We start from the raw sequence: 54,724 nt of genomic DNA, 5'->3' as shown, positions 1-54,724 counted from the left end.
TTGGGCCCCAATCGCATCATGCCGAAACCGCTGCTGCCCGCGCAGCTCGAGGTGCAAGGCCTGTTGATGCCACCGCCCTCCGGCGGATTGGTTGCCGACCAAGTACAAAAGGGCAACGGCGTGACGGTGGTGACGCGCATCGACGCGCGTTCCTTGAAGCAAGCCTTGGGGAATACCCCCGTTGCACCGCGCGTGATGCGACTCGATCCGGCCCTGAAGGTCGGCGGCAAGCGCGATTTCCACGTTTTCCCGACCACGATGCCGCCCGAGAAACACTTCGCCTATGCGGTGCAGTGGTTCGCCATGGCCGCGGCCATTTTCGTGATCACGCTGCTATTGAGCCTGAGGGCCCGAAAGAAATGAACTCGCAAGAACCTCGCCTCACCACCACGGCGCGCAACAAACGCACGCTCACCATCGTTGCAGTGGCCTTTCTCGGCAGCTTCTTGCTGGCCGGCATTCTGCGCTATTCGGGCTGGCGTCCTGAAGGCTTGAAAGCCAAGGGCGAATTGCTGCAGCCGGCGGTGGATGCACATTTGCTGCAACCGAAGTTGGCGGATGGCACGGCCTATCCGTGGAATCCGATCGAACGCAAATGGCGCATTTTGGTGGTGCCGTCCGACAACTGCGCGGACAAGTGCACCGCCTTGGCGAACCAGCTCGACACCCTGTGGCAAATTCTCGGCAAGGATGCGCCGCGCGTGGACTTGTTGTGGTGGGCAGCTGTGCCGGAAGGCGCACCGGCAGCCAGCCATCCGCGCGCCTTGCAAGCTGATCCGGCGTTGCTGGCAAAACTGCCGCGCGCCAACGATCCGGCCGGCCCGGTGACCTATATTCTCGATCCCAACGGGTTCGTCGTTCTGCGTTACAAGCCGGGCACGGATCCCGGTGATATCCGTACCGACCTTTCAAGACTGTTGAAACTGCGATGAGTCGTCCTCTTGTTCCGGTGGTCTCGCGCCACTTCCATCGACTGGCTTGGTTTGCGGTCATCCTCGCGTTCTGCGTGATCGTGTTCGGTGCCTTCGTGCGCCTCTCCAATGCAGGCCTCAGCTGCCCGGATTGGCCGACCTGTTACGGCCAGGCCACATGGCCGAAGACGATTGCGGATGCTTCGTCGCACGCCGCCTCGCATATTCGCGAGTTCGACAACACGCGTGCCTGGCGTGAACAAGTGCACCGCCAATTGGCCGGCACTTTGGGCTTGCTGGTGTTCTTGCTGGCACTCGGCGCCGTACGCAAGCGTGCGAAGGGCGTGATGCAGGTGGTCGGTGCTGCTGCTTTAGTGGCGGTGTCGATTTTTGCCTATATGAAGGGCGCGCAGATCGATGCGCTGACGCCTTTGGTGCGCTTGTCGCCCGAATCGCTGCCGTGGTTTGAAGGCGCGGCGGTCTTGGCGGCCATCGGTGAGTTGGTGTTGTTGTTCGCGGCATGGCGGTGGTCGAACAGCGACCTCTCGCGCGTGGCCGTGCTGACCTTGGCAATGATCATCGTGCAGGCCTTGCTCGGCATGTGGACGGTCACTTGGTTGTTGAAACCGATCGTGGTCATGGGCCATTTGTTGGGCGGCTTCACCACCTTCGCCTTGCTGGTGTGGATGGCTTGGCGTGCCACCAATGTGCCGATCAATCTGGTCGACTCGCAACGCATCCGTGTTTGGGTGATGGTCGGCTTGGCATTGCTCGCGGTGCAAATCGCGCTCGGCGGTTGGACCAGTTCGAACTATGCCGCGCTGTCTTGCGGGGCAGGCAAATCGATGGCGTATTTCCCCAAGTGCGCGGGGCAGTGGTGGCCGGATGCCAACTTCCGTGAGGGCTTCGTGCTTTGGCGCGGCGTCGGCGTGGACTACGAAGGCGGTGTGCTGGACGGGGCGTCGCGCATCGGCATCCAACTCGTGCACCGCGTGATGGCATTGGCAGTCTTCATTTACATGTGGGTGTTGGCGGTGAAGTTCATCCGCTTGCCCGGCATGCGCGGCTGGGGCAGCGCCATCGCCTTGCTGGTGACCACGCAAGTGTGCCTCGGCATCGCCAATGTTGTGTTCGCCTTGCCGTTGAAGGTGGCGGTTGCGCACAATGGGGTCGCGGCGTTGCTGCTGTTCGCCTTGGTGAGCTTGTTGGCACGCCTTCGTTCTCCGATTGAGGAAGACGCAAACGCATGAGCAATTGGCGAAGCTATTGGGCGCTCACCAAACCCCGCGTGGTGGCACTGATAGTGTTCACCGCCGTCGTCGGGGTGTTTCTCGCGATTGACGGTTTGCCGACCTTCGCCGAAGCCAAGCTCGCGGTGCTCGGATTGCTCGGCATTTGGTTGGCGGCCGCATCCGCCGCCGCCATCAACCATTTGTTGGATCGTCGTATCGACGAAAAAATGGCGCGCACCAAAGGGCGTCCGCTGCCGACCCACGCATTGAAGCCGGCACAAGTGCTGACCTTCGCGATCGCCTTGGCGGTCTTGTCGATGGCGGTGTTGATCATCGGTGTGAACTGGGTCTGTGCCGCGCTCACCTTCGCCTCGATGATCGGCTACGCCATCATCTACACCGCTTGGCTGAAACACGCGACACCGCAGAACATCGTCATCGGCGGAATCGCCGGCGCCGCACCGCCGCTGCTCGGCTGGTCGGCCATCACCGGCATGCAAGGCCAATGGGACTGGGCCCACGCACTGCTGTTGGTGCTGATCATCTTCGTCTGGACGCCGCCGCATTTTTGGGCCCTGGCCATTTTCCGCCGCGCCGACTACGCACGCGCACTGGTGCCGATGCTGCCGGTGACCCACGGCGTCGAATACACCCGTTGGCAAATCCTGCTCTACACCGTGCTGCTCTTCGTGGTCAGCCTGCTGCCCTGGGTGGCCGGCATGAGCGGCATCTTCTATCTGGTCGGCGCGCTCATCCTCGGCGCCGTGTTCGTCTGGTACGCATGGAAACTGCTGAACCCACCCGACGAATTCTTCGCCATGCGCGTCTTCCACTATTCCATCGTTTACCTGATGGCCCTGTTCGCCTTCCTACTCGCCGACCACTGGCTCCTCCCCTGGCTACGCCCCGCCGCCACCATGGAATGGATGCGCATAGCCTAATAATCCCTTCTCCACGACGTAGAGAAGTCCAGCTTTCCCCTTCTCCACAACGTGGAGAAGGTGCCCCCAAAGGGGGCGGATGAGGCGCTCTCGCCAAAATCCAATAGCCGAATTGCAAAATGCCCTGCATCCCCTCGCCGTGAAATGGCGAGATCAAATGTGTTCGATTACATCGAGATGTTTTCCAACCCGATTAGGCGACACGATTCCGTTGGAGCACTGTCCCCTGTAGAGTTTGAACGGCGTTATTAGAAGAGCGGTTCCTGAGTGTCTATGAAAAGCTGGTCGGTCCACACTGGAATTTTCGCGCTGGCAGTTTTAGTGAGTGGATGTTCGGCTATGAACAATCACTCGAAGATCGACGGACGTGAAGCACTTCTAAAAAAGATGATCGTTGTTTTTACAGATCAAACACCTTCGAGTCTAGTCACAGTCGCCGCCGAGGCACCACTGAACTTTCAACTCGAGCGCGCCCCTGGTCGCCGGTCCTTAGAGAGCTACACTGGGAAAAACTCCAACGGAACGCTTGAGATTTCTCTAGTAGCCGAAAACAGGTCGAAAGGAACCGCCTTTCTAAGAGGAATAAACAAAAACGAATGTATAGAAGAGGCCTGGGTTCTTAAAGAATTCCCAGGCGCAGAGAAATCTGTCGTCGTTTCAGATCACGGCACAGTATCTTCGCCAATAGTGTTTATCCAGAAAAAAAGTGTTGAAATAAGAATTATGTTCCAAGCCGGAAATACCGGTAGTAGATGCGTTTCAACGGTAGTGATGGACTCTGAGAGAATGATGTATCCCACGCGACATCCACTAGGTCCCGCCGTGAGCCTCCCCAAAAAGTAGACAGCCGTTAATTAGAACTTTCTGGCACATTTGCACCCAGGAGGTTCCGTGAAGAAGTCACGATTCACCGAGACGCAAATCGTCTCGATTCTCAAACGAGCCGATACAGGAGTACCGATCAAGGATCTGTGCCGACCTGTTTGGTCAAACAAACAACAGCAGCACCAAAGTATTGATGGCGTAGCCGCCAACGATCAACCAGACGAAAACACTGGTAGCAAGCAGCAACGGTTTTGCCCCCGCCTGCTTCACCGACCTCCAATGCGTCCGCACCCCAAGCGCCGCCATCGCCGCCGCCAGAATCCAATTGTCGAATTGCAAAATGCCCTGCACCCAAGCCGGGTCCAGCAAGTGCAATGAGTTGAACGCGCCCACGAGCATGAACAACACTGCAAACCAAGGAATCACCAGCGGTGTGCGTGTGTGCGTCGTCGCTTGCGTGCGTGCGCGCAACCAGGCCGACAGCGCGAACAAGAACGGCGCCAGCAAAATCACGCGAATCATTTTTTCAATCACGGCGTAATTGGCGGCTTCCTCGCCAAACGCACGACCAGCCACTACCACCTGTGCCACTTCATGGATGGTGCTGCCGGCATACAAGCCATAGGCGTAGGGCTGCATGCCCAAGGCGTGACCGATCAGCGGATACAGGAACATGGCGAGCGTGCCGAACACGACGACGGTCGCGACGGCCACCGACACCGCGTGCGATTTCGCTTTCAGCACCGGCTCGGCAGCCAACACCGCGGCCGCGCCGCAAATGGCTGCGCCGGTGCCCACCAGCAAAGTGGTTTCGTCATCCATCTTGAACAGGTATTTGCCGAGCACCCAAGTGACGACCAATACGCTGGCCACCATCGCGATCGCAATGGCAATGCCGGGTAGTCCGACGTGGGCGATGTCCTGAAAGGTGAGCTTGAAGCCGAACAGAATGATGCCAAGGCGCAGCAGCTTGGCTTTGGCAAATTCCAAACCCGGATTCAAGGCCGGAACGTTCGAGATCAGCCCGCTGTTGCCAATGATCAGACCCAACAAAATCGCCAGCGGCAATGCCGATAAGCCCAGGTTTTGAAAGAAGGTTAAACGCGCCAGCCACAATCCGACCGCGCCCATCATCAAGGCAAATGCCGCACCCGGCAGAATGCGTTTCCATTCCGGCTGGGCCGCCTTGGCCCGCGCGTCAACCTGCATGATTTGCCACGCGCGTTGCCAACAAATCCCTGAGCTCCATTTTTTCTTCCTGGGTCAATTCACTGAGTCGATCGCGCAACGCGTCGATGCGTTGATTGCGCATGCGGCCTTCCAATTGGGCGAACACACCGGCCATTTCTTCCAGCCAGCTGTCGTGATCGCCGGGCAAGCTGATGCCGGCCAAGGTGGTGAGCGAGCCATGCGCGCCGTGCGCGTCGAAGGCTTCCAGCAAACCGCCGGTGGTGAGTTGCGGTCGCGCGTGCATGGTTTCAATCAAGCTGATCAATAGCGGCACGCCGGGTTCGTCCAAACCTTCAATCGCACGCGGGTCGGGAATATCGAGTGCCAGACTCGGATCCTGCAGCAGCAGGCTGATCGCATGACGCACCAAGCTACGCTTCACATGCATCGAGGCGTTTTGACCGGCGACTTGGCCCTGCGGCGACTTGCCAAGATCAACGCCGGTGAGTTCGTGGATGCGCGCGACCAAGGCATCACGGAATCCGCCATCGGGAATCTTTGCGATGTCGTCACGGCAGCGGTCCAACAGCGTGGCCTTGCCGCTGGTGGTGGTCATCGACAAGCCATGCGCGCGTTGCGCGAAATAGAACTCCGACAAATCGGTGGCGGCATCCAAACGCGCATTGAATGCGGCTGCGCCTTCAGAGCGCACGATGGTGTCGGGATCTTCGCCGTCGGGCAGGAACAGGAATTGCGCGCGGCGTCCGTCACGCATCGCAGGCAATACCGATTCCACCGCCTTCCACGCGGCGCGTCGGCCGGCACTGTCACCGTCAAAACTGAAGACCGCAATTGGCGCGTTGCGGAACAACAACTCCGCATGCTCCGGCGTGGTCGCCGTGCCCAAGGTCGCCACCGCGAAATCAATGCCGTGCTGCGCCAACGACACCACGTCCATATAGCCTTCGACCACCAACAATCGGTCGAGCTTGTTGTTGGCCTGTTTGGCTTGCCACAAACCGTAGAGCTCGCGCCCCTTATGGAACAGCGGGGTTTCCGGCGAGTTCAAATATTTCGGTGATTGCTCGTCACTCAAGACACGTCCGCCGAAGCCGATCACCCGGCCGCGGCGGTCATGAATCGGGAACATCACGCGGTGGCGGAATTTGTCGTAGACGCGACCGTTGTCGTTGCGCGAAAACATGCCGGCCTTTTCCAGCACTTCCATGCGTCGCGCGTCGGTGCCGAGCCGCGACATCAATCCGTCGAAGCTGTCCGGGGCATAGCCGATGTTGAAGCGTTCAATGGTGGACGCGCTCAAGCCACGAGCGGCGAGATATTGGCGCGCCACATCGCTGCTGGTGAGTTGCGCTTGATAGAAACGCGAGGCCGCATCCAATCCGCCGAACAGGGGTTCGGCTTCGGCGTTGCGGTTTTGTTGCCGGGTATCCTTCGGCACTTCGACACCGGCCTGTTTGGCCAGCTCGTCGATCGCATCGAGAAACTCCAAGCGATCAAAATTCATCAAAAAGCTGATCGCGGTGCCATGCGCGCCGCAGCCGAAGCAGTGATAGAACTGTTTGTTAGGTGAGACGAAGAACGACGGCGAGCGTTCGTTATGGAACGGGCAACAAGCGGTGTACTCGTTGCCCTTTTTCTTCAGCGGGACGCGGGCCTGCACGACTTCCACGATGTCCGTGCGTGCCAGCAAGTCATCGATGAATTGGTCGGGGATGCGTCCCACAAGTCTCCGGCGATACCGCTCAGCTCAGGCGCTGCTTGACCCATTTTGACACGAGCGCCATGTCGGCTTGGCCGGCGAGACGCGGTTTCAGGACGCCCATCAACTTACCCATGTCGGCGGCGGAGCTCGCGCCGGTTTCGGCGATGGCGGCATCGACGGCCGCGGCGATTTCCGCTTCGCCCATCTTGGCTGGCAAGTAGGTATCGATGATGGCGAGTTCGTCGCGTTCAATCACGGCGAGGTCTTCGCGCGCGGCGGCTTCGTACTGGCTGATCGAATCGCGGCGTTGTTTCACCATCTTTTCCAGCACGGCGAGCACAGCGGCGTCGTCGAGTTCGATGCGTTCGTCGACTTCTTTTTGTTTGATCGCGGCATTGATCAGGCGGATGACGCCGAGCTTGGCTTTTTCGCCGCTCTTCATCGCCGCTTTCATGTCATCAGTCAGTTGTTGCTTCAAGGACATGCGGATTCTCCAGAGTCTAAAAACACAAAAAGCCGGCGACGCGAACGCGTGCCGGCTTTGTAAGCCACGCAACCGCGGCTTAGTACATGCGTTGGCGCTTGGTGACGTCGCGCGAGGTGCGGCGCGCTTGGCGCTTCACTGCAGCGGCGGCTTTGCGCTTGCGTTCCTGCGTCGGCTTTTCGTAGAACTCGCGCTTGCGCACTTCGGCAAGGACGCCTGCCTTTTCGCAGGTGCGCTTGAAGCGGCGCAGGGCAAATTCAAACGGTTCGTTTTCGCGGACTTTTACGGCTGGCATGTGGAATCTCTGAAAGGAAGTCACGACCTGGCGGTCGAGGGTGAGCCGCATATGGTAGCGCAGGTCGAACCCTGCGCGCAATGGGGGTAATCTATGCCCATGCGAGTACTCGGAATCGAATCATCCTGCGATGAGACCGGCGTGGCGGTGTATGACACCGCATTCGGCGGCGCGGCGGGGCTGCGCGCGCATGAAGTGTATAGCCAGATCGACCTGCACGCCGCCTACGGCGGGGTGGTGCCCGAGCTAGCCAGCCGCGACCATGTGCGCAAATTGCTGCCCCTGGTGCGCGAAACCTTGCGCGAAGCCGGGCTCAGCACCACCGAATTGGACGGCGTGGCCTATACCGCCGGGCCGGGCTTGGTGGGCGCGCTGATGGTGGGCGCGGGCTTTGCGCGGGCCTTGGCCTTCGCGCTGGAGATTCCCGCGGTGGCGGTGCATCACATGGAAGGGCATCTGTTGGCACCGCTGATGGAAGACGACCCGCCCGAACCGCCGTTTGTCGCCCTGCTGGTGTCCGGCGGCCATACCCAGTTGGTGCATGTCGCCCGCATCGGCGACTACCGCTTGCTTGGCGAAACCCTGGACGATGCCGCGGGCGAAGCCTTCGACAAGACCGCCAAATTGATGGGCCTGCCGTATCCGGGCGGGCCGCAGTTGGCGAAGTTGGCCGGCATCGGGCGGCCGGGTCTGTTCAAATTCTCGCGGCCCATGGTCGACCGGCCGGGCTTGGATTTCTCATTCAGCGGCCTGAAGACGCAAGTCCTGTTGGCCTGGCGCGGTTCCGACCAATCCGATCAAACCCGCGCCGACATTGCGCTGGCCTTCGAAGAAGCGGTGGTCGACACCTTGCGCATCAAGTGCGAACGCGCCTTGGATGCCGCCGGCTGCGACACGCTGGTGGTTGCCGGCGGCGTGGGTGCCAACCGAAAATTGCGCGAGCAGCTGCAAACCATGGCGGCAAAACGCGGCGGGCGGGTGTGTTTTCCGAGGCCGGAACTGTGCACCGACAACGGCGCGATGATCGCGTTCGCGGGCGCCTTGCGTTTGCAGGCCGGCGAGTCGGTGGATGCACAAGTGAAAGTGCGGCCGCGCTGGGACATGGCCGAATTGCCGACGCTCGACACAGTGACAGGATCACACGCATGACCGATGTGGTGTTTATCGAAGCTTTGGAAATCGACGCGCTGATCGGCATCTACGATTGGGAACGCCGCGTGCGTCAAACGCTGTCGTTCGATATCGAAATGGAATTTGACAACCGCATCCCCGCGGCCGCCGATGACATCGCGCTGACCTTGAACTACAAGGCGGTAAGTAAACGGCTGATTGAGTATGTGCAATCCACCGGCTTCGGTTTGGTGGAAACCTTGGCCGAACGCTGCGCCGAAATCATCTTGAACGAATTTGATGTACGACGCGTGCGCTTGAAATTGAGCAAGCCCGGTGCAGTGCGCGGTGCGCGCGCTGTAGGTGTGCGCATCGAACGCAGTCGCGACCCCTGATCCCATGACCACTGCCTTGTTGAGCCTGGGAAGCAACCAGGATGCTGTTCGCTACTTTGATGCTGCGGCCACGGCGCTGCGCGCGCGGTTTCATGCCGTCGTGCTGTCGCGCGCTTATGTGTTTCCCGCGGTGGGTTTCGAGGGCGCGGATTTTTTGAATGCCGCGGCGGTGATTGAGAGCGATCTCGACGTCTATCAATTGAATGATTGGCTGCACGCGCTGGAAGACGCGCATCAGCGCGACCGAAGCGGCCCGCGATTTGGCGACCGCACCTTGGATATCGACATCGTGTATTTCGGCGATCAAGTGGTGAACGGGCCGGGTCATCTGCAAATTCCGAGGCCCGACATCAAACACGCCTTCGTGTTGAAACCGCTGGCAGAGATTGCGCCGGACTTCATCGATCCGGTGCGCGAATTGCCTTTGGCGGAAATGTGGCGTGCGCATCGCGAATACACGCGGGCATTCGCACCACTGCCGGTACCGGGTTTTCCCTGAGCAAACCGCTTCGAGGCTTCAGGGAACCAACATGCGTCCGCCGTCTAGGCGCAGGGTTTCGCCGGTGGTGAAAGTCGCTTCGGTGATCAACCAAGCCACGGCCTTGGCGATTTCTTCCGCGGTGCCGGCACGTTTCAACGGGGTGCGCGCGATGATGCCGGCCTGATAGCTTTCGTCGGCATCCGCGGCGCCGTTGTTCTCCGGCCACAAAATGGCGCCGGGCGCGACGGCATTGACGCGAATGGTCGGTGCCAATTCCACCGCCAAGGCCCGCGTCATTGCCTGCAGGGCCGACTTCGCCATGAGGTAGAGCGTGTGGTCGCGCAACGGACGGTCCACGTACACATCCACCAGATTCACAATGCTGCCGCCTTGGGCGGCCAAGTGCGGTTGCGCCGCTTGGACCAGGAAGTAGGGCGCACGCGCATTAGCGGCGAACGCGGCATCCCATTGCGTGGCACTGGTGCTGCCGACGCGGGTGACATCAAAAGTCGAGGCGTTGTTGACCAAGGCATCCAAGCGGCCGAAGTGCGTGATGCAGGTATCGATCAGCACCGGCAAGGCGTCGAGATCGGCCAAGTCCGCCTGCATCACCACGGCACTGTCGTTGCGCAAACCGTTCAAGTCGGCCGCCAACGCATCGGCCTCCGCGCGTGACCGATGGCAATGGATGACGACAGAGAAACCGCGCGCATGCAGCTCGCGTGCAATCGCCGCACCGATGCGTTTACCGGCGCCGGTGATCAAAGCAACGGGTGCGGTGGAAGTCTTCATCGCCGTATCTTCGCATGATCGTGCACGCGGCCCATGTGCCAACACCCCGCGCACACGCGCGGCGATATCCTAGACAGTCCGTTTTCCGGTAGGTCCGACGTGGTCACAATTCCCGAGCCCGACGCGGATGCCCGCGCCCACAGTGATGCACTGCGCGAGGGCATTCGACAATTCATCGCCGCTGAAGGCGGTCGCATTCCGTTCTCGAAGTTCATGGAGCTGTGCCTGTATGCGCCGGGGCTCGGTTATTACAGTGCCGGTGCACGCAAATTCGGTGCCGCCGGTGATTTCGTCACCGCCCCCGAAATCGGTTCGTTGTTCGCGCAATGCGTGGCCGAGGCCACGGCGCCGGTGCTCTCACAGTTGGGCGGCGAGGGCGATTTCTTGGAAATCGGCGGTGGCAGCGGTGCGTTCGCCGCCGATGTGTTGCAGGCCTTCGAGGCGCAGGGCATCCTGCCGCGGCGTTACAAGATTCTCGAACCCAGCGCCGACCTTCGCGAGCGCCAAGCCGAACGGGTGCGCGATGTCCTGCCCACCCATTTGGCCGAACGGGTCGAGTGGTTGGACGGGCCGATCAGCGAGTCGTGGCGCGGTGTGGTCTTCGCCAACGAAGTGATCGATGCCTTGCCGACCACGCGCTTTGTCATCGGCGATGAAGAAGTGCTGGAAGAATACGTTGAACTAGATGGTGAAAATTTCACCATCACGACGCAGCCGGCAGACGCGCTCACCGCCGCCGCCGTGCGAAGTGTGGAGCTGCGTTTGGATGCGCCGCTGCCCCAAGGCTATCGCTCTGAGATCCTGCCGCAATTGCCTTATTGGGTGCAGGCCGTGATCGGCCCGATGGCCGCGGGCGTGCTGTTGTTTGCGGATTACGGTTACCCGCGAAGGGCCTTCTACCATGCCACCCGCAGCGACGGCACCTTGCGTGCCTTCCGTCGTCACCACGTGGTGAGTGACGTGATGGCATGGCCCGGATTGCAAGACATCACGGCGTCGGTGGACTTCACCGCTTTGGCCGAGGCCGGCACGGACGCGGGCTTCAGTTTTGCCGGCTACTGCACACAAGCGGATTTCCTGATTGCCAACGGCTTGGAAAAATTCGCCACCCTGGCCGAAGGCGCGTGTGCCGATGAAGTCGCGCGCTTGCGTATTCGCGAACAGGTCAAGCGGCTGACGTTGCCGTCGGAAATGGGCGAGCGTTTCCAGGTAATGGGCTTCTCGCATCAGGTGGAATTTGATGCGGCGTTTTTGCTCGGTGACCGGAGCTACAGCCTGTGATGTCGGTCGGACGTTCCTTGCGTGATTTCAAGCGGCCGGCGTTGTGGTCGGCGATTTGGACCTTCGGCATCGTGCTGGCGGTGGTGCTGTCACTGTTGCCGCCGGCCGACATTCCCAGCCCGCCCTTGGGCAACGACAAGCTCGGGCACTTCCTCGCCTATTTCGTGCTGATGGCGTGGGCGGTCATGCTGTACGCACAGCGTGCGAGTTGGGTTGCCTCCGCCGTCTTGTTGTTCGGTCTCGGTATCGGCATGGAGTATTTGCAGGGCGCGATGCACCAAGGCCGGCAACGCGACTTGAACGACATCTACGCCAACATGTTGGGTGTGATCGCCGGCTTCGCTTTGTGCCTCACACCGCTGCAACGCTTGTTGCAAAAGTTGGATCAGCGTCTGCCTGGATGACCGCGTGCCGCGGCGACGGCTTGAATGCGTGCTTTGCGCATGGCCTCACCGATGGCCGGTCCGCTCAAGCCTTCGGCGACATCCGCGGCACGTACCGCGCTGGCAGCGGCAAACAGGCGACGCAATTCATCGCCTGACGGATAGGGCTGATCTTGCAATCCGCTGCGTCCGCGATTGTCTGCTTCGCAGACTTTGGCCATGGCGTCGATGCGTTCTGGGTCGCGGAATGCATCGTTGCGTTCGAACAATTCGATCACCGTCGAATCCTTCAGCTCGAAGATGCGATGCACGTTCAAATGTTCCTTGCAAACACTCAAGGCCAATTGCCGGTGGCGCACCGGTACGCGCAGGCGCTCACACACCGCTTTGACCAGAGGCAGGCCGCGTTGCTCGTGCATCACGTGCTTGGGTAACTCGCTCTTCGGCGTGACACCTTTGCCGAGGTCATGCACCAACGCGGCAAAGCCGATCCGGTCATCCCCCGGCGCAATGCGCGCCGCTTGCTGCAGCACCAATTCGACATGGATGCCCGTGTCGACCTCGGGGTGATATTCCGCGCGCTGGGGCACGCCATACAAGGCCTCGACCTCGGGCAGCACCACGCGCAAGGCATCGCATGCGTGCAAAGTGCGGATGAACGCGTCCGGCGACGCGCTCGCCAACGCCCGTTGCATTTCCTGCCACACGCGCTCGGCGACCAGATGTTCCAACTCGCCAGCAGCGCTCATGTCGCGCATCAGCGCGAGCGTCTCGGGGGCGACGGTGAATCCGAGGCAGGCAAAGCGCGCCATGAAGCGGGCCGCGCGCAATACGCGCAAAGGATCTTCCGAAAATGCCGGGCTCACATGACGCAATACGCGCGCTTGCAGATCGGCTTGTCCATTGAACGGATCGACCAGCGTGCCGTCGTCCGCCTGCGCAATGGCATTGATGGTGAAATCGCGTCGCGCCAAATCACTTTCCAGACTGACGTCGGGGGCGGCATGCACGACAAAGCCGGTATAGCCCTTGCCTGATTTGCGCTCGGTGCGCGCGAGCGCATGTTCTTCCTGCGTTACCGGATGCAGAAATACCGGGAAGTCACGACCGACCTGCCGGAAACCTTTCGCCAACATGTCGTCGACGGTGGCGCCGACCACCACGTAATCGCGATCACCGCCGGGCAGACCCAGCAACGCATCACGAACCGCGCCACCGACTAGATAGGTCTGCACGACGATGGGGAATCAGCGCGCCGCGTGTGCGGCCGGGCAAACGAATCGCGTGCGATTGCCGCTCATGCGGCCGGCCATGCGGTCGGTCAAGCGCAGCGCGTCACCACGCATGCGCCAGTCGTACATCACGCTGAATGCGAGCACGCGCGGCACGTATTCCCGGGTTTCCTTGTAACTGATCGTTTCGATCCAAGTGTCCGGATCGAAACTGCCACGTTGCGAGGTCCAACGCGCCACCGGCCCCGGGCCTGCGTTGTACGCGGCAATCGCGTAGGGCAGTTGTCCGTACTTGTTCCACATCTCGCGCAAGTAGGCGCTGCCCAGCGCAATGTTGGCGTCGGGTTCGTACAAGGTTTGACTGCCGGCGTAGGGCAGGCCGATCCGGTTGGCGGTTGCCATGCCCGTGGCCGGCATCAATTGCATCAAGCCCATCGCGCCCGCGGGCGATTTGACCTCGGCATCAAACAGACTTTCGGCGCGGATTTCCGCTGCCACCCACGCAGGATCCAGCGCATTCTTCGCGGCTTCGCGTTGAATGGTGTCGGCATGATGAATCGGGAAACGCAAACGATAGAAACGCGCTTCTTCCGGATCCTTCAAATCGAAACCGAACACGCCGCGATCAAACCAGCCGTCCTTCTGTGCGACTTCAATGGCGGCGAAACGTTGCTCGCGCGACATCGGTGTGACCGCCGCCGCCCATTCCTTGGCTGCCCACTCCTTGCGACCAATGCGACGCAAAGCCAGGGCGCGTTGTAGGGCAGGATTGCTTTGTACAGATGCCAGCCGCAACGCCGGGGCGTACTCGCACAAGGCATAAGGGGCATTGATGCGATCGGCCGCCAAGTAGCCATAGAACTCGGATTTTTCGGCGGCTTTGCGATAGTTCTCACGCGCCGATGCTTGATCGCCGATCAGTTCGCTGAAGCGCGCATCGAAGTAGCGCCAACGTGCGCTGTCACGCTGCTCGGCCGGCATGGCGCGAATGGCGGCACGTGCGCCGCGCCAGTCGGAACGCGCCATGGCTTCGCGCACGCGCACTTCGTTGAAACGCTCGTCGTAAGCCACGGCTGGCACCGCATTCAAACGGCGCAGGGCTTCAGGCTCATAGGAAACGGCCGATTGCACGGCAATTTCATTCAACACTTTGCCGCTTTGGCTGCTGTCGAGATCGAATGCGGCGACATATCGCGGCAGGGTCATCTCGGCGGTGATCGGGCTCGACTTGGCCAGACGCACCAACCCCGAGGTGATCACCTTGCGGCTGCGTTCGTCTTTGGGCAGCGACATCGCGCTGTCTTGCACCGCGGTCAAAAAGCTTGCATAGGCATTCGCAATGCCGGCTTCTTCCGGCGGCAAGCCGACGGCGGCATCACGGATGACATTCGGTTGGTTGTTTTCGATGGCGTTGTCGATGCGCTGCCAGCGTTGGCTGTTGCCGATCAAGGCGCGCGATTCCAGCAGTTGCATCACCGGCTGACAACTTTCGGAGAACGGTTTGCCGTTGGCATAGACCGGCTGCAAAGCAATGGCCCATTGCGTGTCATTCGGCGAGCCCATGGCGCGCGCGTACGCAGCCAAACAGCGCTCGTTGTCGGACTTGGCATTCAAATCCGCCAGGCGCGACAGTTCGGCCCACTGCATCCGGCGCGACAAAGTCGGCAGCCAGATGTCGCGGAACGTTTTACCGACGGCGTCATTGGCATGACGTTGCAAGAACGCGTTGCCTTCACCGAGCGTGATGGTGTTGAGGTTGCGGCGCAGCTCGGCGTATTCCAACCAACCGAACAAGGGATGGCCTGCGAGCGCGGTTTTTTGAGCGGCGCTCAGTCGGCCCATTTCGGCATCGAGCAGCGCGGCCTTCATGGCGGCATCGGTGTTCGCCAATACAGCGCCGGGCTCGGCGTTCGCGGTGCCGCCCACATTCATGGCGGGATCTTTCGATGCGGTTTGCGGCGGCTCGGCGTGGCCGCGCTGCGAACATGCGGCAAGACTCAACGCAACGAGTGCGAATTGGATGGATTTTTGCAGGTTCATGCTTTGACTATAGCCGAGCCCGCGCGGCGGTCAGGTGACATGCGTGTCGGCGGATTCAGCTGCCGTCGTGTGAGATTCAGTTTTTTACAGTCAGGGCGCCGAGCGGAACATCGAATTCAGCCGATAACGCCAAGTGGTCTGAAAACGCCGCTTTGAAGGCTTCCAGTTTCGACACTTTGAGTGTGTCGGTCATGAGGATGTGATCGATCGCGCGATTGGGCGACCAACTCGGGAACGTATGCACTTGGCAATGCGGCGGCTGCAGACGCGTGCGATTGAACAGCACGGCCATCTCCGGTTGTTCCATCGTGCAATTGAAATCGCCCATCAACACCGCGTGCTTCGCATCCGACAACAGCTCGGAAATGAAAGACAGTTGTGCCAAACGTGAGCTCGCGCCCAATGACAGATGCGCGATGGCGACGGTCAGACCCTCATCGCCCTCGCCGAATTTGGCCAGCAAGACGCCGCGGCCTTTGACGCGACCGGGCAGTGCATGGTCATTGACCTCGACCGGCGCCAATTGGCTCAACAAACCGTTGGCGCTGGAAGCGAGGCCGCCCACACTGCGATTGGTTTGATGGGTCCAGTAGGCGAAGCCGGCGCGATTGGCCAAGTAATGGGTTTGATTGGTGAATCCGGAGCGCATGCTGCCGGGGTCGGCCTCTTGCAGGCCGACGATGTCGTATTTGCCGGCGAGATCGGCGATGGCATCGAGTGCCGTTCGCTTGCCGCCGATCGGCAAGACATGGGACCAGCTGCGCGTCGCGTAATCGCTATAGCGGCGCGTGCTCGATCCGGCTTGGATGTTGGCACTCAGGAGCCGCAACGCGCGGCGCCCGGGTGCAGGGCCATCACTGTGCGGCATTGTCCTTCAGTGCGAGTGCGGTGGCGATGCGCAGCATGTCTTCCTGGGTCTTGCCCAAGACACGGTACGTGCCATTGACGATCAAGGTCGGCGTGCCTTCGACTTCACTGCGACGTGCAAATTGAACGGCTTGGTTCAAGCGGCCCTTCATCGCGAAGCTGTCCATGGCGCCGGCGAATGCCTTGGCATCGATGCCGTGGCTGGCGAGGAACGCCAACACTTCGTCACGCGAGGCATTCGGCTTCAGCACGCGATCCAAATGGATGGCATTGAACATGCGGTCATGGACTTGCGGGAGCTGGTTGGTCATTTCAGCCGCAAAGAAAACGCTGGCCAAGGTGTCGTTGTTGCCGCCCGACATCGGGATGCCGGCGAAACGCACGGTCTTCGGCAACAGCGGCTTCCATGCATCCACCAACGGTTGGAATTCGGCGCAATGCGGGCACCAATAGGCGAAGACCTCGGCGATTTCGGCGGTTTCACCATTGGTGAGCGGCTGCCACGGCGAACCGTCTTTGATCACCACATAGTCGGTGCCTTCAACCGGCGCCGGCCCGGTTTGCGCTTGTTCCATGATCACTTTTGCGGCGGCTTGCGCTTGCTTGACGATCTCCGGGTCCACTTGCGACTCGGCGGCAGGCGAAGCGGCAGCGGCTGCAGGCGTATCGCCGGTCGCTGCGGTGGTCGCGGGCGCGTCGCCCTTGTTGCAGGCAGTCAGGCTGAGCGCCAATGCGGCGGCGAACAACACGGGTTTGAGCAGAGAGGACATGGAAACTCCGGAAAAAAAATTCAACGAGGTGTAGTTGCAGACAATTTTTGGATCAATTGGTTCACGATACGGAACTGGTCGTCAACGCTTTGTCCCAAGACACGATACCGGCCATTGACGACCAGTGTCGGGGTACCGCCGACATCCGCGGCAATTTCGAAGGCGCGGGCGCGCTGCATGTCGGCGCGGACTTCCTTGGAGCGCATCAACGCGGCGAGTTCATCGCGCTTGGCGCCGAAGGCTTCAAGGTAGGCCGCGTACTCGTCAACGGAGGCGTTGATCGGGAAGTCGCCCTTCTCATGGATGGACTTGAACAACCCGTCGTGGGCGCGCGCGATGATGCCTTTGCGCAGTCCTGCGAAGTAGGCCAAGCCGTTCGGGTCGTCCAAATCGAATGCGGCGGGCAGGTAGGTCACGCGTACATTCTTCGGCACCTTGGCCTTCCACGCGGCAAAGGCCGGCTGGAAATGCGCGCAATGCGGGCAGCTGTAAGAAAACACCTCGACGACTTCGATCTTGCCGGCCAGCGGTTGCCACGGCTTGCCCTTGGCCATGTCCACATAGTCAACGCCGGGTTCCAACGGCTTGTCGGCGGCGAACGACGACATGGCCGCCATTGCCAGGCAGGCCGCTGCCAAGAATTTCATTACACGTTGCATCACGCTCTTGCTCCGTCAAAAAAGAAAACGCCGGCTCAATGATGAACCGGCGTTCTATTCCAGCAACTGAATTGCGGATCAGTTCGCGGCGGGTGCCGTTTCGGCAGGTGCTGCGGCCGCCGCTGCCGGTGCCGGCGCAGGTGCCGCTGCTTCCGCGGCCATGAATTTGGCCACGCGATCGCCGTCGGCTTCTTCGCTGCGGTCATGCAGACCTTGGATATAGGAGCCGAGCGCCTTGATTTCTTCGTCGGTCAAGGTTTTGACTTCCTGCGCCATCAAGGCGTGCAGCTTGTCGTCCTTGACGGTGCTTTCCATGTCGCGGTATTCGGTCAGGCGGCGGCTGACATACCAGTCTTGCTGGCCGCTGATATGCGGATAGGCCGGACCCGGATTACCCTTGCCGTCGGGGCCGTGGCAGGCCATACAGGCAACGACGCCGCGCTTGGCATCACCGCGCAAATACAGCTGTTGACCGATTTCGAAGAACTTCATGCCCTTGTACGGGCTCTTCGGGTCGGTGACTTCGGTTTCATCGGCCACGCCCGCACCCGATTTCTGGGTGGCGAAATAGGCACCGACGTCGCGCATGTCTTGGGCGCTGAGGGCGGTGGCATACGGAATCATCAAGCCGGCGTTGCCGGTGGTGCGGTGACCCGACTTGAACAAGGCCAATTGACGCGCAATGTAGCGCTCGCCGAGGCCGGCAAGGCGCGGATACAGCGCTGCGTTGGTCCCGTTGCCGTCCAAGCCGTGACAGGCGGCGCAGGCGCCGGCTTTGGCCGCGCCAGCCTTGGCGTCACCCCAATGGGTAGCGTCGAGGGCTTCAAGTGCCTTCGGATCCAAGCCGCCCGCGGGGGCAGGGGCGGCGGCGGTGTCGGCCGGTGCGGCTTCGGCAACCGGCGCAGCGGCTTCAGGGGCGACCGGCGCGTTTTGCGCGACCGCGTAGCCAGCCAATGCCAGTGCGGCGATGCCCGCAACACTCCAAGTGCGAAGGTGACGCATGGGAACTCCCGAAAAAATGAACGTGGGGCATGAAGACCCCAAACCCCGAGATTATCGGATTCATCCGCCGTCCGGTCAATCTCGGCCGGGCGTGCCATCCTATGTCGCATGAGTAATCCCTTTGCACGCGCCCGCTATTTGCTGTCGGCGCACACGCCGCGGCAATTGCCGCCCACCTCCCTGAAAGAGGTCGCTTTCGCCGGCCGTTCCAATGCCGGCAAGTCGAGCGCGTTGAACGCCATCTGCCAACAGAACGCCTTGGCCCGGGTGTCGAAGACGCCGGGTCGCACCCAGCAGTTGGTCTTTTTCGATATGCCGCAGCATCCGAACATCCATCTGGTGGACTTGCCGGGCTACGGCTATGCCAAGGTGCCGAAAGACATGCAGGCGCACTGGCAGGCCTTCATCCATCAATACTTCCAAACCCGCGAGCAACTCTCGGGATTGGTGGTGGTGATGGATATTCGCCACCCTTTGCGTGAATACGATCTGCAGATGCTGTCGTATGCCGTGGAAAACGATCTGCCCGCACACTGCCTGTTGACCAAGGCCGACAAGCTCTCGCGCGGTGCGGCAGGCAACACCCTGCAAGCGGTGCGCAGCGAGCTCAAGCGCACCTTCGGCGACACGGTCAGCGTGCAGGTTTTCTCGGGTGAGTCCAAACAGGGGGTCGACGAGGCGCGCAGCGTTCTCGGTGGCTGGCTTGGAATCGCCGTATAGTGTTCGCCCGACGCCTTTGAGGAGAGTCCATGTCCGGTCCCAGTGCGCAAAATGAAACGCTGATCACCGGGCGCGCGCAGCTCGTTGACGTGTTGGCTTCCGGCGAGAAAGTCCGCGAGGCATGGCGCATCGGTACCGAGCATGAGAAGTTCGGCTTTCGCTTGGATGATCTGCGTCCTCCCACATTCGAAGGCGACCGCGGCATCGAAGCCTTGTTGAACGGTCTGACCCGTTTCGGCTGGGAGCCTTATGCCGAAGACGGCAAAGTCATTGCGCTCCTGCGAGACGGCGCGTCAGTGACCTTGGAGCCGGCCGGGCAGTTGGAACTCTCCGGTGCGCCGCTCATCGACATCCATGAAACCTGTCGGGAAGTCGGCACGCATTTGAACGAAGTGCGGCAGGTCGCCGACAGCCTCGGGCTCGGTTTTCTCGGCATGGGCTTCCAGCCCAAATGGACGCGCGAAGAAATGCCGTGGATGCCGAAAGGCCGCTACAAAATCATGCGCGAATACATGCCGAAAGTCGGCAGTCTCGGTCTCGACATGATGACGCGCACCTGCACGGTGCAGGTCAATCTCGATTATTCGAGCGAAGCGGACATGATCAAGAAGTTCCGTGTCTCTCTGGCCTTGCAGCCGGTGGCCACGGCACTGTTTGCCGATTCGCCGTTCACAAACGGGAAACCGAACGGCTTCCTGAGCTACCGTTCGCACATCTGGACCGATACCGATCGCGATCGCACCGGCATGCTCGACTTCGTGTTTGACGAAGGCTTCGGCTACGAGCGTTATGTCGATTACCTGCTCGACGTGCCGATGTATTTCACCTATCGCAACGGTGAATACATGGACTACGCCGGCCACTCATTCAAGAAGTTCATGGCGGGCGAGCTCGACGGTTTGCGCGGCGAGCTGCCGACGCTGCGTGACTGGAACGACCACATGACGACGGCGTTTCCGGAAGTGCGCTTGAAAAAGTATCTGGAAATGCGCGGCGCCGACGGTGGGCCGTGGAGTCGTTTGTGTGCACTGCCGGCGTTTTGGGTCGGCCTTCTGTATGACGACGAAGCACTCGATGCCGCGTGGGATCTCGTCAAAAACTTCAGCATGGAAGAGCGCAATGCTTTGCGTGACGGCGTGCCCAAGCATGCATTGAAGTTGCCTTTCCGCAATGCCACCGTGCGCGAGTTGGCGATCGAAGCATTGAAGATTTCCGCGTCGGGATTGGCGCGTCGTGCGCGTGCCAATACTTGCGGCGTCAATGAAGCCGGTTTCCTTGAAAGCATCATTGATATCGCGGAAAGCGGCGTCACCGCCGCCGAACGCAAACTCGATCTGTTCCACGGCCCCTGGAATGGTGCCGTGGATCCGGTGTTCAAAGAGTTCGCGTATTGAGGAGCGGGATCAGCGCTTGCTGCGCTGATCCGACCCCGGTGTGACATCAGTTCGCAATCAATTCGACTTTGCCGAAGGCGACACCGAGCTCGACACCCTTGCCCTTGCCCGACAACGCGAGCGAGACATTGCCCTTGGTCATGACCTGTCCTTTCACGGCATCGCCGGCAGCGGCATTGGCTTCGGCTGTGGCGTAGGTGCCGAGCACCTCGCGGATGTCGCGAACGTCTGAGAATTCACCGTGCCCGTTTTTGATCTTGGATTGGCCGGCGGTGAGTCCACCGCCGCGGGCACGAATCTTGACGTTCAAGGTTTGCCCGTTTTCGCAGCGCACCACGCCATTGCCGTCCGCGCGCTTGTAAAACAACGACCAACCCGACAACGAATAGGTCAACTTGCAATCCAGATTGCGTGACTGCGCTTGCGCCGGCGAGGCCGACAGGATGGCGGCGCCGAGCACGGCGCCCATAAAGGCTTTTGACAACATCAGAGCGCGCTCCGTTACGGAAGAGGTGCGCCCATCGTATTACCCGGCGTCTGTACCGCGCAGATACGGCTCGACGGTGCCCTTGATTTTCATCGTCATCGGTTGGCCGCGACGATCGAGCGCGCGACCCACTTGCACGCGCACCCAGCCTTCGCTCACGCAGTACTCTTCGATATTGGTGCGATCTTCGCCGTTGAAACGCACGCCGATGCCTTTGTCGAGAAGCTCGGCATCGTAAAACTTGCTGCGCGGGTCGTTGCTCAGGCGGTCGGGCATTGCGTCGGTCATGGGTGGTCTCGTATTCACAATTTGTCGTCAAACATGAACGGTTGTGCCATTCATGTCGGGGTTTTCACATTCTAGCGCGTTGCACTTTTTCATCCTGCCCCGATGAAAAAATTCAAGGATCGCGGAATGAAAAAGCCCCTCCAGCACACGGCGCTCGCCTTGGCCTTGTTCGGACTGTGCGCCATCGCCACCAGCGAAGTGCGTGCGCAAACGGCAACACCCACGGCTACCACCGCTACCGATACGGCCGCGTCGGCCGGCTTCGAGTCGCGCACCGGTAAGTACGCCGTGCTGCGTGCCCAAGTGCTTTTGGAACGCATCTACTTTTCTCCCGGCCAGATCGATGGCATAAGCGGCTCGAACATGCGCAAGGCCGTCGCAGGTTTTCAAAACGCATACGGCGTGACCGGCACCGGATTGGACGAGGCGACGTGGACCGCGCTCGAGGCCAAGAGCCCGGGACCGGCGATTGTTGACTACACCTTGACCGAGGCGGATGTGAAAGGGCCCTTCCGCAGCATTCCGCGCGCGATGGCGGCACAGGCACGCTTGCCGGATTTGGGCTTCAGCAGTGTCGAAGAGAAGCTTGGTGAGAAATTCCACGCGAGCCCGACCCTGCTGAAAAAATTGAATCCGAACACTTCGTTTACCGCCGGTAGCGTGATCAAAGTACCCAATGTGCTCGACATTCCGAAGTTGCCGAAAGCCGAGAAAATCATCGTCGACAAATCCGCTTCCTTGTTGATCTTGGCGGATGCGGCCAATCATGTGATGGCGCAATTTCCGGTGACGACCGGCAGTGAGAACGACCCTTTGCCGATCGGCGATTGGAAGGTCAACGGCGTGGCTCGTGATCCCGAGTTCCACTACAACCCGAAACTGTTTTGGGACGCGCGCAAAGGCGACAAGAAAGCCACCATTCCGGCAGGCCCGAACAATCCCGTCGGCGTGGCGTGGATCGATCTGTCCAAGCCGCACTACGGCATTCATGGCACACCGGAACCCGCCAACATCAGCAAGACCCAATCCCACGGCTGCATCCGCATGACCAATTGGTCGGTGCTGCAAGTGGCTGACGCGGTGGGACCGGGCACCGCGGTATCGTTGGTGGAATAAGCCGCTGCAACTTCGGGAGTGAGTGAATGAGCGTGAAAGACAACCTGATCCGGTTTGTGCGCGGCAGTCTGATTTTCGTCATGGGCATCCTGATCGGCGGCGCAGCGGTCTATAACTGGGCCGGCAAGCAACGCTCCTTCCGCGAAGTGGCGCAAGTCACGCCACAACCGAGCGCGGGCGCCGTGGATCCGGCGACGCCGCCGACGCAACCTGTCGGTACGCGTCCGCGCGCGGATCTTCCGCCGGATGAGCCGGCCGGTCAGTTTGATGTTGCCGGCGGCACGAGCGCTTCGACCTCACCCTTGATCAGCGCCGGTTTGTTGATTCCGGTGCAAGGCGTGACGGCGGCGCAATTGACCGATACGTTCACTGACGCGCGCAGCGGCGGCCGCGTGCATGACGCGATCGACATCATGGCGCCGGCCGGCACCCCGGTGTTGGCAGCCGACAACGGCACCATTGTGAAATTGTTCAACAGCAAGTTAGGCGGCACCACGCTGTATGAGTTCGATGAAAAGGGCGACGTGGCTTACTACTACGCGCATTTGCAGTCTTATGCGCCGGGCATCACCGAGAACGTGAAGGTGAAGAGGGGCGATGTGATCGGTTATGTCGGTAGCACCGGCAACGCGTCGCCGAGCGCACCGCATTTGCACTTCGCGGTGATGGTGCTCGGCCCGGAAAAAGATTGGTGGAAAGGTGTTTCGATCAATCCCTTCCCCTTGCTTGGCGGTGAAAACAAACCGGTCGCTCCGGCAGCCACGCCGGCGGTCGCGCCGACCGTTCGCCCTTAACGCTCCTCGCGAACTGGCGTAAAGTGCGCAGTCATGAATATGGCTGCGCAAGCACTGCTCCATCCTTTTGACACCGGTCGTTTGCCGTGGCCGACCAGCGGCCGCGTCTGCCTGTTGAATGCCGACGAGCTGCAAGGGTGGAATGGCACGCGCTTCGACTGCGTGCAAACCTTCAAGCCGCTGGCGGATGCCGTGGGTCGTCGTTATGGCCACTGCGTGCCGGACGTGCCGGATGCACGCTGCGAATACGATTGGGTGTTGGTGTTGCCGCCGCGTGCGCGCGCGTGGTCGCGTGCGTTGTTGGCGCATGCCGCGCAATTGGCCAAGCCTGACGGCTGCATCGTGATCAGTGCCGGCAACGATGAAGGTGGAAAATCGCACGCCGCCGATTTGAAGCAACTGCTCGGTGAGGTGGTCGAGGCCGCGAAACACAAATGCCGCATCGCCTGGGGATCGCCCGTACGGTTTGATACGCAACTGGCCGATCAATGGATCGCAGCGGCCGGCCCCAAGCGTCGCGCCGACGGTGTGTGGACACAGGCCGGCGTGTTTTCTGCAGATGGTGTTGATCCGGCCACGGCGATGTTGCTTGCCGAATTGCCGGCAGGGCTGAAAGGCCGGGTAGCGGATTTCGGCGCCGGTGCCGGCGTGATTGCACAACACATCGCGCGCCATTGTGCAGGCGTGGAAGCGCTGGTCTTGTACGAAGCGGAAGCACGCGCCCTGGCGATGGCGCGCAGAAATCTGGCTGACGCCCCGATACCTTGCGAATTTCATTGGGCCGATGTCACACGGGAAGTCGAAGGGCGATTCGATGTGGTGGTGAGCAATCCGCCGTTTCATGCCACCGGCAAGGCCGGTCTGCCGGCGTTGGGTCAAGCCTTCATCGAAGTGGCCGCTGCGCATTTGGCGCCGGCGGGTGAACTGTGGCTGGTCGCGAACGCGCATTTGCCTTATGAGGCGGCGCTGACGCGGAGTTTCCGCGAGGTGGAAACGGTGCGCGCCGCGCGCAATTACAAAGTCATCAAAGCGACAGGGCCGCGCCGATGAAACTGCTCCGCTATTTGGCTAACTTGGGTTACGGCAGCCGCCGCGAGGTCTTGGCGATGTTTGCAGACGGACGTGTGACCGACGTGGACGGCGAACTTTTGTATGGCGACGACGTGCGCGCGCATCACACGGTGCGTCTCGATGGCGCGCCGCTCGATCCGGCACCGGGTGTGTTTCTGATGATGAACAAGCCGGTTGGGGTCACGTGCTCGGCCAAGGACCAAGGCAAGCTCGTGTACACCTTGCTGCCGCCGCGCTTCAAATTGCGCTCACCGATCGTTTCCACCGTCGGCCGGTTGGATCGTGACAGCAGCGGTCTGTTGCTGCTGACCGACGACGGCACTCTGTTGCACAAAATCATTTCGCCTAAGTCGAAGTTGCCCAAGGTGTATCGGGTGACGCTCGCGCGCGATCTGCGCGGCGATGAAGGCGAGGTCTTTTCCAGCGGCCGCTTGATGCTCGACTCGGAGGAGACGCCGTTGTTGCCGGCGGAGTTCGAACGCCTCGGCGATCGCGAAGCGCGCGTCACCTTGCACGAAGGGCGTTACCACCAAGTGCGACGGATGTTCGCGGCTGTGGACAATCATGTCGTCACTTTGCACCGCGAACGGATCGGCGGCTTGGCATTGAATGGCTTGCCCGAAGGCGAATGGCGTCTGCTCGACGATAACGACCGGCAGCAACTGTTCGGCTGATTCGCCCGCGCTTCAGCCCGGATCTTTCAACGAGGCCATCAAGGCATCAAAACCGGCATTGCCGAGCTCGGTCATGGTCGCGATATTGCGATCGATGATGGCATCCGGCTGCGGATAGGCGTCGACGGCGCGTGTCACGCTGTCCTCGCGCAACAGATGCAGGATCGGGAACGGTGCGCGATTGGTGTTGTTGGATGCATCGTCGAGGGCGGCATCCGCGAATTGATAGTCCGGGTGGAAGCTCGCCACTTGGATGTCGCCGCTGAGCCCGAGGCTGTCCAACAGCGCATCGGCCTCGCCGAGAAAATCGTTGTAGTCGTAGAAGTCGGTCAGCACTTCCGGATGCACGATCAGCGTCGTGTCCACGTCGCTCGCCGGGGTATCGCGCAAATGCAGCAACTCTTCACCCAGGGTATGCAGCAAGGCGTCTTCGGTACTGGCATCGCTCACCACGATGCGCGCTTGATTCTTCACCATCACCGCTTTGGCGAACGGACACAAATTCATGCCGACCACCACTCGCTCGATCCAGCGACGGGTGAGGACTTCAACAGTGGCGGCGTCCATGCTCACGCGCGTCAGTCGCGGAAGTTGTCGAACTGCAGCGGGAGCTCGAAGGTTTTTGCGCGTAGCAAGGCCATGGTGTCTTGCAGATCGTCACGCTTCTTGCCGGTGACGCGTAGCTTGTCGCCGTTGATCTGCGAATCGACTTTCAGTTTGGCGGTTTTGATTTCCGCTTGGATTTTCTTGGCCAGTTCGCGCTCGATGCCTTGCTTGACGGTGATCTTCTGCCGCGCGCCAGCCACGTTGGTTTCGATGTCGCCGGTTTCCAGGCAGCGCGGGTCGATCTTGCGCGCGATCAGGCGCGCATTGAGGATGTCGGTCATTTGCTGCAGCTGGAAGTCGCTGGGCGCGCGCAGGCTGATGACGGCATCTTCCAAGGTGAATTCGGCATCCACGCCTTTGAAATCAAAACGCGTCGAGAGCTCGCGGTTGGCTTGGTCCACGGCGTTGGTCAATTCGTGGGTGTTGACTTCGGAAACGATGTCGAAGGAGGGCATGATCGGGCACCTGCGGTCGGAAACAAGGCCTACAGCTTAACAACGCAGCGCTCGGATGCATGTCAACCGGCGTGTCAGCCGCCCGCTTTCAATTCGTGCAAACGGCGCGTGTCGAGCGGGGATGCGCGTCGCGCCAAGCGCGTTTCCAACAGGCCGATGGCCGCTTCGGTTTGGCCGGACATCGCCAAGGCATGCACGATCGTGTCTTCCACCACATCGCATTGCGCTTTGCTGGCGCCGACATCTTCGATGTGCGACAGCGCGGTTTCCAGATGCGGCGACACCGACTTCCAGTCACCTGCCACCGCCGCGATCAAGCCGCGACACAGCGGGGCGATGGTCGACGTGAACAGCGCGTCTTCATGCGATTCCGCATAGCTGAGCAACTGACGCAGGCGCTGCGCATCCGAGGCCGTCGCCAAGGCCAAGGCCACGTGCATTGCCGCAAACGCCGAAGGCGGTGCTTCGAACCAGGTGGAAGGCGCCGCCTCGATCACTTCGCGCACGCAGGGTTCGTTTTCCCACGCACCGGTCATGCGACCACGCCAGAGCAGGGCGCCCGCATCCATCAAGATGCGGCAGCCGGAAACCTTCGGCGGCGCAAGATCGCGCATGTAACGTCGATGGAAGGCCTCGGTATCGCCGAGCATCAATTCATGAAGCGCGGCATGCCAGGAAAAGTGCGAGCGGTGATTCGTGGTGGCCGCTTGGGTGGCGATCCATTGCTCCAGCCATGCAAGGCCTTCGGCATGTTCGCCGCGCTCGTAATGGATATGTGCCTTGGCATGCGCTGCGTGGCCGAACGACGGATCGCAAGACAGCGCGTAGTCCACCAATACGGCGGCTTCATCGAGACGGCCTTGTTCTTGGCGGATGAAACCGAGTTGCGAGGCATACCAGGGATCATCGCCGTAGGCTTTGCCCAAGGATTCGATGAAGCTCGCGGTGTGGCTGCCGGCGGTCAGGCCGCCGAAAGCAACGCTCGGCACGGCGACACCCACGGCGAAGGCATCACGCGGAAAATTGGCGATGTGTTGCAGCAATGCCTCGGCACCGGTTTGCGCGTCGCGCTGCAAGCGCGCTTCAACCGCGGTCAAGAAACTGCGTGTGCGCGCGTCGAGCAGTTGGCTATCCGCGGCGACCAACGCGGCGGCGAGCGCGGTTTTGCCTTCGCCTTCCAGACACCATTCATTGCCCAGCAGCGCCAACGCGGCATGGGCTTGCACAAACTGCGGGTCAATTGCGATCGCACGTTCGAGCGCTGCTTCGACACCGTCTTGAATGCGCAACAGACGCGAGAGCGCGCGGTTGTATTCGGCTGCGGCTTCCGCGGACGTCGGCAAGACGTTGCCATAGGCATCGCGTTGCATGGGCACGTCGCCGTTGCGAAGGCGATGGTTCAACAGGGTGGCGAGTGCTTGCGCTTGCGCGCGGATTTCCGGCATCGCGGTGGATTCCCAGAGGTCGCCGCGGCGCAGGGCACCGAGGGCAAACAGGCCCCCCGCAGCGCCGTTCGCATCCAAGACCGCGCCGTCTTCCCGAGTGGCAATACCCAAATCAGCAGGTCCCGACTTGGCAAGCCCGCCCGCCGCCAGCGCCGACAACAGCGGATCCGAATGCAATGTCGCGACAGCGCCCGTGCAATTCACGATGGCCGACACAGTGAGACGAGTGCCGTCGGTGAGCGTGACCGTGAGGCCGTCTGCCGACGGAGCGATCGATCCGATTTCGCCGCGATGCTGCAACAGGCGACCGCTGCTGATGAGGGTGTCCAAACGTTCCGCTGTGATCGGCGGCATGCGATGACGATGCACATCCCAATTGCGGGCGTCTTCGCGCAGAAAACGTTGCTTGTCGCTTTCTGATAACTGTTGCCAAAGCCGTGCGGTGATCGGGCGCAATCCATCGAGCGCCGGTCGCCAATCGCCGGTGGCGGCGCGAACGCGCTCAAAATGCCAAGCCAGACGACCCCGTAGTGCGTCCAGATCCTGCAAGCGAGTGATGCCGGCGGGAGGTTGCACCGGTGGCGAAGGCGGGCTCGCATGGACATGCGGCAGCATCCCGGTGCGAGACAGGACGTGGATCTTGCGACCGGGGCGATCCGCGCTCAAGGCCAGATCGATCATGGTAAGGCCGGCGCCCACCATCAGCAGGTCACCGTCGGCGGGCAGGGCCTGCGTCCAGGGGTCGGCGATGAAATGCGCGTCGCGTTGCAGCGCGTCGGATGCCCAAGTCGGATCCTGTTTCAGTCCTGACGCCAAGACCACATGGCGTGCGCGGGTTTCACGACCGCTCTGATCGGTGAGAACGTAGTGCGCGTCTTCTTTGCGGATATCCACGACGCGTGCCCGTTGGATATCCAAGCCAACGCCTTGTGCTTGCGCGACGGCATCGTCGAGTACCGCTTTCAAATAACGGCCATAGTGGGCGCGCGGCACGAAATCCGAGGCTTGGATGCCGGCGTCGACGTTCCGATGCAGCCACGCCACGAAATGACCGGGCGCATGGGGAAAGGCCGACATGCCCGCCGCGGGCACATTTAACAAATGCAGGGGGTCGGGTGTGCTGTATGCCACACCGGAAGCCAGCGCGTCCGTGTCATCAAACAGGACGATGCGGGTGCCCTCAGGCAGCAGCGAGAGCAGATGGGTCGCAACCAGGCAGCCGGACGCACCGCCACCGACGATGGCCACCGGCATCGGCATTTGGGTGTTCGGGTCCATGTCTGCAAGGACGTTCAAATTCATTGGGGCGAAGACTCCTCGCGCTATTCGACACAGCCTAACAGCGAAGACAATTAGCCTTTCGTGATGCCGACCCCGTCGTCGGGCGGAGCCGATCCCTATCGATGTCTGTTTCGCCAAAATGCGCTTTTCGGATTTGTATCCGGATACAAAACAGATTTTTTCGATTTTTTGCAACGGCGTCATTCAATCCGTGCTGAAATGCTGCTTTCACCGTACATACGCTGGAGCAATTCAATGACCGGAATGATGGAAGCAAAGGTTCCCGACATCGGCGGGCACTCGGATGTGCCGGTCATCGAGGTCTTGGTCAAGGTCGGCGACAGCGTCAAGAAAGACCAGGGCTTGATCACCCTCGAATCCGACAAGGCGACGATGGAAGTCCCGGCGCCGTTTGACGGCGTGATCAAAGAATTAAAGGTGAAGTTGGGCGACAACCTGTCGGAAGGCAGTGTGGTGGCATTGATCGAACCCGCCGCCGCAGCAGAGGCGCCGGCAGCCGCGCCCGCACCGGCCGCCGCTGAAAAAACGGTGGCCTCTGAAACGGGTGCGAAAGTCGAACCGGTGGCGGTGGCCAAGCCGGCCGACAACGTCGCGCCGCAAACCAGTGCCGCGGCCCCGCTCAAAGCCGATGTCGAGCAAGCGAAAGCGCCGATGGGTGCAGGTTTGCCGCCGGTGCGCTTCGACGCCGATGCGGTGATGCCGGGCAAAGTGCCGTATGCCAGCCCCGCAGTGCGCCTGTTCGCGCGCGAATTGGGCGTCGACTTGGGTCAAGTCCAAGGCACAGCGAACAAAGGCCGCATCAGCCGCGAGGATGTCAAACAATTCGTCAAATCCTCGCTGGCCGGCGGCGGCACTGCCATGCCGGCTGCGTCGGGCGGTTCGGGATTGAACTTGCTGCCGTGGCCGAAGGTGGATTTCGCAAAGTTCGGCGAGATCGAAAGCAAGCCGCTGTCGCGCATCCAAAAAATCTCCGGTGCCAACCTCGCGCGCAACTGGGCGATGATTCCGCACGTCACCCAATTCGATCGGGCCGACATCACGTCGTTGGAAGAACTGCGTGTCTCTCTGAATAATGAAAATGCCAAGGCGATTGCCGCGGGCAAGGCCGGCAAACTCACCTTGTTGGCGTTCCTGATCAAAGCCTGCGTGGACGCCTTGCGCCGCTTCCCCAACTTCAATGCCTCGCTCGATGGCGATCAATTGGTGTTGAAGAAGTATTTCCATATCGGGTTCGCCGCGGATACGCCGAATGGCTTGGTGGTGCCGGTGTTGCGCGATGCCGACAAGAAGGGCGTGATGGACATCGCGCGCGAAATGGGTGAACTCGCCGCCTTGGCGCGCGAAGGAAAGTTGAAGCCGGAACAAATGCAGGGCGGGTGTTTCACCATCAGCTCGCTGGGCGGCATCGGCGGTACGTCGTTCACGCCGATCATCAATGCACCGGAAGTCGCGATTCTCGGCGTCTCCAAATCGGAACTGATGCCGGTGTGGGACGGCAAGGCATTTGCGCCGCGCATGATGTTGCCGTTGTCGTTGTCCTACGACCATCGCGTGATTGACGGTGCGGCGGCGGCACGCTTCACCGCGCACTTGGCGGATGTGTTGGCCGACATGCGTAGGGCCTTGCTCTAATCCGGCCGGGCCAAGCCCATGCACAAGCCTGACGACATCGGTCAAAAGCTGAACCAAACCGGCCAAAAGGTCGGTGAGGCGGTCAGCGGTGTCGGCGATCGCGCATGGGCGGATCTGCAACCGATCTTCGATTACAAGTTGGTGCACACCAGCGCCTTCGATCTCACCTTGGGTGGCATCGTCGGCACGGTGTTGGCGTTCGTTGTCGCATGGATTGTGTCCAAATGGCTGCAGCGGGTCATCAACCGCTACGGCGAACGGCAAAGCACCAGTGAGCGTGCGGCGCTGTATACGATTTCGCGCGTCGCCCATTACTTGTTGTTAGCCGCGGCGTTTGGCATCGCGCTGGCGGCACTCGGTATTCCGCTGGGCAAGTTCGGCGTATTCGCCGGTGCGCTCGGTGTCGGCCTCGGCTTCGGTCTGCAGACCATTTTCAGCAACTTCATTTCCGGCTTGATCCTGCTGTTCGATCGATCGCTGAAAGTAGGCGACTTCGTCGAGCTCGACCAAGACGTGCGCGGCACCGTGCGTGCGGTGAACATCCGTTCCACACGCATCACCACCAACGACAACATCGATTTGCTGGTGCCGAACTCCGAGTTCATCAACGGACGCGTGGTGAATTGGACGCACCGTTCGGTGAATCGCCGCATTCGTGTGCCGTTTCACGCGGCCTACGGTGTCGATAAGGAAATCGTCAAAAAAGCGGCGCTGGAAGCGGCCGCCGAAGTGCCGTTCACGCTTACGGTCGAAGGCACGCAAGCACCGCAAGTGTGGCTGGTCGAGTTCGGCGAGTCGATGGTCCAATACATGTTGGTAGTGTGGTTGAACGAAGATGCCGCGCGCCGCAATGTGGCGATTCGCGCCGCGTATCTGTGGGCGCTGGATACCGCGTTGAAAAAATACGGCGTTGAAATTCCACTGCCGCAACGTGATCTGCATGTCCGCAGTTTGTTCGGGTTGACCGGGAAAGACGCGTTCAAAGCCCTGCAGGGCGAACGCGACGTCGGCGAAGACCCCGACCAGCACGTTTTGAGTGCGGCAGAGCGCACGCGTCTATCGCGCAACGATGCGCAGGAAGACGCGCAAGTCGCGATTGAAAAAGAAGATGAATCCAGCGGGACAGGCAGCACCGCCGCCGCCCCCAACCCTTCCGAGGAGAAGCCCCATGGCTGAAGTCAAAGTCGTCGTTCCGGATATCGGTAGTCATGACGGCGTGCCGGTGATCGAAATCCTGGTCAAAGCGGGCGACAGCATCGCCAAAGATCAGGGTTTGATTACGCTTGAATCCGACAAGGCCACGATGGAAGTGCCTTCGACGGTGGCGGGGGTCGTGAAGTCCGTCGCGGTGACACTCGGCCAAAATTTGAGCACCGGTGATTTGGTTGCGGTGATTGACGCGGCTGCCGAGGCAAGTGCGGATGCGCCGGCTGCGGCGCCGACGCCTGCAGTCGCCGCACCTGCATCTGCACAAGCATCTGCGCCGGTGGTGCCCGTGCCGGCATCCGCACCAGTCGCCGCGGCGCCGACTCCGACTGCAAAGCCCGCTGGCAAATACAACTATGACTGCGACGTCGTCGTGATCGGTTCCGGTCCCGGTGGCTATACCGCGGCATTCCGCGCGGCGGATTTGGGGCTCGATGTGGTGTTGGTCGAGCGCAACGCCACGTTGGGCGGTGTCTGTCTCAACGTCGGTTGCATTCCGTCGAAAGCCTTGTTGCATGCCGCCGAAGTCATCGACCACGCAGCGCATGCCAAAGACATGGGCATCACATTCGATGCACCGAAAATCGAACTGGCCGGATTGCGTGCCTATAAAGAGAAGGTGGTCGGTTCGTTCACCAACGGCCTTGCCGGCATGGCGAAGCAACGCAAAGTCAAAGTGATGCACGGCAGTGCGCAGTTCAGCGGCGCCAATGCGCTGGCGATCAACGATGCGAATGGCAACGGGCAAACATTGAGCTTCAACCATTGCATCATCGCGGCCGGTTCGGAAGCGGTGCATTTGCCGGGCTTTCCTTGGGACGATCCGCGTGTGATGGATTCCACCGGTGCGCTCGAGCTCGCCGATGTGCCGAAGAAGTTGCTCGTAGTCGGTGGCGGCATCATCGGATTGGAAATGGCCACGGTCTATCAAGCGCTCGGCAGCGAAGTGACGGTGGTCGAACTCGCGCCGCAATTGATTCCGGGTGCAGACGCCGATTTGGTCCGCCCCCTCGCGCAGCGTTTGAAAGCGCAGAAAGTCGCGGTGCATTTGAAAACCAAAGTTGTCGAAGCGAAGGCAGAGAAGAAAGGTATCCGCTGCACTTTCGAAGGCGACGCGGTGCCTGCCGACACGCTGTTCGATCGCGTGCTGGTCGCGGTCGGTCGCAGTGCCAACGGCAACAAGCTCGCCTGTGAGAAAGCCGGCGTGACAGTCAATGAGCGCGGCTTCATCGCCGTCGACAATCAAATGCGCACCAGCGCGAGTCACATCTTCGCCATCGGTGATTTGGTTGGCCAGCCGATGCTGGCGCACAAAGCGACCCACGAAGGCAAGTTGGCGGCGGAAGTGATCGCGGGCGAAAAGAAATCCTGGGTGGCACGGGTCATCCCGTCGGTCGCGTACACCAATCCCGAGATCGCTTGGGTGGGCGTCACCGAGAACGAAGCCAAGGAAAAGGGCCTCAAGATCGGCGTCGGCAAGTTCCCATGGGCAGCGTCCGGCCGTGCGCTCAGCATCGGTCGCACCGATGGCTTCACCAAGTTGATCTTCGACGAAGACAGCCATCGGGTGATCGGCTGCGGCATTGTCGGCCCACACGCGGGCGAACTCATCAGCGAAGCGGCCCTCGCCATCGAAATGGGCTGCGAAGCCGCCGATCTCGGCCACACCATCCACCCGCACCCGACGCTCGGGGAAACCGTCTGCATGGCGGCCGAGGTGTATGAGGGGACGATTACGGACCTTTATATGCCTAAGCGGAAGTAAGGGGTCTGGGTGGGACTAAGGGCGCCTCTTTATTAAGAGCGCCTCATCCGCCCCTTCGGGGCACCTTCTCCATCGAAGATGGAGAAGGGAAAGCTGTCCTTCTCCACGCAGTGGAGAAGGTGGCGCGAAGCGCCGGATGAGGCGCTCCTAAAAAACACCCCCACCACCCCTAAACTCCTGAATTGCGCCGCCATCGGCACTTTTCTTGCCACAAAAAATTTACAACTGCTATACTTTTGCGGCTTCAACGGGGCGCCTTCGGGGGTTCCGCACCCGCCCATTCAGGATTTACCCGTCCATGTTCAATCCGGTCTCCACGAGCCGAGTTAGGGCAACACGGGCACTCACATGGCAAGGATGCGCCACGTTGGCCGTCGCCTTGCTCTGGTGGGTACTCCCGGGGGGTGGTGTGAAAAGTGCGGTAGCGGCGCTCGCCGGCGGGGGACTGATGGTCTTCGGTGGCTTGATCGCGATGCTGCTGGCATTGGGTGGGGGCATCGTGTCCGGCGCACATGGGGCGTTGGGTCGGGTCGTCATCGCAACATTGTTGAAATGGGCTGTGGTTGCCCTCGGTTTGCTGGTGGTATTCGGCATGCTGAAGTGGCCGCCGCTGCCCGTGTTGTCCGCCGTCATCCTGACGGTATTCGCATACATCGTCGCAAACGCAATTCCTGACAAGGTGTCCAAGTGATCGAACCCGGCAGCTCCGGCGGTGGCCTCACCGAATATATCCAGCACCACTTGACCCACAACACGGGCAAGTTGTTCAGCATGGACTTCAACTGGGACAGCTGGGGTGTCGCCCTGGGTCTCGGTCTGTTGTTCGTCCTGTGGTTCGCCCTGTTCGCCCGCAAGGCCACTTCGGGTGTGCCGACCAAGGGTCAAGCATTCGTCGAACTGATCGTCGAGTTTGTCGACGGGCAAGTCAAAGACGTGTTTCATGGCGACCGCAAAACCGTGACGCCGCTGGCGCTCACGATTTTCATGTGGGTCGCTCTCATGAACGCGATGGATCTCGTGCCGCTCGACTTCGTCGGCTGGCTGATCCAATCGGTCGCGGGCCACGAAGTCGCGCACCACACTTATTTCCGTGCAGTCCCTACGGCTGACCTCAACACCACCTTGGGTGTTTCTTCCGGCGTGTTCCTGATCCTGATCGGTCATGCGCTGTCGGCCAAAGGCATCGGCGGATTCACCAAGGAATTCTTTACCGCACCGTTCCACGCACACGGCGTGATGGCCATCGTGCTGGCACCGGTGAACTTCGTCATGAACGTCATCGAATGGCTGGTCAAGCCGATTTCGTTGGCCATGCGACTGTTCGGCAACATGTATGGCGGCGAGCTCGTGTTCATGCTCATCGCGGGTCTGTTCGCGTCGTGGGTGACCTTCTTGCCGGGCATCATTGCCAACACGGCGTGGGGCATCTTCCACATCCTGATCATCCTGTTGCAAGCCTTCATCTTCATGATCCTCACGGTCGTCTACATCTCGGGCGTTCGCGAGTCGCACTAAGTTTTCAGTTTCAAAACCGTTCCATCCCTTTTCGTTTTTCAACTACACGCTGGAGTTACACAATGGAATTCATCGCACACGTGCAAGGCCTCACCGCCATCGCCATCGGCATCATCATCGGCCTCGGCGCACTCGGCGCATGTTTGGGTATCGCCCTCATGGGTTCGAAGTTCCTCGAATCCGCTGCCCGTCAACCGGAACTGATCCCGGCTCTGCAAGGCAAGATGTTCCTGCTCGCCGGCCTGATCGACGCAGCATTCATCATCGGTCTCGCTATCGCCATGTACTTCGGCGTGGCCAACCCGTTGCTGTCGGCCGTTCAAGCTGCCAAGTGATGTAACCCGCAAGGCTGCGCATAGTGCGCGGCCTTGCATTGCTTCGCCAGTGGTTGGCGAAGTGCGGATTTTGCCAAAGGACAAGTCATGAATCTCAATTTGACGTTCTTGGGTCAGATGATCTCTTTTGCGATCCTCGTGATCTTTACGTTGAAATTCATTTGGCCGCCGATCAATGCGGCGATTGAAGAACGCCAACGCAAGATCGCCGAGGGCCTGGCGGCTGCCGATAACAGCCAAAAGACCCTTGCCGAGGCTGAAGAAAAAGCGAACGAAGAACTCAAGATCGCACGCAGCAAGGCCAACGAGATCATCGAGTCGGCGCATCAACGCGCCAACCAGATCATCGAATCGGCCAAGAACGAAGCGATCGAAGAGGGCGCGCGCCAAAAAGCGATCATCGATGCCGACATTGCCGCCAGTGCCAACAAGGCACGCGAAGATCTGCGCAAGCAAGTCTCGCAACTGGCTGTGAACGGTGCCGAGAAGTTGATCCGCCGCGAAATCAATCCGGAAACGCACAAGGCGTTGCTGGATGAATTGGCAGCGCAACTCTAAGGTCGACGCATACCCATGAGCCAAACCCTCACCCTTGCACGCCCCTACGCACGCGCCGCGTACGACTTGGCCCGTCAAGGCAACAGCACAGCCGATTGGTCGAATGCGCTGGCGTTGTCCGCCCGCATCGCCGCCGATCCGAACGTGGCGCAGTTGCTTGGCAATCCCTTGTTGTCGCGCCAAGAAGCCGCCGGCCTCGTGGCACCCGAAGGAGTCAGCGAAACCATCCGCAGCTTCTTCGCCACGCTTGCCGACAACGGTCGTTTGAACGTCTTGCCGGAAATCGCAGGCCTGTTCGAGCAGTACCGCGCCGACGCCGAACACATTGTTCGCGCCAAGGTCACCTCGGCATCGCCGATGTCCGCGGATGAACTTGCGAACATCAAGGCTGCATTGAAGCGCCGCTTCAACCAGGATGTCGAAATCGACACTGCCATCGACGAATCGTTGATCGGTGGCGCCGTGATCGACGCCGGTGACGTGGTGATCGACGGTTCGCTCAAGGGCAAGTTGGCCCGCCTGCAAAACGCACTCGCCCAATAAACACATAGTGAAATCCGCGCGCCCTGCGGCGCACGAAAAGGAAAACTTCAAATGGCAACCACATCGCTCAACCCGTCGGAAATCAGCGAGCTGATCAAAAACCGCATCGAGCAAGTCAAGCTCGGCTCCGAGGCGCGCAACGAAGGCACCGTCACCAGCGTGTCGGACGGCATCGTGCGTATCCACGGCCTGGCTGACGCCATGCAAGGTGAAATGGTCGAATTGCCGAACAACACCTTCGCCCTCGCACTGAATCTGGAACGTGATTCGGTCGGCGCCGTGGTGCTCGGTGACTACGAACATTTGCGCGAAGGCGATGTGGCCAAGACCACCGGCCGCATTCTCGAAGTGCCGACCGGCCCGTCCATGCTGGGTCGCGTCGTCAACGCCCTCGGCGAACCGATCGACGGTAAAGGTCCGATCAATGCCGAAGCCTCGGCACCGGTCGAAGCCATTGCACCAGGCGTGATCTGGCGTAAGTCGGTCAGCCAGCCGCTGCAAACCGGTTACAAGTCCATCGACAGCATGATCCCGATCGGCCGCGGCCAGCGCGAACTGATCATCGGTGACCGTCAAACCGGCAAGACCGCGGTGGCGATCGACACCATCATCAATCAGAAGAACTCGGGCGTTAAGTGCGTTTACGTCGCGATCGGTCAAAAGAACTCGACCATCGCCAACATCGTGCGCAAGCTCGAAGAAAACGGCGCCTTGGCCTACACCACCGTCGTGGCCGCTTCGGCTTCGGAATCGGCTGCCATGAACTTCATCGCCGCCTACTCCGGCTGCGCGATGGGTGAATACTTCCGTGACCGCGGCGAAGACGCGCTGATCATCTACGACGACTTGTCCAAGCAAGCCGTGGCCTACCGCCAAATCTCGTTGTTGCTGAAGCGTCCGCCGGGCCGTGAAGCCTACCCGGGTGACGTGTTCTACTTGCACAGCCGCTTGCTGGAACGTGCAGCGCGCGTGTCGGAAGAGTATGTCGAGAAGTTCACCAACGGTGCCGTCAAGGGCAAGACCGGTTCGCTGACCGCGTTGCCGATCATCGAAACCCAAGCCGGTGACGTCTCGGCCTTCGTGCCGACCAACGTGATCTCGATCACCGACGGCCAGATCTTCTTGGAAACCGATTTGTTCAACGCCGGTATCCGTCCTGCCGTGAACGCCGGTATCTCGGTGTCGCGCGTGGGTGGTTCGGCACAAACCAAGATCATGAAGAAGCTCTCGGGCGGTATCCGTATCGCACTGGCGCAGTACCGTGAATTGGCGGCGTTCGCGCAGTTCGCTTCCGACCTCGACGACGCTACCCGCAAGCAGCTCGAACGCGGCCAACGCGTCACCGAACTGATGAAGCAGCGCCAATACGCGCCGATGTCGGTCGCCCAACAAGCACTCTCGATCTACGCAGCCGACAAGGGCTACATGGACGACGTGCCGGTGCAACAAGTCGGCAAGTTCGAAGACGCATTGCAAGCCCACTTCGCCAACAACCTCGGCGACGTGATCTCGAAGATCGATCAAACCGGCGACTGGAACGACGAACTCGAAAATGCCTTCAAGAAGGGCATTGAAGACTTCAAGAAGACCGGCACCTGGTAATCGGGAATTAGACGATGGCAAGCGGCCGCGAAATCAAGACCAAGATCAAGTCGGTGCAGAACACCCGCAAGGTGACGCGCGCACTCGAAATGGTCTCGGCATCCAAGATCCGGAAGGCGCAAGACCGCATGAAGGCGTCGCGTCCGTACGCGCGCGCCATGAAGCAGTTGATCAGCCACCTCGCGCAGGCGAATCCGGAATTCCAACATCCGTATCTGCTGGAACGCAAAGACGTCAAACGCGTCGGTTACATCGTGGTCTCTTCGGACCGCGGTCTCGCCGGTGGTTTGAACAACAACATGTTCCGCAAGTTGCTGGTGGACATCCGCAAGTGGCACGAACAAGGTGTTGAAGTCGACATCGTCACCATCGGCCAGAAAGCGACGGTGTTCTTCCGCCGCATCAAGGTCAACATGGTGGCTTCGGTCACGCATTTGGGCGACACACCGCATGTCGAACAGCTGATCGGCGTCATCAAGACGATGCTCGACAGCTACGATGCGAACAACGTCCAACGCGTGTTCCTCTGCTACAACGACTTCGTCAACACGATGTTGCAACGCGCGACCTTCGACCAACTGTTGCCGCTGCCGCCGGCAGAACAGCAGTTGGCCAAGCACGCCTGGGATTACATCTACGAACCCGATGCACAGACCGTGCTCGAGCACGTGATGACCCGCTACATCGAATCGCTGGTTTACCAAGCTGTGATGGAAAACGTCGCATCCGAACACGCCGCCCGCATGGTGGCGATGAAGTCCGCATCCGACAACGCCAACAAGCTCATCGGTACCCTCAACCTCGTTTACAACAAAGCCCGTCAGGCCGCGATTACCCAGGAAATCTCGGAAATCGTCGGCGGCGCCGCTGCTGTCTGAGGCCACCGGTAAACCTCCATGCAACAAGACATTTTTGAATCAGGAAAGCCCATGAACACCGCCAACACGCAAGGCAAGATCGTCCAGATCATCGGCGCCGTCGTCGACGTCGAATTCCCGCGCGAGAGCGTGCCGAAGGTTTACGACGCGCTGAAGGTGCAAGGCACCGACATCACGTTGGAAGTGCAGCAACAGCTGGGTGACGGCGTGGTGCGTACCATCGCACTGGGTTCCACCGACGGCCTCAAGCGTGGCCTCGTTGCCGACAACACCCACCGCGCGATCTCCGTGCCGGTCGGTGAAGCGACTCTCGGCCGCATCATGGACGTGCTCGGCAACCCGATCGACGAAGTCGGTCCGATCAACGCGGCAGACACTTGGGAAATCCACCGTCCGGCACCGTCGTACGAAGATCAAGCCAGCACCAACGACCTGTTGGAAACCGGCATCAAAGTGATCGACTTGATGTGCCCCTTCGCCAAGGGCGGCAAGGTCGGCCTGTTCGGCGGCGCCGGCGTGGGCAAGACCGTGAACATGCTCGAACTCATCAACAACATCGCCACCCAGCACTCGGGTCTGTCGGTGTTCGCCGGTGTGGGTGAGCGTACCCGTGAAGGCAACGACTTCTATCACGAAATGCAAGAAGCCGGCGTTGTCAAAATCGACAACCTGCCGGAGTCGAAAGTGGCGATGGTCTACGGTCAGATGAACGAGCCGCCGGGTAACCGTCTGCGCGTGGCATTGACCGGTCTGACCATGGCGGAATACTTCCGCGATCAAAAGGACGAAACCGGCAAGGGCCGTGACGTCTTGTTCTTCGTCGACAACATCTACCGCTACACCTTGGCCGGTACGGAAGTGTCGGCACTGCTGGGTCGTATGCCGTCGGCCGTGGGTTACCAGCCGACCCTCGCCGAAGAAATGGGCGTGCTGCAAGAACGCATCACCTCGACCAAGACCGGTTCGATCACCTCGATCCAAGCCGTCTACGTGCCCGCCGACGACTTGACCGACCCGTCGCCCGCAACCACCTTCGCCCACTTGGATTCGACCGTGACCCTGTCGCGTCAAATCGCATCGCTCGGTATCTACCCTGCAGTGGATCCGCTCGATTCGACCTCGCGCCAAATGGACCCGAACGTCATCGGCACCGAACATTACGACACCGCACGTCGCGTCCAAGGCACCTTGCAGAAGTACAAGGAACTGAAGGACATCATCGCGATTCTCGGTATGGACGAACTGTCGGAAGAAGACAAGTTGGCCGTGTCGCGCGCACGTAAGATCGAACGCTTCTTCTCGCAGCCGTTCCACGTGGCAGAAGTGTTCACCGGTTCGCCGGGCAAATACGTGTCGCTGAAGGACACCATCCGCGGCTTCAAGATGATCGTCGACGGCGAATGCGACCACTTGCCGGAACAAGCGTTCTACATGGTCGGTGGCATCGACGAAGCGATCGAAAAGGCCAAGAGCCTGTCGGCCGCCTGAGACCGGAGAGACTGATCCATGGCAAGCACGATTCGTTGCGACATCGTCAGCGCGGAAGCCGAAATCTACAGCGGTGAGGCCACGCTTGTGGTCGCCACCGGTGAAATCGGCGAGCTCGGTATCGCACCGAAGCACGCCCCGCTGATCACCCGTTTGAAGCCGGGCAAAGTGGTCGTGACCACCCCCGACGGCGAACAACTCGATTTCGCCATCTCCGGCGGCATCTTGGAAGTGCAACCGGAAATGGTGACGGTCTTGGCCGACACCGCGGTGCGCGCACAAGATATCGACGAAGCTGCCGTGCGCAAGGCCAAGGAAGAAGCCGAACGCGTTTTGGCCGGTCGCGGTGAAGCGATGGACGTCGCCGAAGCGCAGCAGCGCTTGGCGGAAGTCTCGGCGCAGTTGGCTGCGTTGGAGCGGCTTCGTAAGAACTTGAAGCACTAAGAGCGCCTCACCCGGCGCGTTCGCGCCACCCTCTCCACTGCGTGGAGAGGGGAAGTACTGATTCCCTTCTCCACGCAGTGGAGAAGGTGCCCCCAAAGGGGGCGGATGAGGCGCCTTTCAAAGGCGCCTTTTTTCCTGATAAACCCAGTGCCGCGAAAGCAAAAACCCCAAAGTCCCCGTCAACGCATCAATCAAAGGCTTCACTGCCCAAGTCGTGCGCAATCCCGTATGCGCATGCACCCAAGCCACCAGGCTGGTATTCAACACCGTCAGTCCGATGAACATCAGCACGAATCGCAACAAAGCGATTCGACTGAGTGCGCGCCCGTCGCCCTTGAACGTAAAGCGGCCATTGAGCCAAAAACCGAGACTCGCGCCCAAGACGCGGCCGATGATGTTGGCCCAGGCCACCGGTAGCAGCCAAGCGCTCAGCGCCACCATGACGCTGTATTCGAGCAGCCACTGCACGAGTCCCACCGAGGTGTATCCGCCAACGTGGCGTTTTAAACTCATGCGTGGCGTCCGGTCTGTCGGGTCATGTCTGCATTGTGACCGACCCGGCGCGCAAGCATGTCGCCAATAAGCGATTCAGGGACGAACGTAGCCGCCGATCACGCCCGTCGGCGAGAGCACCCACTGCCAAAGCTGCAAGTTGCGTGCGCGAAATGCGCCGGCGCAGCTCAGCAAGTAATAGCGCCACATGCGTTCGAAATGCGGCGGGTAGGCATGGGCGAATGTCGGCCACGCCTTGCTGAAATTCTCCTCCCAGGCCATCAGCGTAGGGTCGTAGTAGGCGCCGAAGTTTTCGAGGTCTTCCACCACGAAACGATCTATCGTCGCATCGGCGATATGCCCCATCGCCGGCAACATGCCGTTCGGAAAGATGTATTTGTCGATCCACGGGTCCAAATGCTCCACGCGCGCGAGGCTTCCGATGGTGTGCAACAGCATCAAACCATCGGGTCGCAAACACCGGCGCGCCGCACTGAAAAACGCGTCGTAGTTGCGATGCCCCACATGCTCGAACATCCCAACGCTGGCGATCCGATCGTATTGCCCTTGGTGCCCGCGGTAATCTTCCAGCGCGAAGCGCACATCGAGACCGGCACACAGTTGCTCACCCAAACGCGCTTGTTGTTCGGAGACGGTCAGCCCGACGCAGGAGACGCCATGATGCCGCGCGGCGTGACGCATCAAACTGCCCCAACCGCAACCGATATCGAGAAAACGCATGCCCGGTTGCAAGCCGAGTTTGAGGCAGATGCGTTCCAACTTCGCCGTTTGTGCCTGATCCAAATCTTGCGCATCGCGCCAGTACCCGCAGCTATAGGCCATGCTCGGTCCCAGCATCTCGACAAACAGCGCATTGCCGAGGTCGTAATGCGTGCGACCGATGTCCCATGCCCGGTGTTCGGATTGCGGATTGCGCAGATGCGCCAGCAACTTCGCGGCGACGGCGCGTGCGGTCGGGATCTGCCTTTCCAAGCCGGCACGTATCACCCGGTCGAAAAACTGGTCGAGGCGCGGGCAATCCCAATCGCCGGCCACGTAACTTTCACCGAGACCCAAACTGCCGTCGCGCATCACCGCATCGAACACCACGTCGTTGTGCACCTGCATGTCACACGCTGCGCTGCCGTTGATCTCGATGTCGGCATGGGCGAGCCAGTTCGTCACTGTCTCGCGGGCGAGGGATCCCTTCATGGCGCAGATCCGATCGGGACTTCGAGTCTAGCGAGCCGGGTGTGGCGATGCTGACAAGGCGCGTCGCGGCCTGCACACGGGCACCGCTAGAATGTCGGGATTCGTGCCCGATTCGAGAAGACCATGGCGTCACCGTTGCATGTTTTGATCCTTGCCGCAGGCGAGGGCAAGCGTATGAAATCCGCCCTTCCCAAGGTGCTGCAAAAGGTGGCGGGCAAACCTATGCTTGGTCATGTCATTGATGCGGCTCGCGCGCTCAAACCTGAAGCCCTGCATGTCGTGTACGGTCATGGCGGCGATCAGGTGCGCACCGCATTCGAATCCGCCACGGACATCCACTGGTCTGAACAACGCGAACGTTTGGGCACAGGGCATGCGGTACAGCAGGCGATGCCGGCAATTCCGGATGATGCACGCGTATTGGTCCTGTACGGTGATGTGCCGTTGATCAGAACGGAAACACTGCAACGCTTGCTCGATGCATCTGGCAGCTTGTCGGTATTGGTAGCCGACTTGGACAACCCGACCGGCTATGGCCGCGTGGTGCGTGATGCCGCCGGCAAAGTGGAAGCCGTCGTCGAGCAGAAAGATGCCGACGAAGAACAATTGAAAATCCGCACGGTGAACACCGGCATTGTGGCCGCCGATGCCGGCGCATTGCGCGAATGGTTGTCGACCTTGTCCAATCAGAATGCGCAAGGCGAGTACTACCTGACGGATATCTTCGCGCGCGCCGCCGAACAATTCCGACCGGCGGAAATGGTGCATGTGGCCGATCCGCTGGAAACCGAGGGCGCGAATGATGCGTGGCAATTGGCGCAGTTGGAGCGCGCCTACCAATTGCGCGCCGTGCGCGCATTGTGTGTGGCCGGCGCGCGTTTCGCCGATGTCCATCGCGTGGATGTGCGGGGCGAGGTCGAGGTCGGCGCCGATGTCGAGATCGATGCCAATGTCATTTTCGAAGGTCGGGTCACACTCGGTGACGGCGTGCGCATCGGGCCGTTCACCCGGCTCAAGGATGTTGCACTGGCGGCGGGGACCGAGGTGCGCGCGCACTGCGATCTCGAAGGCGCAGTCACGCACGGGCCTGTCCAGATCGGTCCGTTCGCGCGTTTGCGCCCCGGCACCGAATTGGCGGCAGGGGTGCATGTCGGCAATTTTGTGGAGATAAAAAAATCCAGCTTCGGCGCGGGCAGCAAGGCCAATCACCTGAGCTACATCGGCGATGCGGTGGTGGGCGCGGGCGTCAACATCGGCGCCGGCACCATCACCTGCAACTACGACGGCGTCAACAAGTCGGTGACCACGATCGAAGACGGTGCCTTCATCGGTTCGAACAGCGCCCTGGTGGCACCGGTCACGATCGGCAAAGACGCGACCATCGGTGCCGGATCAGTGATCACCCGCAATGCGCCCCCGTCCACCTTGAGCGTCGCCCGCGGACGCCAAGCTGCGATCGAAGGCTGGCAGCGACCGGCGAAAAAGTCGTCCTGAGGTGAGCGGGCGGACAACGGTCCGCACGCTAAAATGGTTCATTCGGAAAAAAGGTCAAACGCATATGTGTGGAATCGTCGGCGCAATCGCCAACAGGGACGTCGTACCGGTGTTGGTCGAGGGCCTGATGCGCTTGGAATACCGCGGCTATGATTCCGCCGGCATTGCGGTGGTCGAGAAAGACGATGTGCGTCGCGTGCGCCGCACCGGACGCGTCAGCGAAATGGAGAGCGCCGCCAAAGCCGAAGGCTTCAGCGCCACGCTCGGGATCGGCCATACCCGTTGGGCCACGCATGGCGGTGTGACCGAAAACAACGCCCACCCGCACATCTCGCATGGCGTGGCACTGGTGCACAACGGCATCATTGAAAACCACGAAGCGCAACGCGAGCGCCTGTCCGCGCTTGGCTACACCTTCGAATCGCAAACCGATACCGAAGTCATCGCGCACCTGATCCACCACCACATGAAAGCCGGTGCGGATCTGTTGCAAGCATTGCAAAAGACCGTGGGCGAATTGCACGGCGCCTATGCGCTTGCCGTGATCAGTAAGGACGATCCGAACCGGATGGTCGCCGCCCGCATGGGCTGCCCGTTGTTGGTGGGGCTTGGCGACGGTGAGAATTTCGTCGCCTCGGATGTGTCGGCGATCGTGTCATCGACGCGCAGCGTGATGTTTCTCGAAGACGGTGACACCGCGGATCTCAGCCGTGAAGGCGTGCGTTTGTTCAACGCGGAAGGCGCACCGATCGAACGCGAGGTCAAACAATCCGGCGTCTCGTTGGCATCGCTCGAACTCGGCCCGTACCGCCACTTCATGCAGAAGGAAATCCACGAACAACCGCGCGCGCTGAGCGATACCGTGGAAGGCATCGTGGACGCGAATGCGTTCGAAGTGTCGCTGTTCGGCGAAAACGCGGAAACGGTCTTGCGTGATATTGAAGCCGTGCAAATTTTGGCCTGCGGCACCAGCTATTACGCCGGGCTCACCGCGCGTTATTGGATCGAGTCCATGGTCGGCATTCCCTGCGCCGTGGATATCGCCAGCGAATACCGCTATCGCGATGTCGTTGCCAATCCCAAGCAGCTCATCGTCACGATCTCGCAGTCGGGTGAAACGCTGGACACCATGGAAGCGCTGAAGTACGCGAAGTCCTTGGGTCAAGATCGCACATTGTCGATTTGCAACGTGCCCGAATCCGCCATCCCGCGTAGCAGCAAGCTGGTCTTCTACACGCGCGCAGGCGCGGAGATCGGCGTGGCATCCACCAAGGCATTCACGACGCAATTGGTCGCGTTGTTCGCCCTGTCTTGCGTGCTGGCGAAAATGCGCGGCAAGCTCGGCGCGGAGAAAGAAGCCGAATGCATCGAAGCGCTGCGCCAATTGCCGGGTAGCGTGCAACACGCATTGAATCTGGAACCGCAAATCATCAACTGGTCGGAACGCTTTGCGCCGAAGCAACACGCGTTGTTCCTCGGCCGTGGCATGCATTACCCGATTGCGCTCGAAGGCGCATTGAAGCTCAAAGAAATTTCATACATCCATGCCGAAGCCTATCCGGCAGGCGAGTTGAAGCACGGCCCGTTGGCCTTGGTCGATTCGGACATGCCGGTGGTGGTGATTGCGCCGAATGACAGCCTGCTCGAAAAAGTGAAGTCGAACATCCAAGAGGTGCGGGCGCGCGGCGGTGAGATGTTCGTGTTCACCGACGCCGACAGCCAATTCACCGAATCGGAAGGTGTGCACATTATTCGCACGCCGCGCCACGTCGGCATCCTGTCGCCGATCGTGCATACGATCCCGGTGCAAATGCTGGCTTACCACGCAGCACTGGCCAAGGGCACGGACGTCGATAAGCCGCGGAATCTGGCGAAGTCGGTGACGGTGGAATAAATCCGATCCATCGTTTCATCAAGGGGGAAAAATGAAGAAGGGAATCGTTGCCGGTGGCGTCGTTTTGGCGATGCTGTTGGTGGGTGCATGGCTGTATGCCTCGCCGTATCTGGCCCTGCGCGGGTTGAAGCAATCCATCGAAGCGGAGAATCCGCAGGCGATGTATGACTACGTGGATTTTCCGGCGTTCAAAACCGGATTGAAGCGCGAAATGCTGAAGGACATGAAGGTCGAGGCCGACAATCCTTTCGCGGACTTCGGCAACAAGATGGTGGAGGGATTGGTTGAGATGTTCGTCAACCCCGAGACGATCATCAAAATCTTCGCCAAGCGCGCGGACGGGAAGGCCGAGAAGGCGCCGTCGGCGGGAATTGCGCCGGAATTCGATCTCGAGAAAGACAAATTGACCATGGGTTACGCCGGCTTGAATACGTTCGAGCTGGTGATGCCGTCCGGAAAAGGCGGTGGCAGCTGGACCTTCATCATGCATCGCATGGGTTTGGGCTGGAAAATCGATGACGTGCGCATCGTGCCGGGTACAAAGCCTGTCGCGAAGGAAGATGCCGTGGCCTCAGACGGCGGTGTTCTCTCCAGCCTTGCAAATGATCAAGCGGCGGATTCCGCGCAAGCCGCTGCGGATGCAGCCGTCGCCGCCGCAGATGCCGCCGCCGCAGGTTCGGGCGAATCAGAAGCCTTCGCAGCGGCGAAGGCCGCCGAAGCGGATGCCGCCGAGGTTGAAGCCTCGCTCTCGCCCAATGCGAATGTTGCCGTGCAGCCGAGCTTTAATTGCGCACGCGCTTCATCGGCTGCCGAACACATGATTTGCGCAGACAGCCGACTGGCGCAGTTGGATCTGGCATTGGCCAGTGCGTATCGCGCGGCACTCGTGGCATCCGACGATCCGTCCGGTCTGAAAGCAGAACAAAATAGCTGGCGAACCACGTCGCGGGACGTTTGCAACGATGCCGATTGCGTTCAAGCAGCCTACGAGTCGCGAATCGCTGAACTTCAAGCCCTGTAAGCGTTCTTGTCAGTGCGAGGCATCCACACGTAGGCGCGGCGATTCAAACGCCGCGCCGTCTTTTCCAAATTGTTTTCTCAATCCTGCCACTGGAAAACATCAGTCAGTTCGGCGTCCAACGCACGTGCGATCCGAAACGCCAACTCAAGCGAAGGACCGTAACGACCTGCCTCCAAAGCATTGATGGTTTGGCGCGTGACGCCACAGGCATCGGCCAAGGCTTGCTGCGTCATTTCGTTGTGCTCGAAGCGCAGTTTGCGAATGGCGTTGGTAAAAGGCGTCGTGGTCATGCGTCCGCAGCCACGCGTTCCCGGGCGTAATACACGACCTGAGCAATATTGCCGATCAGGTGCGCGGTGACCATGATCATGATCAAGATGTGCGCGATCAAACCGTAGCTCAGCCACTGCAACCGCTCCAAGGGATTGGCGGTGAGCAGGATGACGAAGGCAAACATGCCGCAGACCATCATGTACAAGGACAACTTCGTCGTGTTGAGGTCGATCTGCGCATCGCGCTCGTCATGCGTCACCTGCACGCCCCAGCGCTTGCGCAGCATGTAGCTGACGATGGCCCATGCAATGAAAATCGCTGTCAGCAAACGACCGAAACGCTGGGCATCCGGGTCTTGACCGATCGGCACGCCGGTTTGCGGCACCGTCAGCGCCAAGGCCAAGGCCGCCAGAATGGCCACTAAGAAACCCAAATCCACCCATGCTTTCCATTCACCGGGTGCGATGCGTTGCTCTGCGTCGCTGGTGGGCGTGGTGTGAATCGCGGTGACCGCGGACCACACTGCCGCCGAGAACAGGACGGTGCCGACAAAGCCCATCGGGATTTCGAAGTTGCGATAGATGCCGCTGAAGAACAGGAACATCCCAATGCCGGCTACCAGCAAACTCAAAACCAAACGGGTGCGAGGATTCATCAGCGTGTTCATGCGCTTCTCCGATAGCCAAGGGCGACCATGCCGAAATGGATGACTTGCGCCAAACCGATGACGAAGATCATCGTCTGCACGATGTCCCAGCCATTTTTGACGAAGGGCAAATAGATACCGGCAAAAATGGCCCCGGTTAGCAAGACGTAGTAGGCGGAGCGGATGCCCTTGAGTTCGATGGCGCGATCACGCTCGTCGGTGGGCGCGCGCATGTCAGCGCGGTGGCGTAGCGCAAACCAGGCGTAGCCGAGGCCAATGAGGACCATTTGAATCACGGCGGTGATTCCGTAAAGCCACAGCTGTTCGAACCCGGGCATGGTGGTCGGCAGACCCCGGTATGCGCTGAGGCTGAAGTAGGGGATATAGGTCACCAGAAAGATGATCAGGAACATCCACGCGGCACGTTCTTTATGTGTCATGTCGGGTACTTCTTACTTGATGTAAGAAATACTTTACACAGTGTAAAAATGATTTGTCAAGCATCTCGAGGCTCGGGCTATAGTCAACCCCAGTCCCTCGAAAAGCCTTGATCGCATGACCCAAGCCGCGCGCCTGCCCCGACAAATCCCTTACATCATGGGCAACGAGGCCTGCGAACGTTTCAGCTTCTATGGCATGCGCAACATCCTGACACCGTTCCTGGTGTCCACCCTGCTGTTGTATTTGCCGGAAGCCGAACGCGGTCCGATGGCAAAAGAGGTGTTCCACAGCTTCGTGATCGGCGTGTATTTCTTTCCCTTGTTGGGCGGCTGGCTGTCTGACCGATTCTTCGGCAAGTACAACACCGTGCTGTGGTTCTCCTTGATCTACTGCTTGGGCCACGCCTGCCTCGCGGTCTTTGAAGACAACCGGCAAGGTTTTTATGCAGGGCTGTTGTTGATCGCCTTGGGCTCGGGCGGCATCAAACCGTTGGTGGTGAGTTTTGTCGGGGACCAGTTCGACCGCTCGAACAAGCACCTCGCGAAGATCGTGTTCGACTTCTTCTACTGGACCATCAATTTCGGCAGCTTCTTCGCCTCGTTGTTGATGCCTATTTTCCTGCGCAATTACGGGCCGGCGGTGGCGTTCGGCATTCCCGGCATTTTGATGGGTGTCGCCACCTTGCTGTTCTGGCTGGGTCGCAAAGACTACGTCCGTGTGCCGCCGACGCGTGGCGACGATCCCGACAGTTTCTTCAATGTCGCACGCACGGCATTGACCACATCGGTGGCGGGTCGCGGCAATCGCGGCACACAAGTGGCTTCGATGGGCGCGGCGCTCGCGGTGTTGTGCCTCGTTGCTTGGTCGTTGCAGGCATGGGCGGGTGTGGATGTGCCGTTCTGGCCGGATGATTTCGGCTTCGTGGTCAGTGCCTGCCTTGCGCTCGGCATCATGATCGCGATGGGTGGTTTGGGCGTATCGCTGCAGCTCGAACGCGCGCGCGGCCAGCATCCCGATGCCGCGGTGGATAGCGTGCGTTCGGTGTTGCGCATTCTGATCGTCTTTGCCTTGACCACGCCGTTCTGGTCGCTGTTCGATCAGAAAGCGTCCACTTGGGTACTTCAAGGCAATGCCATGCATGTGCCCCATGAAGCCTGGTGGTGGCCGAGCTGGTTGGTGAAAGAGCCCGCGCAAATGCAGGCCTTGAATCCGCTTTTGATCATGTTGCTGATTCCGTTCAACAACCTCGTGTTGTATCCGCTGCTGCGCCGGATGGGTTTTGAACCGACACCGCTCAAGCGCATGGGCTGGGGCATTGTCTTCGCGGGCTTGGCGTGGGTGATTGCGGGCTTCATTCAACTGCAAATCGACAGCGGTGCCTCCACCTCATTGGCATGGCAAGTCTGGCCCTACCTGTTGCTGACCTTCGGCGAAGTGTTGGTATCGGCCACCGCGCTCGAGTTTGCCTACAGCCAGGCGACGCAGGCAATGAAGGGCGTGATCATGGCCTTCTGGTACCTCACCAGTACTTTCGGCAGTTTGTGGGTGTTGCTGACCAATGCCGGCGTGCGCAACGAAGCCGTGCTCGGCACCATCGCGCGTACCGGCTACAGCGAGAACGCCTTCTTGATGTTCTTCTTTGCCGCTTTCGCGTTTGTCGCCGCGATCGGATTCGCGCTCTATGCGCGGCGCTACAAGATGCAGGACAACTATCGCGCCGCGGCTTGAATAATTAACGAATGCTGTGCACGTAAAGGGCGGCGATGGCTTCCAAACCTTTTTGGTCGTCTTCGTCGAAGCGGTGCGTGATCGGGCTGTCGATGTCGAGGACGCCGACCAGCGCATTGCCGCGCATCAGGGGGATGACCAGCTCTGATCGTGATGCCGCATCGCACGCGATATGCCCGGGAAATGCCTCGACGTCATCGACGCGCTGGGTCTTGCCGCTTTCCGCCGCGGTGCCGCAAACACCGCGGCCCAGCGCGATGCGAATGCAGGCCGGTTTGCCCTGGAACGGACCCACCACCAATTCGTTGCCGTCGTAGAAATAAAACCCGAGCCAATTCACATCAGGTAAATGCATGTACAGCAATGCGCTGAGGTTGGCCGCATTGGCATAGCGGTCGGTTTCCCCGTGGATTAAGTGACGCGACATCTCCAAGAGCTGCGCGTAACGCTCGGGCTTGCTGCCCTGCAATTCTTCATGCTGATACATAATTCGAATTCTATCAGCGCGACCCGGTGGAATCCTGAAGCAGATCAACACATTGCCGCCTTTCGATTGCTACGTCTCCGGCACCGACACCGGCATCGGCAAAACCCATGTGAGTGCGTCGCTGCTGCGCGGCTGGCGTGCCCAAGGCAGCCGCGTCATCGGGATGAAGCCGGTGGCCAGTGGCTGTGAACCGCATGCCGACGGGCTGCGTAACGAAGACGCCCTGCGTTTGATTGAAGCGGCCGATGCGCACGTCCCCTACGCGGATATCAATCCCTTTGCGCTGACCGATCCATTGGCGCCGGAATTGGCGGCCGCAAACGATGGTGTGGACATCACGATGGCGCCGATCCAAGCAGCGTTCGCGCGACTGTGCGGCGCCAGCGACCATGTCTTGGTCGAAGGGGTGGGGGGATGGTTGTCACCGATCACCGCGACGATGGATCAGAAAGACATCGTCCACGCGCTGGATCTGCCGGTGATCATGGTGGTCGGGGTCCGGCTCGGCTGCGTCCATCAGGCACGTGCCACCGCGCGATCGATTCTGGGCGATGGCTGCCAATGGGCGGGCTGGATTGCGAACGAAATCGATCCGGAGATGGATGCTTTCGCTGAGAATTTGCTGATTCTCGAGCGGGTGCTCGGTGAGCCGCCTTTGGCGGTGCTGAGGTATGAACCCGCCGCGACGGATTCGCGCGCATAAAAAAAGCCCGGCACTTGGCCGGGCTTTTTGATCAAACCGATCTCAGGGATCAGGCTTTGGTCGCGTTCTTCACAGCCTTCTCGGCTTCCGCCTTGACGGTGTTGGCAGCCTTTTCCATTTGGCCCTTGGCTTGTTCGAATTGACCCTTGGCCAATTGGCCAATGGATTCGTTCGACTTCAAGGTGCCGGCATAGGCTTCTTGACCGGCGGCGACAGCGCGTTCGATGTTTTCACGTGCAACTTGCACGCCGGCCGGCACGACTTCGCGCAGGTCGTTCAGGTCACGCACTTCGAGCAATTTGTTGAAGTAGGCAAACGCTGCATTGGTGTTGTTTTGCAGGGTTTCCAGGTTCAAAGCAAAGACGCGCTCGGCGTTTTGCAGGGCAATGCGGTTGATTTGAGCGGCAGTATCAGCGTACTGGCGCGTGTTCGATGCGATTTGGTCGTTCATTTGCGTGTACATGGGGACACTCCAGGCTTCTTCAGGCCGACGGAATTGCCGACTTGTGCGTTGCAGCATAACCCAGTGTTTGTTGCATTGCAACAACGGGCGAATGCCCGTGTTTAGGGCGTTCAGGCGGCGGTGGGGCCGAAGTAGCGGCAGCCGGAGGTGCAGGTTTCGCGAATGACGATCTCACTCAACTGCGGCAACCGCGGGGCCAACTCACGCCAAATCCATTCGGCCAGGCGCTCGCTCGTAGGGTTCTCCAAGCCTTCGATCTCATTGAGATAGTGATGATCCAAGCACTCATAGATGGGCTGGAACGCGGCCTTGAGTGCCGAGAAGTCCATGACCCAGCCGCTCTGCTCGCCGACCGAGCCGCGCACGTGGATTTCCACGTTGAACGAATGACCGTGCAAGCGCGCGCACTTGTGGCCTTCCGGAACGTTCGGCAGGCGGTGAGCAGCTTCAAAGGTGAAAGATTTGAACAGATCCATGGCAATTCCCGTTTCGGGCACAAGGATACGCCACGCACGCGATGAAACGTCAGGCCTTACCATTCGGGGTTGATCAGAGAAAAGAGTTTCATCGCATGGCGCAACGGATTCGCAAAGCGGTCTTCCCGGTCGCAGGCTTGGGCACACGCTTCTTGCCGGCCACGAAAACCGTGCCGAAAGAGATGATGCCGATCGTCGACAAGCCGCTCATTCAATACGCGGTGGATGAGGCGGTCGCCGCCGGCTGCGACACCATGGTGTTCGTGACTAATCGTTACAAGCATTCGGTGGCCGACTACTTCGATACGGCCTACGAACTCGAGCGCAAGCTGGAAGCAGCCGGCAAGACCGAACAGCTCGAACTCATCCGTAGCGTTCTGCCTTCGCACGTGCGTGCCGTCTTCGTGACCCAAGCGGAAGCGCGCGGTCTGGGCCACGCTGTGCTGTGCGCCAAGCCCGTTGTCGGCGACGAACCCTTTGCGGTGCTGTTGCCGGATGACTTGATTTGGAATCGTCAAGGTGCGCCGGCCTTGGCGCAAATGGCGGACTTGTCCGAGCAAACCGGCAGCAGTGTCATTGCAGTGGAAGATGTGCCGCGCGAAATGACGGGCAGCTACGGCATTGTCGATGTGCCGGCCTTCGACGGTCGCTCGGGCGCGATTCGCAGCATGGTGGAAAAGCCCGCGCCCGCGCAGGCACCGAGCACCTTGGCCGTGGTTGGTCGCTATGTGCTGGACGGTCGCATTTTCGATCTATTGGAAAAAACGCCGCCCGGCAAAGGGGGCGAAATCCAATTGACCGATGCCATCTCGGCGCTGCTCGCCGAGAAGCCGGTATTGGCCTATCGCTTCCAAGGCACACGCTTTGACTGCGGCAGCCATTTGGGCCTGATCGAGGCGACCATCCGGTTCGCGCTCGACAACGAAAAGCTTAGCGAGGGGGCGACGGTGGCGATGCAAAAAGCGCTCAAGGAGCTTGGTGCGGTGGAGCACGACTAAGGTCGTCCGATCGGGACAGATCGTTCTGAAAACCGCACCTGAAAATCACGCGCACATCGGCGTTCGCGTTGCATACTCCTTGCGACAAATCCCCTCATTGGAACCTTGAGCATGGCAACGAAAATCGCAGTGGTGGTAGGCAGCATCCGCAAGGACTCTTTCAACCGTCAGGTCGCTGAGGCGATCACCAAACTGGCGCCCGAAGGTGTCGAGTTCAACTTCGTGCGCATTGACGACCTGCCGCTGTACAACCAAGACAGTGATGCCGCCCCGCCCGAATTGATGACGCGCCTGCGCAACGACATCAAGGCCGCCGACGGCGTCTTGTTTGTGACCCCGGAATACAACCGTTCCATCCCCGGTGTGTTGAAGAACGCGATCGACATCGCCTCGCGCCCGTGGGGCCACAGTGTGTGGGCGAAGAAACCGGTGGGCATCATCGGTGTCTCGGTCGGCGTGATCGGCACCGCATTGGCGCAAGCCCATCTTCGCAACATCGTGAACTATCTCGACATGCCGCTGTACAACGGCAGTGAAATCTATCTGGCATGGAAGGATGGTTTGGTTGTCGACGGTGAAATCGGTGCCGACAGCAAGGAGTTCTTGCAAGGCTACATGACCGGTTTGGTCGAGTGGTTCAAAACGCATTAAGCGCCGGTGCTTTCAACAGCAGCGCGCCCATATCGCAAGATTACGGTGCCAACATGCTTTTCAAGAAGACCGCCATCGCGCTCATGCTCATGCTTGGTATGTCGGGATGCGCGGTCGCGCCTGCGGATGATGGCGCGGGGGTGGGCCCGGTTCTGCCTGAGCCGCGCCATCAGCTGATTCCCACCGTCGATATCGCCAAAGCGACCCCTTGGTCGCGCGATGAGATGCCCATCGTCGAGCCCGGGTTTGAAGTCGTCGAATTTGCCGGCGGATTGGCGCATCCGCGTTGGTTGTACACCTTGCCCAATGGCGACGTCCTGGTGGCGGAGACCAACGGGCCGGCAGGCAAGCGTGGCATTCGAGGCATCAAAGGTGCCGTCATGCAGCGTCTGATGAAATCCGCCGGCGCGGGTGCGCCAAGTGCCGATCGCATCCGCCTGTTGCGCGATGCCGATCACGACGGCGTGGCCGAATACCAAACCATCTTCGCGCAAGGTTTGCACTCGCCGTTCGGCATGGCGCTGGTGGGTGATCAGCTCTACATAGCGAACGCAGATGCGCTGATGGCCTTCCATTACGAAACCGGTGCGCAACGGTTGAGCGGCGCGCCGAAATTGGTCAGCGCGTTGCCGGGTGGTGTCGGTGAGCTCAACCACCACTGGACCAAATCACTATTGGCCAGTCGCGACGGAAAGCATCTGTATGTCGGCGTGGGCTCAAACAGCAATGTCGGCGAAAACGGCATCGCCGTTGAACGCAACCGTGCAGCGATTCTAGAGGTGGATACCGCCACCGGAGAGTCACGCATTTATGCAGATGGCCTGAGAAATCCGG

The 54,724-nt window shown here is 60.3% G+C and carries 59 protein-coding genes and 2 pseudogenes (2 of these 61 cut by a window edge); 37 read left to right on the top strand and 24 right to left on the bottom strand.

All coding sequences use genetic code 11. The annotated features are described in order from the left end of the window. The 6 genes and pseudogenes from H8L67_RS10300 to H8L67_RS10390 all read left to right on the top strand — a co-directional run. Positions 1-363, top strand: the 3' portion of a protein-coding gene (locus H8L67_RS10300; protein WP_220379761.1) for an SURF1 family protein. The gene continues 354 nt to the left of window position 1, outside the view; 363 of the gene's 717 nt are visible here — the last part of the coding sequence; its start codon lies off the left edge, out of view; its stop codon occupies positions 361-363. Beyond that, on the top strand, positions 360-932 hold the full coding sequence (locus tag H8L67_RS10295) for a redox-active disulfide-containing membrane protein (protein WP_220379760.1): 573 nt from the start codon (positions 360-362) through the stop codon (positions 930-932). Before H8L67_RS10300 ends, H8L67_RS10295 begins: the two co-directional genes overlap by 4 nt. Further along, complete coding sequence (locus H8L67_RS10290) at positions 929-2,161, top strand: COX15/CtaA family protein (RefSeq protein WP_220379759.1); 1,233 nt, start codon at positions 929-931, stop codon at positions 2,159-2,161. Before H8L67_RS10295 ends, H8L67_RS10290 begins: the two co-directional genes overlap by 4 nt. After that, positions 2,158-3,084 (top strand): heme o synthase, encoded by a 927-nt coding sequence (gene cyoE / locus H8L67_RS10285; protein ID WP_220379758.1) that lies wholly within the window; start codon positions 2,158-2,160, stop codon positions 3,082-3,084. The genes H8L67_RS10290 and cyoE overlap by 4 nt, the downstream gene beginning before the upstream one ends. A 138-nt stretch (positions 3,085-3,222) precedes the next feature. Continuing rightward, positions 3,223-3,336 (top strand): annotated as a pseudogene (locus H8L67_RS10280) (IS3 family transposase); the annotation flags it as partial. A gap of 639 nt (positions 3,337-3,975) precedes the next feature. Continuing rightward, positions 3,976-4,062: pseudogene (locus H8L67_RS10390) on the top strand (transposase); the annotation flags it as partial. Between the two features lie 9 nt (positions 4,063-4,071). Here H8L67_RS10390 and H8L67_RS10275 read toward each other — a convergent pair. The 4 genes from H8L67_RS10275 to rpsU form a co-directional block, all read right to left on the bottom strand. Then, positions 4,072-5,118 (bottom strand): YeiH family protein, encoded by a 1,047-nt coding sequence (locus H8L67_RS10275; protein ID WP_220379757.1) that lies wholly within the window; start codon positions 5,116-5,118, stop codon positions 4,072-4,074. Next, positions 5,108-6,823: a DNA primase gene (gene dnaG / locus H8L67_RS10270; protein WP_220379756.1), complete on the bottom strand. Its 1,716-nt coding sequence runs from the start codon at positions 6,821-6,823 to the stop codon at positions 5,108-5,110. The genes H8L67_RS10275 and dnaG overlap by 11 nt, the downstream gene beginning before the upstream one ends. A 19-nt stretch (positions 6,824-6,842) precedes the next feature. Further along, positions 6,843-7,286, bottom strand: coding sequence for a GatB/YqeY domain-containing protein (locus tag H8L67_RS10265; protein WP_220379755.1), 444 nt, complete (start codon positions 7,284-7,286; stop codon positions 6,843-6,845). 79 nt (positions 7,287-7,365) lie between these two features. After that, positions 7,366-7,581 carry a 30S ribosomal protein S21 gene (rpsU, locus tag H8L67_RS10260; RefSeq protein WP_220379754.1) on the bottom strand — a complete coding sequence of 72 codons (216 nt, stop codon included), beginning with the start codon at positions 7,579-7,581 and terminating at the stop codon, positions 7,366-7,368. Between the two features lie 99 nt (positions 7,582-7,680). Between rpsU and tsaD the strand changes: the two genes are divergently transcribed. The 3 genes from tsaD to folK are packed head-to-tail and all read left to right on the top strand — an operon-like array spanning position 7,681 to position 9,585. Then, positions 7,681-8,730 (top strand): tRNA (adenosine(37)-N6)-threonylcarbamoyltransferase complex transferase subunit TsaD, encoded by a 1,050-nt coding sequence (gene tsaD / locus H8L67_RS10255; protein ID WP_220379753.1) that lies wholly within the window; start codon positions 7,681-7,683, stop codon positions 8,728-8,730. Beyond that, the gene (folB, locus tag H8L67_RS10250) at positions 8,727-9,086 is read left to right on the top strand and encodes a dihydroneopterin aldolase (RefSeq protein WP_220379752.1); all 360 of its coding nucleotides are present in this window, start codon (positions 8,727-8,729) and stop codon (positions 9,084-9,086) included. Before tsaD ends, folB begins: the two co-directional genes overlap by 4 nt. A gap of 4 nt (positions 9,087-9,090) precedes the next feature. Then, positions 9,091-9,585, top strand: coding sequence for a 2-amino-4-hydroxy-6-hydroxymethyldihydropteridine diphosphokinase (folK, locus tag H8L67_RS10245; protein ID WP_220379751.1), 495 nt, complete (start codon positions 9,091-9,093; stop codon positions 9,583-9,585). An 18-nt stretch (positions 9,586-9,603) separates the two neighbouring features. Here the strand turns inward: folK and H8L67_RS10240 are convergent, their stop codons facing one another. Continuing rightward, complete coding sequence (locus H8L67_RS10240) at positions 9,604-10,359, bottom strand: pteridine reductase (protein WP_220379750.1); 756 nt, start codon at positions 10,357-10,359, stop codon at positions 9,604-9,606. Positions 10,360-10,458: 99 nt separating this feature from the next. Here H8L67_RS10240 and H8L67_RS10235 point away from each other — a divergent pair, with 99 nt between their 5' ends. Together H8L67_RS10235 and H8L67_RS10230 are read left to right on the top strand one after the other, a co-directional pair. Beyond that, positions 10,459-11,640, top strand: coding sequence for a class I SAM-dependent methyltransferase (locus H8L67_RS10235; RefSeq protein ID WP_255555971.1), 1,182 nt, complete (start codon positions 10,459-10,461; stop codon positions 11,638-11,640). Beyond that, complete coding sequence (locus tag H8L67_RS10230; RefSeq protein WP_220379748.1) at positions 11,640-12,044, top strand: VanZ family protein; 405 nt, start codon at positions 11,640-11,642, stop codon at positions 12,042-12,044. The genes H8L67_RS10235 and H8L67_RS10230 overlap by 1 nt, the downstream gene beginning before the upstream one ends. Here the strand turns inward: H8L67_RS10230 and H8L67_RS10225 are convergent. From H8L67_RS10225 to H8L67_RS10200, 6 genes are all read right to left on the bottom strand, one after another. After that, on the bottom strand, positions 12,026-13,258 hold the full coding sequence (locus tag H8L67_RS10225; RefSeq protein WP_220379747.1) for a multifunctional CCA addition/repair protein: 1,233 nt from the start codon (positions 13,256-13,258) through the stop codon (positions 12,026-12,028). The genes H8L67_RS10230 and H8L67_RS10225 overlap by 19 nt on opposite strands. A gap of 12 nt (positions 13,259-13,270) precedes the next feature. After that, positions 13,271-15,295, bottom strand: coding sequence for a lytic transglycosylase domain-containing protein (locus tag H8L67_RS10220; protein ID WP_255555970.1), 2,025 nt, complete (start codon positions 15,293-15,295; stop codon positions 13,271-13,273). A 76-nt stretch (positions 15,296-15,371) separates the two neighbouring features. Beyond that, positions 15,372-16,163 carry an endonuclease/exonuclease/phosphatase family protein gene (locus H8L67_RS10215; protein ID WP_220379746.1) on the bottom strand — a complete coding sequence of 264 codons (792 nt, stop codon included), beginning with the start codon at positions 16,161-16,163 and terminating at the stop codon, positions 15,372-15,374. After that, a complete protein-coding gene (locus H8L67_RS10210) occupies positions 16,150-16,932 on the bottom strand; it encodes a thiol:disulfide interchange protein DsbA/DsbL (RefSeq protein ID WP_220379745.1) in 783 nt (260 codons plus the stop codon). Before H8L67_RS10210 ends, H8L67_RS10215 begins: the two co-directional genes overlap by 14 nt. A 20-nt stretch (positions 16,933-16,952) precedes the next feature. Then, positions 16,953-17,591, bottom strand: a complete 639-nt coding sequence (locus tag H8L67_RS10205) for a thiol:disulfide interchange protein DsbA/DsbL (protein WP_255556082.1) — start codon at positions 17,589-17,591, stop codon at positions 16,953-16,955. A gap of 78 nt (positions 17,592-17,669) precedes the next feature. Beyond that, on the bottom strand, positions 17,670-18,593 hold the full coding sequence (locus H8L67_RS10200) for a c-type cytochrome (protein ID WP_220379743.1): 924 nt from the start codon (positions 18,591-18,593) through the stop codon (positions 17,670-17,672). 108 nt (positions 18,594-18,701) lie between these two features. Here H8L67_RS10200 and yihA point away from each other — a divergent pair, with 108 nt between their 5' ends. After that, complete coding sequence (yihA, locus tag H8L67_RS10195; RefSeq protein ID WP_220379742.1) at positions 18,702-19,313, top strand: ribosome biogenesis GTP-binding protein YihA/YsxC; 612 nt, start codon at positions 18,702-18,704, stop codon at positions 19,311-19,313. 29 nt (positions 19,314-19,342) lie between these two features. Further along, entirely contained in the window at positions 19,343-20,707 is a 1,365-nt protein-coding gene (locus tag H8L67_RS10190; protein WP_220379741.1) for a glutamate--cysteine ligase, read from the top strand. A gap of 46 nt (positions 20,708-20,753) precedes the next feature. Here the strand turns inward: H8L67_RS10190 and H8L67_RS10185 are convergent, their stop codons facing one another. Together H8L67_RS10185 and H8L67_RS10180 are read right to left on the bottom strand one after the other, a co-directional pair. Then, the gene (locus tag H8L67_RS10185) at positions 20,754-21,194 is read right to left on the bottom strand and encodes a hypothetical protein (RefSeq protein WP_220379740.1); all 441 of its coding nucleotides are present in this window, start codon (positions 21,192-21,194) and stop codon (positions 20,754-20,756) included. Positions 21,195-21,233: 39 nt separating this feature from the next. Then, positions 21,234-21,482, bottom strand: coding sequence for a DUF3297 family protein (locus H8L67_RS10180; protein ID WP_220379739.1), 249 nt, complete (start codon positions 21,480-21,482; stop codon positions 21,234-21,236). A 126-nt stretch (positions 21,483-21,608) separates the two neighbouring features. On the opposite strand from H8L67_RS10180, the gene H8L67_RS10175 reads away from it, so the two are divergent. From H8L67_RS10175 to H8L67_RS10160, 4 genes are read left to right on the top strand one after another with little or no spacing between them, the layout of a single operon-like run. Further along, on the top strand, positions 21,609-22,598 hold the full coding sequence (locus H8L67_RS10175) for a L,D-transpeptidase family protein (RefSeq protein WP_220379738.1): 990 nt from the start codon (positions 21,609-21,611) through the stop codon (positions 22,596-22,598). A gap of 56 nt (positions 22,599-22,654) precedes the next feature. Beyond that, a complete protein-coding gene (locus H8L67_RS10170) occupies positions 22,655-23,392 on the top strand; it encodes a M23 family metallopeptidase (RefSeq protein ID WP_220380819.1) in 738 nt (245 codons plus the stop codon). A gap of 33 nt (positions 23,393-23,425) precedes the next feature. Then, positions 23,426-24,442 carry a class I SAM-dependent methyltransferase gene (locus tag H8L67_RS10165; protein WP_220379737.1) on the top strand — a complete coding sequence of 339 codons (1,017 nt, stop codon included), beginning with the start codon at positions 23,426-23,428 and terminating at the stop codon, positions 24,440-24,442. Beyond that, complete coding sequence (locus H8L67_RS10160) at positions 24,439-25,137, top strand: pseudouridine synthase (protein ID WP_220379736.1); 699 nt, start codon at positions 24,439-24,441, stop codon at positions 25,135-25,137. The genes H8L67_RS10165 and H8L67_RS10160 overlap by 4 nt, the downstream gene beginning before the upstream one ends. 12 nt (positions 25,138-25,149) lie before the next feature. Here the strand turns inward: H8L67_RS10160 and H8L67_RS10155 are convergent, their stop codons facing one another. The 3 genes from H8L67_RS10155 to H8L67_RS10145 form a co-directional block, all read right to left on the bottom strand. Continuing rightward, a complete protein-coding gene (locus H8L67_RS10155; RefSeq protein ID WP_220379735.1) occupies positions 25,150-25,704 on the bottom strand; it encodes a DUF1415 domain-containing protein in 555 nt (184 codons plus the stop codon). A gap of 11 nt (positions 25,705-25,715) precedes the next feature. Further along, a complete protein-coding gene (locus tag H8L67_RS10150; RefSeq protein WP_220379734.1) occupies positions 25,716-26,198 on the bottom strand; it encodes a YajQ family cyclic di-GMP-binding protein in 483 nt (160 codons plus the stop codon). A 74-nt stretch (positions 26,199-26,272) separates the two neighbouring features. After that, positions 26,273-28,945, bottom strand: a complete 2,673-nt coding sequence (locus tag H8L67_RS10145) for an FAD/NAD(P)-binding protein (protein WP_220379733.1) — start codon at positions 28,943-28,945, stop codon at positions 26,273-26,275. Between the two features lie 234 nt (positions 28,946-29,179). On the opposite strand from H8L67_RS10145, the gene H8L67_RS10140 reads away from it, so the two are divergent. From H8L67_RS10140 to H8L67_RS10085, 12 genes are all read left to right on the top strand, one after another. Beyond that, positions 29,180-30,577 carry a dihydrolipoyllysine-residue acetyltransferase gene (locus tag H8L67_RS10140; RefSeq protein ID WP_220379732.1) on the top strand — a complete coding sequence of 466 codons (1,398 nt, stop codon included), beginning with the start codon at positions 29,180-29,182 and terminating at the stop codon, positions 30,575-30,577. Between the two features lie 18 nt (positions 30,578-30,595). Beyond that, positions 30,596-31,753, top strand: coding sequence for a mechanosensitive ion channel family protein (locus H8L67_RS10135; RefSeq protein ID WP_220379731.1), 1,158 nt, complete (start codon positions 30,596-30,598; stop codon positions 31,751-31,753). After that, the gene (gene lpdA, locus H8L67_RS10130; RefSeq protein ID WP_220379730.1) at positions 31,746-33,548 is read left to right on the top strand and encodes a dihydrolipoyl dehydrogenase; all 1,803 of its coding nucleotides are present in this window, start codon (positions 31,746-31,748) and stop codon (positions 33,546-33,548) included. Before H8L67_RS10135 ends, lpdA begins: the two co-directional genes overlap by 8 nt. 409 nt (positions 33,549-33,957) lie before the next feature. Next, positions 33,958-34,239: a hypothetical protein gene (locus tag H8L67_RS10125; protein ID WP_220379729.1), complete on the top strand. Its 282-nt coding sequence runs from the start codon at positions 33,958-33,960 to the stop codon at positions 34,237-34,239. Then, positions 34,236-35,063 carry a F0F1 ATP synthase subunit A gene (gene atpB, locus H8L67_RS10120; protein ID WP_434063403.1) on the top strand — a complete coding sequence of 276 codons (828 nt, stop codon included), beginning with the start codon at positions 34,236-34,238 and terminating at the stop codon, positions 35,061-35,063. Before H8L67_RS10125 ends, atpB begins: the two co-directional genes overlap by 4 nt. Before the next feature lie 62 nt (positions 35,064-35,125). Beyond that, positions 35,126-35,398, top strand: a complete 273-nt coding sequence (atpE, locus tag H8L67_RS10115; RefSeq protein ID WP_220379728.1) for a F0F1 ATP synthase subunit C — start codon at positions 35,126-35,128, stop codon at positions 35,396-35,398. Between the two features lie 87 nt (positions 35,399-35,485). Next, positions 35,486-35,956, top strand: a complete 471-nt coding sequence (locus H8L67_RS10110; protein ID WP_220379727.1) for a F0F1 ATP synthase subunit B — start codon at positions 35,486-35,488, stop codon at positions 35,954-35,956. Between the two features lie 15 nt (positions 35,957-35,971). Further along, positions 35,972-36,499 carry a F0F1 ATP synthase subunit delta gene (locus H8L67_RS10105; RefSeq protein ID WP_220379726.1) on the top strand — a complete coding sequence of 176 codons (528 nt, stop codon included), beginning with the start codon at positions 35,972-35,974 and terminating at the stop codon, positions 36,497-36,499. A 51-nt stretch (positions 36,500-36,550) separates the two neighbouring features. After that, the gene (gene atpA, locus H8L67_RS10100; protein ID WP_220379725.1) at positions 36,551-38,101 is read left to right on the top strand and encodes a F0F1 ATP synthase subunit alpha; all 1,551 of its coding nucleotides are present in this window, start codon (positions 36,551-36,553) and stop codon (positions 38,099-38,101) included. Between the two features lie 14 nt (positions 38,102-38,115). Continuing rightward, positions 38,116-38,979, top strand: coding sequence for a F0F1 ATP synthase subunit gamma (atpG, locus tag H8L67_RS10095; RefSeq protein ID WP_220379724.1), 864 nt, complete (start codon positions 38,116-38,118; stop codon positions 38,977-38,979). 51 nt (positions 38,980-39,030) lie between these two features. Continuing rightward, complete coding sequence (gene atpD / locus H8L67_RS10090) at positions 39,031-40,467, top strand: F0F1 ATP synthase subunit beta (RefSeq protein WP_220379723.1); 1,437 nt, start codon at positions 39,031-39,033, stop codon at positions 40,465-40,467. A gap of 18 nt (positions 40,468-40,485) precedes the next feature. Next, positions 40,486-40,911: a F0F1 ATP synthase subunit epsilon gene (locus H8L67_RS10085; RefSeq protein WP_220379722.1), complete on the top strand. Its 426-nt coding sequence runs from the start codon at positions 40,486-40,488 to the stop codon at positions 40,909-40,911. 117 nt (positions 40,912-41,028) lie between these two features. Here H8L67_RS10085 and H8L67_RS10080 read toward each other — a convergent pair whose 3' ends face one another. After that, entirely contained in the window at positions 41,029-41,424 is a 396-nt protein-coding gene (locus H8L67_RS10080) for a GtrA family protein (protein ID WP_220379721.1), read from the bottom strand. 75 nt (positions 41,425-41,499) lie between these two features. Then, positions 41,500-42,615 (bottom strand): cyclopropane fatty acyl phospholipid synthase, encoded by a 1,116-nt coding sequence (gene cfa / locus H8L67_RS10075; RefSeq protein ID WP_220379720.1) that lies wholly within the window; start codon positions 42,613-42,615, stop codon positions 41,500-41,502. Between the two features lie 123 nt (positions 42,616-42,738). Between cfa and glmU the strand changes: the two genes are divergently transcribed. The 3 genes from glmU to H8L67_RS10060 all read left to right on the top strand — a co-directional run bounded on the left by glmU (position 42,739) and on the right by H8L67_RS10060 (position 47,024). Then, a complete protein-coding gene (glmU, locus tag H8L67_RS10070; RefSeq protein WP_220379719.1) occupies positions 42,739-44,109 on the top strand; it encodes a bifunctional UDP-N-acetylglucosamine diphosphorylase/glucosamine-1-phosphate N-acetyltransferase GlmU in 1,371 nt (456 codons plus the stop codon). Positions 44,110-44,173: 64 nt separating this feature from the next. Continuing rightward, positions 44,174-46,003, top strand: coding sequence for a glutamine--fructose-6-phosphate transaminase (isomerizing) (gene glmS / locus H8L67_RS10065; protein ID WP_220379718.1), 1,830 nt, complete (start codon positions 44,174-44,176; stop codon positions 46,001-46,003). A gap of 31 nt (positions 46,004-46,034) precedes the next feature. Next, entirely contained in the window at positions 46,035-47,024 is a 990-nt protein-coding gene (locus tag H8L67_RS10060) for a DUF2939 domain-containing protein (protein WP_220379717.1), read from the top strand. Positions 47,025-47,101: 77 nt separating this feature from the next. Here the strand turns inward: H8L67_RS10060 and H8L67_RS10055 are convergent, their stop codons facing one another. The 3 genes from H8L67_RS10055 to H8L67_RS10045 are packed head-to-tail and all read right to left on the bottom strand — an operon-like array spanning position 47,102 to position 48,383. Continuing rightward, positions 47,102-47,314 (bottom strand): helix-turn-helix transcriptional regulator, encoded by a 213-nt coding sequence (locus H8L67_RS10055; protein WP_220379716.1) that lies wholly within the window; start codon positions 47,312-47,314, stop codon positions 47,102-47,104. Further along, positions 47,311-47,952: a hypothetical protein gene (locus H8L67_RS10050; RefSeq protein WP_220379715.1), complete on the bottom strand. Its 642-nt coding sequence runs from the start codon at positions 47,950-47,952 to the stop codon at positions 47,311-47,313. Before H8L67_RS10050 ends, H8L67_RS10055 begins: the two co-directional genes overlap by 4 nt. A gap of 8 nt (positions 47,953-47,960) precedes the next feature. Further along, the gene (locus H8L67_RS10045) at positions 47,961-48,383 is read right to left on the bottom strand and encodes a hypothetical protein (protein ID WP_220379714.1); all 423 of its coding nucleotides are present in this window, start codon (positions 48,381-48,383) and stop codon (positions 47,961-47,963) included. A gap of 115 nt (positions 48,384-48,498) precedes the next feature. Between H8L67_RS10045 and H8L67_RS10040 the strand changes: the two genes are divergently transcribed. Continuing rightward, positions 48,499-50,112, top strand: a complete 1,614-nt coding sequence (locus H8L67_RS10040; RefSeq protein ID WP_220379713.1) for a POT-type proton-dependent oligopeptide transporter — start codon at positions 48,499-48,501, stop codon at positions 50,110-50,112. A 4-nt stretch (positions 50,113-50,116) separates the two neighbouring features. Here the strand turns inward: H8L67_RS10040 and H8L67_RS10035 are convergent, their stop codons facing one another. Beyond that, on the bottom strand, positions 50,117-50,599 hold the full coding sequence (locus tag H8L67_RS10035; RefSeq protein ID WP_220379712.1) for a GAF domain-containing protein: 483 nt from the start codon (positions 50,597-50,599) through the stop codon (positions 50,117-50,119). A gap of 52 nt (positions 50,600-50,651) precedes the next feature. Here H8L67_RS10035 and bioD point away from each other — a divergent pair, with 52 nt between their 5' ends. Then, complete coding sequence (gene bioD / locus H8L67_RS10030) at positions 50,652-51,302, top strand: dethiobiotin synthase (RefSeq protein WP_220379711.1); 651 nt, start codon at positions 50,652-50,654, stop codon at positions 51,300-51,302. Between the two features lie 49 nt (positions 51,303-51,351). On the opposite strand, the gene H8L67_RS10025 is transcribed toward bioD, so the two are convergent. Both H8L67_RS10025 and queD read right to left on the bottom strand, forming a co-directional pair. Beyond that, positions 51,352-51,765 (bottom strand): phasin family protein, encoded by a 414-nt coding sequence (locus H8L67_RS10025; RefSeq protein WP_220379710.1) that lies wholly within the window; start codon positions 51,763-51,765, stop codon positions 51,352-51,354. Between the two features lie 110 nt (positions 51,766-51,875). After that, the gene (gene queD, locus H8L67_RS10020) at positions 51,876-52,241 is read right to left on the bottom strand and encodes a 6-carboxytetrahydropterin synthase QueD (RefSeq protein ID WP_220379709.1); all 366 of its coding nucleotides are present in this window, start codon (positions 52,239-52,241) and stop codon (positions 51,876-51,878) included. Positions 52,242-52,336: 95 nt separating this feature from the next. Between queD and galU the strand changes: the two genes are divergently transcribed. From galU to H8L67_RS10005, 3 genes are all read left to right on the top strand, one after another. Continuing rightward, the gene (galU, locus tag H8L67_RS10015) at positions 52,337-53,239 is read left to right on the top strand and encodes a UTP--glucose-1-phosphate uridylyltransferase GalU (protein ID WP_220379708.1); all 903 of its coding nucleotides are present in this window, start codon (positions 52,337-52,339) and stop codon (positions 53,237-53,239) included. Between the two features lie 111 nt (positions 53,240-53,350). Further along, positions 53,351-53,890, top strand: coding sequence for an NADPH-dependent FMN reductase (locus H8L67_RS10010; protein WP_220379707.1), 540 nt, complete (start codon positions 53,351-53,353; stop codon positions 53,888-53,890). A gap of 53 nt (positions 53,891-53,943) precedes the next feature. Beyond that, positions 53,944-54,724, top strand: partial view of a PQQ-dependent sugar dehydrogenase gene (locus tag H8L67_RS10005; protein ID WP_255555969.1) — the 5' portion only. Its footprint extends 530 nt past the window's final position; the window shows 781 of its 1,311 coding nt (coding positions 1-781); it begins with the start codon at positions 53,944-53,946; its stop codon lies off the right edge, out of view.

This window comes from Lysobacter soyae, from assembly GCF_019551435.1.
Classification (GTDB): Bacteria; Pseudomonadota; Gammaproteobacteria; order Xanthomonadales; family Xanthomonadaceae; genus Solilutibacter; species Solilutibacter soyae.
The sequence above is the reverse complement of the archived record's forward strand: the minus strand, read 5'-3'. Positions and strand labels throughout refer to the sequence as shown.

What these genes read in the sequence shown, in the direction of transcription:
- H8L67_RS10295 (WP_220379760.1), top strand. Translation starts at nt 360, where the DNA reads ATGAACTCGCAAGAACCTCGCCTCACCACCACGGCGCGCAACAAACGC.
- H8L67_RS10290 (WP_220379759.1), top strand. Translation starts at nt 929, where the DNA reads ATGAGTCGTCCTCTTGTTCCGGTGGTCTCGCGCCACTTCCATCGACTG.
- cyoE (WP_220379758.1), top strand. Translation starts at nt 2,158, where the DNA reads ATGAGCAATTGGCGAAGCTATTGGGCGCTCACCAAACCCCGCGTGGTG.
- H8L67_RS10275 (WP_220379757.1), bottom strand. Translation starts at nt 5,118, where the DNA reads ATGCAGGTTGACGCGCGGGCCAAGGCGGCCCAGCCGGAATGGAAACGC.
- H8L67_RS10265 (WP_220379755.1), bottom strand. Translation starts at nt 7,286, where the DNA reads ATGTCCTTGAAGCAACAACTGACTGATGACATGAAAGCGGCGATGAAG.
- rpsU (WP_220379754.1), bottom strand. Translation starts at nt 7,581, where the DNA reads ATGCCAGCCGTAAAAGTCCGCGAAAACGAACCGTTTGAATTTGCCCTG.
- tsaD (WP_220379753.1), top strand. Translation starts at nt 7,681, where the DNA reads ATGCGAGTACTCGGAATCGAATCATCCTGCGATGAGACCGGCGTGGCG.
- folB (WP_220379752.1), top strand. Translation starts at nt 8,727, where the DNA reads ATGACCGATGTGGTGTTTATCGAAGCTTTGGAAATCGACGCGCTGATC.
- folK (WP_220379751.1), top strand. Translation starts at nt 9,091, where the DNA reads ATGACCACTGCCTTGTTGAGCCTGGGAAGCAACCAGGATGCTGTTCGC.
- H8L67_RS10240 (WP_220379750.1), bottom strand. Translation starts at nt 10,359, where the DNA reads ATGAAGACTTCCACCGCACCCGTTGCTTTGATCACCGGCGCCGGTAAA.
- H8L67_RS10230 (WP_220379748.1), top strand. Translation starts at nt 11,640, where the DNA reads ATGTCGGTCGGACGTTCCTTGCGTGATTTCAAGCGGCCGGCGTTGTGG.
- H8L67_RS10220 (WP_255555970.1), bottom strand. Translation starts at nt 15,295, where the DNA reads ATGAACCTGCAAAAATCCATCCAATTCGCACTCGTTGCGTTGAGTCTT.
- H8L67_RS10215 (WP_220379746.1), bottom strand. Translation starts at nt 16,163, where the DNA reads ATGCCGCACAGTGATGGCCCTGCACCCGGGCGCCGCGCGTTGCGGCTC.
- H8L67_RS10210 (WP_220379745.1), bottom strand. Translation starts at nt 16,932, where the DNA reads ATGTCCTCTCTGCTCAAACCCGTGTTGTTCGCCGCCGCATTGGCGCTC.
- H8L67_RS10205 (WP_255556082.1), bottom strand. Translation starts at nt 17,591, where the DNA reads ATGCAACGTGTAATGAAATTCTTGGCAGCGGCCTGCCTGGCAATGGCG.
- H8L67_RS10200 (WP_220379743.1), bottom strand. Translation starts at nt 18,593, where the DNA reads ATGCGTCACCTTCGCACTTGGAGTGTTGCGGGCATCGCCGCACTGGCA.
- yihA (WP_220379742.1), top strand. Translation starts at nt 18,702, where the DNA reads ATGAGTAATCCCTTTGCACGCGCCCGCTATTTGCTGTCGGCGCACACG.
- H8L67_RS10190 (WP_220379741.1), top strand. Translation starts at nt 19,343, where the DNA reads ATGTCCGGTCCCAGTGCGCAAAATGAAACGCTGATCACCGGGCGCGCG.
- H8L67_RS10185 (WP_220379740.1), bottom strand. Translation starts at nt 21,194, where the DNA reads ATGTTGTCAAAAGCCTTTATGGGCGCCGTGCTCGGCGCCGCCATCCTG.
- H8L67_RS10180 (WP_220379739.1), bottom strand. Translation starts at nt 21,482, where the DNA reads ATGACCGACGCAATGCCCGACCGCCTGAGCAACGACCCGCGCAGCAAG.
- H8L67_RS10175 (WP_220379738.1), top strand. Translation starts at nt 21,609, where the DNA reads ATGAAAAAGCCCCTCCAGCACACGGCGCTCGCCTTGGCCTTGTTCGGA.
- H8L67_RS10165 (WP_220379737.1), top strand. Translation starts at nt 23,426, where the DNA reads ATGAATATGGCTGCGCAAGCACTGCTCCATCCTTTTGACACCGGTCGT.
- H8L67_RS10160 (WP_220379736.1), top strand. Translation starts at nt 24,439, where the DNA reads ATGAAACTGCTCCGCTATTTGGCTAACTTGGGTTACGGCAGCCGCCGC.
- H8L67_RS10155 (WP_220379735.1), bottom strand. Translation starts at nt 25,704, where the DNA reads ATGGACGCCGCCACTGTTGAAGTCCTCACCCGTCGCTGGATCGAGCGA.
- H8L67_RS10150 (WP_220379734.1), bottom strand. Translation starts at nt 26,198, where the DNA reads ATGCCCTCCTTCGACATCGTTTCCGAAGTCAACACCCACGAATTGACC.
- H8L67_RS10145 (WP_220379733.1), bottom strand. Translation starts at nt 28,945, where the DNA reads ATGAATTTGAACGTCCTTGCAGACATGGACCCGAACACCCAAATGCCG.
- H8L67_RS10140 (WP_220379732.1), top strand. Translation starts at nt 29,180, where the DNA reads ATGACCGGAATGATGGAAGCAAAGGTTCCCGACATCGGCGGGCACTCG.
- H8L67_RS10135 (WP_220379731.1), top strand. Translation starts at nt 30,596, where the DNA reads ATGCACAAGCCTGACGACATCGGTCAAAAGCTGAACCAAACCGGCCAA.
- lpdA (WP_220379730.1), top strand. Translation starts at nt 31,746, where the DNA reads ATGGCTGAAGTCAAAGTCGTCGTTCCGGATATCGGTAGTCATGACGGC.
- atpE (WP_220379728.1), top strand. Translation starts at nt 35,126, where the DNA reads ATGGAATTCATCGCACACGTGCAAGGCCTCACCGCCATCGCCATCGGC.
- H8L67_RS10110 (WP_220379727.1), top strand. Translation starts at nt 35,486, where the DNA reads ATGAATCTCAATTTGACGTTCTTGGGTCAGATGATCTCTTTTGCGATC.
- H8L67_RS10105 (WP_220379726.1), top strand. Translation starts at nt 35,972, where the DNA reads ATGAGCCAAACCCTCACCCTTGCACGCCCCTACGCACGCGCCGCGTAC.
- atpA (WP_220379725.1), top strand. Translation starts at nt 36,551, where the DNA reads ATGGCAACCACATCGCTCAACCCGTCGGAAATCAGCGAGCTGATCAAA.
- atpG (WP_220379724.1), top strand. Translation starts at nt 38,116, where the DNA reads ATGGCAAGCGGCCGCGAAATCAAGACCAAGATCAAGTCGGTGCAGAAC.
- atpD (WP_220379723.1), top strand. Translation starts at nt 39,031, where the DNA reads ATGAACACCGCCAACACGCAAGGCAAGATCGTCCAGATCATCGGCGCC.
- H8L67_RS10085 (WP_220379722.1), top strand. Translation starts at nt 40,486, where the DNA reads ATGGCAAGCACGATTCGTTGCGACATCGTCAGCGCGGAAGCCGAAATC.
- H8L67_RS10080 (WP_220379721.1), bottom strand. Translation starts at nt 41,424, where the DNA reads ATGAGTTTAAAACGCCACGTTGGCGGATACACCTCGGTGGGACTCGTG.
- cfa (WP_220379720.1), bottom strand. Translation starts at nt 42,615, where the DNA reads ATGAAGGGATCCCTCGCCCGCGAGACAGTGACGAACTGGCTCGCCCAT.
- glmU (WP_220379719.1), top strand. Translation starts at nt 42,739, where the DNA reads ATGGCGTCACCGTTGCATGTTTTGATCCTTGCCGCAGGCGAGGGCAAG.
- glmS (WP_220379718.1), top strand. Translation starts at nt 44,174, where the DNA reads ATGTGTGGAATCGTCGGCGCAATCGCCAACAGGGACGTCGTACCGGTG.
- H8L67_RS10060 (WP_220379717.1), top strand. Translation starts at nt 46,035, where the DNA reads ATGAAGAAGGGAATCGTTGCCGGTGGCGTCGTTTTGGCGATGCTGTTG.
- H8L67_RS10055 (WP_220379716.1), bottom strand. Translation starts at nt 47,314, where the DNA reads ATGACCACGACGCCTTTTACCAACGCCATTCGCAAACTGCGCTTCGAG.
- H8L67_RS10050 (WP_220379715.1), bottom strand. Translation starts at nt 47,952, where the DNA reads ATGAATCCTCGCACCCGTTTGGTTTTGAGTTTGCTGGTAGCCGGCATT.
- H8L67_RS10045 (WP_220379714.1), bottom strand. Translation starts at nt 48,383, where the DNA reads ATGACACATAAAGAACGTGCCGCGTGGATGTTCCTGATCATCTTTCTG.
- H8L67_RS10040 (WP_220379713.1), top strand. Translation starts at nt 48,499, where the DNA reads ATGACCCAAGCCGCGCGCCTGCCCCGACAAATCCCTTACATCATGGGC.
- H8L67_RS10035 (WP_220379712.1), bottom strand. Translation starts at nt 50,599, where the DNA reads ATGTATCAGCATGAAGAATTGCAGGGCAGCAAGCCCGAGCGTTACGCG.
- H8L67_RS10025 (WP_220379710.1), bottom strand. Translation starts at nt 51,765, where the DNA reads ATGTACACGCAAATGAACGACCAAATCGCATCGAACACGCGCCAGTAC.
- queD (WP_220379709.1), bottom strand. Translation starts at nt 52,241, where the DNA reads ATGGATCTGTTCAAATCTTTCACCTTTGAAGCTGCTCACCGCCTGCCG.
- galU (WP_220379708.1), top strand. Translation starts at nt 52,337, where the DNA reads ATGGCGCAACGGATTCGCAAAGCGGTCTTCCCGGTCGCAGGCTTGGGC.
- H8L67_RS10010 (WP_220379707.1), top strand. Translation starts at nt 53,351, where the DNA reads ATGGCAACGAAAATCGCAGTGGTGGTAGGCAGCATCCGCAAGGACTCT.